The 57,671-nt window shown below is 69.4% G+C and carries 42 protein-coding genes (1 of these 42 cut by a window edge); 33 read left to right on the forward strand and 9 right to left on the reverse strand.

Going from position 1 to position 57,671, the window contains the following annotated elements; all coding sequences use genetic code 11:
* The first annotated feature begins 124 nt into the window (after positions 1–124).
* The 10 genes from folC (at position 125) to IEY95_RS07515 (ending at position 14,102) form a co-directional block, all read left to right on the forward strand.
* Complete coding sequence (folC, locus tag IEY95_RS07470) at positions 125–1,663, forward strand: bifunctional tetrahydrofolate synthase/dihydrofolate synthase (protein WP_189185073.1); 1,539 nt, start codon at positions 125–127, stop codon at positions 1,661–1,663.
* 5 nt (positions 1,664–1,668) lie between these two features.
* Positions 1,669–2,052, forward strand: a complete 384-nt coding sequence (locus IEY95_RS07475) for a DUF4233 domain-containing protein (RefSeq protein WP_189185074.1) — start codon at positions 1,669–1,671, stop codon at positions 2,050–2,052.
* Between the two features lie 252 nt (positions 2,053–2,304).
* Positions 2,305–2,718, forward strand: a complete 414-nt coding sequence (ndk, locus tag IEY95_RS07480) for a nucleoside-diphosphate kinase (RefSeq protein ID WP_189185075.1) — start codon at positions 2,305–2,307, stop codon at positions 2,716–2,718.
* 375 nt (positions 2,719–3,093) lie between these two features.
* On the forward strand, positions 3,094–4,113 hold the full coding sequence (locus tag IEY95_RS07485) for a rod shape-determining protein (protein WP_037747701.1): 1,020 nt from the start codon (positions 3,094–3,096) through the stop codon (positions 4,111–4,113).
* Positions 4,114–4,367: 254 nt separating this feature from the next.
* Positions 4,368–5,306, forward strand: coding sequence for a rod shape-determining protein MreC (mreC, locus tag IEY95_RS07490; RefSeq protein ID WP_189185076.1), 939 nt, complete (start codon positions 4,368–4,370; stop codon positions 5,304–5,306).
* Positions 5,307–5,321: 15 nt separating this feature from the next.
* On the forward strand, positions 5,322–5,993 hold the full coding sequence (mreD, locus tag IEY95_RS07495) for a rod shape-determining protein MreD (protein WP_189185077.1): 672 nt from the start codon (positions 5,322–5,324) through the stop codon (positions 5,991–5,993).
* Positions 5,994–6,181: 188 nt separating this feature from the next.
* The gene (gene mrdA, locus IEY95_RS07500; RefSeq protein WP_189185078.1) at positions 6,182–8,443 is read left to right on the forward strand and encodes a penicillin-binding protein 2; all 2,262 of its coding nucleotides are present in this window, start codon (positions 6,182–6,184) and stop codon (positions 8,441–8,443) included.
* Positions 8,440–9,639, forward strand: coding sequence for a rod shape-determining protein RodA (rodA, locus tag IEY95_RS07505; protein WP_189185079.1), 1,200 nt, complete (start codon positions 8,440–8,442; stop codon positions 9,637–9,639). The genes mrdA and rodA overlap by 4 nt, the downstream gene beginning before the upstream one ends.
* A 904-nt stretch (positions 9,640–10,543) precedes the next feature.
* Positions 10,544–12,061 (forward strand): CYTH and CHAD domain-containing protein, encoded by a 1,518-nt coding sequence (locus IEY95_RS07510; RefSeq protein ID WP_189185080.1) that lies wholly within the window; start codon positions 10,544–10,546, stop codon positions 12,059–12,061.
* Positions 12,062–12,131: 70 nt separating this feature from the next.
* Positions 12,132–14,102, forward strand: coding sequence for a TIGR03960 family B12-binding radical SAM protein (locus IEY95_RS07515; RefSeq protein ID WP_189185081.1), 1,971 nt, complete (start codon positions 12,132–12,134; stop codon positions 14,100–14,102).
* Positions 14,103–14,320: 218 nt separating this feature from the next.
* Here the strand turns inward: IEY95_RS07515 and IEY95_RS07520 are convergent, their stop codons facing one another.
* The 3 genes from IEY95_RS07520 to IEY95_RS07530 form a co-directional block, all read right to left on the reverse strand.
* Positions 14,321–14,791, reverse strand: a complete 471-nt coding sequence (locus IEY95_RS07520; RefSeq protein WP_189185082.1) for a VOC family protein — start codon at positions 14,789–14,791, stop codon at positions 14,321–14,323.
* Positions 14,792–15,050: 259 nt separating this feature from the next.
* Positions 15,051–15,308, reverse strand: coding sequence for a hypothetical protein (locus IEY95_RS07525; protein WP_189185083.1), 258 nt, complete (start codon positions 15,306–15,308; stop codon positions 15,051–15,053).
* A 493-nt stretch (positions 15,309–15,801) separates the two neighbouring features.
* On the reverse strand, positions 15,802–16,980 hold the full coding sequence (locus IEY95_RS07530; RefSeq protein WP_189185084.1) for a CapA family protein: 1,179 nt from the start codon (positions 16,978–16,980) through the stop codon (positions 15,802–15,804).
* 356 nt (positions 16,981–17,336) lie between these two features.
* Here IEY95_RS07530 and IEY95_RS07535 point away from each other — a divergent pair, with 356 nt between their 5' ends.
* Positions 17,337–18,176, forward strand: coding sequence for a class I SAM-dependent methyltransferase (locus IEY95_RS07535; RefSeq protein WP_189185085.1), 840 nt, complete (start codon positions 17,337–17,339; stop codon positions 18,174–18,176).
* A gap of 423 nt (positions 18,177–18,599) precedes the next feature.
* Here IEY95_RS07535 and IEY95_RS07540 read toward each other — a convergent pair whose 3' ends face one another.
* On the reverse strand, positions 18,600–19,295 hold the full coding sequence (locus IEY95_RS07540) for a DUF899 domain-containing protein (protein ID WP_189185086.1): 696 nt from the start codon (positions 19,293–19,295) through the stop codon (positions 18,600–18,602).
* Positions 19,296–19,504: 209 nt separating this feature from the next.
* Positions 19,505–21,151 carry an adenosine deaminase family protein gene (locus IEY95_RS07545; RefSeq protein WP_189185087.1) on the reverse strand — a complete coding sequence of 549 codons (1,647 nt, stop codon included), beginning with the start codon at positions 21,149–21,151 and terminating at the stop codon, positions 19,505–19,507.
* A 648-nt stretch (positions 21,152–21,799) separates the two neighbouring features.
* Here IEY95_RS07545 and IEY95_RS48790 point away from each other — a divergent pair.
* On the forward strand, positions 21,800–24,346 hold the full coding sequence (locus IEY95_RS48790) for an amino acid permease (RefSeq protein ID WP_229702663.1): 2,547 nt from the start codon (positions 21,800–21,802) through the stop codon (positions 24,344–24,346).
* Between the two features lie 212 nt (positions 24,347–24,558).
* Positions 24,559–25,257, forward strand: coding sequence for an SDR family oxidoreductase (locus IEY95_RS07555; RefSeq protein ID WP_189185088.1), 699 nt, complete (start codon positions 24,559–24,561; stop codon positions 25,255–25,257).
* 597 nt (positions 25,258–25,854) lie between these two features.
* On the opposite strand, the gene IEY95_RS07560 is transcribed toward IEY95_RS07555, so the two are convergent.
* Positions 25,855–27,327, reverse strand: a complete 1,473-nt coding sequence (locus tag IEY95_RS07560) for a DUF1254 domain-containing protein (protein ID WP_229702665.1) — start codon at positions 27,325–27,327, stop codon at positions 25,855–25,857.
* Between the two features lie 417 nt (positions 27,328–27,744).
* Between IEY95_RS07560 and IEY95_RS07565 the strand changes: the two genes are divergently transcribed.
* Entirely contained in the window at positions 27,745–28,104 is a 360-nt protein-coding gene (locus IEY95_RS07565) for a carboxymuconolactone decarboxylase (RefSeq protein WP_189185090.1), read from the forward strand.
* A gap of 288 nt (positions 28,105–28,392) precedes the next feature.
* Here IEY95_RS07565 and IEY95_RS07570 read toward each other — a convergent pair whose 3' ends face one another.
* Complete coding sequence (locus tag IEY95_RS07570) at positions 28,393–29,499, reverse strand: tetratricopeptide repeat-containing glycosyltransferase (RefSeq protein WP_189185091.1); 1,107 nt, start codon at positions 29,497–29,499, stop codon at positions 28,393–28,395.
* Between the two features lie 205 nt (positions 29,500–29,704).
* Between IEY95_RS07570 and IEY95_RS07575 the strand changes: the two genes are divergently transcribed.
* A complete protein-coding gene (locus IEY95_RS07575; protein WP_189185092.1) occupies positions 29,705–31,204 on the forward strand; it encodes a glycosyltransferase family 39 protein in 1,500 nt (499 codons plus the stop codon).
* A 196-nt stretch (positions 31,205–31,400) separates the two neighbouring features.
* Here IEY95_RS07575 and IEY95_RS07580 read toward each other — a convergent pair whose 3' ends face one another.
* On the reverse strand, positions 31,401–32,249 hold the full coding sequence (locus tag IEY95_RS07580) for a hypothetical protein (protein ID WP_189185093.1): 849 nt from the start codon (positions 32,247–32,249) through the stop codon (positions 31,401–31,403).
* Positions 32,250–32,633: 384 nt separating this feature from the next.
* Between IEY95_RS07580 and IEY95_RS07585 the strand changes: the two genes are divergently transcribed.
* From IEY95_RS07585 to IEY95_RS07670, 18 genes are all read left to right on the forward strand, one after another.
* A complete protein-coding gene (locus tag IEY95_RS07585) occupies positions 32,634–33,182 on the forward strand; it encodes a GNAT family N-acetyltransferase (RefSeq protein WP_189185094.1) in 549 nt (182 codons plus the stop codon).
* Positions 33,183–33,197: 15 nt separating this feature from the next.
* Complete coding sequence (locus tag IEY95_RS07590) at positions 33,198–34,394, forward strand: hypothetical protein (RefSeq protein ID WP_189185095.1); 1,197 nt, start codon at positions 33,198–33,200, stop codon at positions 34,392–34,394.
* A gap of 48 nt (positions 34,395–34,442) precedes the next feature.
* Positions 34,443–35,234, forward strand: a complete 792-nt coding sequence (locus IEY95_RS07595; protein ID WP_189185096.1) for a TIGR03936 family radical SAM-associated protein — start codon at positions 34,443–34,445, stop codon at positions 35,232–35,234.
* Positions 35,235–35,495: 261 nt separating this feature from the next.
* A complete protein-coding gene (locus IEY95_RS07600) occupies positions 35,496–39,575 on the forward strand; it encodes an Rne/Rng family ribonuclease (RefSeq protein ID WP_189185097.1) in 4,080 nt (1,359 codons plus the stop codon).
* A gap of 310 nt (positions 39,576–39,885) precedes the next feature.
* A complete protein-coding gene (gene rplU / locus IEY95_RS07605; protein WP_028802589.1) occupies positions 39,886–40,206 on the forward strand; it encodes a 50S ribosomal protein L21 in 321 nt (106 codons plus the stop codon).
* A 14-nt stretch (positions 40,207–40,220) separates the two neighbouring features.
* The gene (gene rpmA / locus IEY95_RS07610) at positions 40,221–40,475 is read left to right on the forward strand and encodes a 50S ribosomal protein L27 (protein WP_028802588.1); all 255 of its coding nucleotides are present in this window, start codon (positions 40,221–40,223) and stop codon (positions 40,473–40,475) included.
* Between the two features lie 244 nt (positions 40,476–40,719).
* Positions 40,720–42,156, forward strand: coding sequence for a GTPase ObgE (gene obgE, locus IEY95_RS07615; protein WP_189185098.1), 1,437 nt, complete (start codon positions 40,720–40,722; stop codon positions 42,154–42,156).
* Positions 42,157–42,469: 313 nt separating this feature from the next.
* On the forward strand, positions 42,470–42,763 hold the full coding sequence (locus IEY95_RS07620) for a hypothetical protein (RefSeq protein ID WP_189185099.1): 294 nt from the start codon (positions 42,470–42,472) through the stop codon (positions 42,761–42,763).
* Positions 42,764–43,154: 391 nt separating this feature from the next.
* The gene (locus tag IEY95_RS07625; protein ID WP_189185100.1) at positions 43,155–44,705 is read left to right on the forward strand and encodes an alkaline phosphatase D family protein; all 1,551 of its coding nucleotides are present in this window, start codon (positions 43,155–43,157) and stop codon (positions 44,703–44,705) included.
* Between the two features lie 305 nt (positions 44,706–45,010).
* Entirely contained in the window at positions 45,011–46,162 is a 1,152-nt protein-coding gene (locus tag IEY95_RS07630; RefSeq protein ID WP_189185429.1) for a hypothetical protein, read from the forward strand.
* 214 nt (positions 46,163–46,376) lie between these two features.
* Positions 46,377–47,876, forward strand: a complete 1,500-nt coding sequence (locus IEY95_RS07635; RefSeq protein WP_189185101.1) for a bifunctional cytidylyltransferase/SDR family oxidoreductase — start codon at positions 46,377–46,379, stop codon at positions 47,874–47,876.
* 148 nt (positions 47,877–48,024) lie between these two features.
* Entirely contained in the window at positions 48,025–50,118 is a 2,094-nt protein-coding gene (locus IEY95_RS07640; RefSeq protein WP_229702667.1) for a CDP-glycerol glycerophosphotransferase family protein, read from the forward strand.
* A gap of 301 nt (positions 50,119–50,419) precedes the next feature.
* A complete protein-coding gene (locus IEY95_RS07645) occupies positions 50,420–51,562 on the forward strand; it encodes a glycosyltransferase family 2 protein (protein ID WP_189185431.1) in 1,143 nt (380 codons plus the stop codon).
* A gap of 295 nt (positions 51,563–51,857) precedes the next feature.
* On the forward strand, positions 51,858–52,964 hold the full coding sequence (proB, locus tag IEY95_RS07650) for a glutamate 5-kinase (RefSeq protein ID WP_189185102.1): 1,107 nt from the start codon (positions 51,858–51,860) through the stop codon (positions 52,962–52,964).
* Between the two features lie 209 nt (positions 52,965–53,173).
* Positions 53,174–53,725: a DUF8830 family protein gene (locus IEY95_RS07655; RefSeq protein ID WP_189185103.1), complete on the forward strand. Its 552-nt coding sequence runs from the start codon at positions 53,174–53,176 to the stop codon at positions 53,723–53,725.
* 223 nt (positions 53,726–53,948) lie between these two features.
* Positions 53,949–55,235, forward strand: a complete 1,287-nt coding sequence (locus IEY95_RS07660) for a glutamate-5-semialdehyde dehydrogenase (protein WP_189185104.1) — start codon at positions 53,949–53,951, stop codon at positions 55,233–55,235.
* Positions 55,236–55,400: 165 nt separating this feature from the next.
* The gene (locus tag IEY95_RS07665; protein ID WP_444544759.1) at positions 55,401–56,015 is read left to right on the forward strand and encodes an SCO2584 family spore wall biosynthesis protein; all 615 of its coding nucleotides are present in this window, start codon (positions 55,401–55,403) and stop codon (positions 56,013–56,015) included.
* 113 nt (positions 56,016–56,128) lie between these two features.
* Positions 56,129–57,196 (forward strand): SCO2583 family membrane protein, encoded by a 1,068-nt coding sequence (locus tag IEY95_RS07670; RefSeq protein WP_189185106.1) that lies wholly within the window; start codon positions 56,129–56,131, stop codon positions 57,194–57,196.
* Positions 57,197–57,277: 81 nt separating this feature from the next.
* On the opposite strand, the gene IEY95_RS07675 is transcribed toward IEY95_RS07670, so the two are convergent.
* Positions 57,278–57,671: the 3' portion of a M48 family metallopeptidase gene (locus IEY95_RS07675; RefSeq protein WP_189185107.1), read on the reverse strand. It continues 749 nt past the right edge of the window; the window shows 394 of its 1,143 coding nt (coding positions 750–1,143); its start codon lies off the right edge, out of view; the stop codon is at positions 57,278–57,280.

Here is a 57,671-nt window from a genome sequence, read left to right on the forward strand (position 1 = left end):
GGGGCGCGGGGAACTGCGCGGTCTCTCAGGGGGTCTGGGGGCGCAGCCCCCGGGGACGGGCAGGGGCGGAGGGGGTGAAAACCCCACACGCCCAGACACAGCGGCGGCTCCGTAGACTGGCCTCGTGAGTGACCTCCCCCCGCACGACAGCAGCGCGTCAGACGAGCCGGAGCCGCGCGATCCGCTCGGTCTCTTCGACGAGATCGTCGCGGCCGAGACCGACCGCGACCCCGACCTCGCGGTGATCGAGGCAGGCAGCCGCACCTTGCGCACGCAGGGCGCCGGCGGCCCGCAGGCCGACGTCCCCGCCCGCCCCGCCGACCCCGAGGTCGACAAGGCGCTGCGCGAGGTCGAGGCGGAGCTGGCGACCCGCTGGGGCGAGACCAAGCTGGAGCCGTCGGTCGGCCGTATCGCCGCGCTGGTGGACGTCCTCGGGGAGCCGCAGCGCGCGTACCCCTCGATCCACATCACGGGCACGAACGGCAAGACCTCCACCGCCCGCATGATCGAGGCCCTGCTCGGCGCCTTCGACCTGCGCACCGGCCGCTACACCAGCCCCCACGTGCAGTCGATCACCGAGCGGATCAGCCTCGACGGCGCACCGATCTCCGCCGAGCGGTTCATCGAGACGTACAACGACATCAAGCCGTACGTGGAGATGGTCGACGGGCAGCAGGAGTACCGGCTGTCCTTCTTCGAGGTGCTGACCGGCATGGCCTACGCGGCCTTCGCGGACGCCCCCGTCGACGTCGCCGTCGTCGAGGTCGGCATGGGCGGCAGCTGGGACGCCACCAACGTCATCGACGGGGACGTCGCCGTCGTCACGCCCATCGATCTGGACCACACCGACCGGCTCGGCGAGACGCTCGGCGAGATCGCCACGGAGAAGGCCGGCATCGTCAAGCAGGACGCCACCGTCATCCTGGCGCAGCAGCCGGTGGACGCGGCCCAGGTGCTGCTCAAGAAGGCCGTCGAGGTCGACGCGACGGTGGCCCGGGAGGGCCTGGAGTTCGGGGTGGTCGCGCGGCAGGTCGCCGTGGGCGGGCAGCTGGTGACGCTGCGCGGACTCGGCGGCGAGTACGAAGAGATCTTCCTGCCGCTGCACGGCGCCTACCAGGCGCACAACGCCGCCGTGGCGCTCGCCGCCGTCGAGGCGTTCTTCGGCATCGGTTCCGCGCACTCCCAGCGGCTCGACATCGACACCGTCCGCAAGGGCTTCGCCTCGGTGACCTCGCCGGGCCGCCTGGAGGTCGTACGCCGCTCGCCGACCGTCGTCGTGGACGCCGCGCACAATCCGGCGGGGGCCCGCGCCACCGCCGAGGCCGTCAGCGAGGTCTTCGACTTCAGCCGGTTGATCGGGGTCGTGGGCGCGAGCGGCGACAAGAACGTACGAGGGCTGCTCGAAGCCTTCGAGCCGATCTTCGCCGAGGTCGTCGTCACGCAGAACTCCAGCCATCGCGCGATGGACGCGGACGAGCTGGCCGGGATCGCCGTGGAGGTCTTCGGCGAGGACCGGGTGCAGGTCGAGCCGCGGCTCGACGACGCGCTGGAGGCCGCGATCACGCTCGCCGAGGAAGAGGGCGAGTACGCGGGCGGGGGCGTGCTGGTCACCGGTTCCGTCATCACCGTCGGCGAGGCTCGACTGCTTCTGAGGAGGGGCTGACCGCTGTGCGTACGCTCTGTGCTTCCACGCTGATCGGCGAGTTCTTCGTCATCGGCTTCGCCGGGCTCGTCGCCATGAAGGATCCCGACCTTTCGACCGCCACGGTGTGGACGGTCTGCGGGGTCGTCATGGCGCTGAGCGTGCTGCTGTGCGGCATGATCACGCGGCCTGGGGGTGTCCAGCTCGGCTGGGCGCTGCAGGTCGCGCTGATCGCGAGTGGGTTCGTGGTGCCGTCGATGTTCTTCCTGGGGGCGCTCTTCACCGCGCTGTGGTGGGCGTCGGTGCACTACGGGCGGAAGATCGACGAGGCGAAGGCGAGGTTTGCGGCGCAGGCCGAGACGCAGGCGTCGGCGGCCACACCGGCCGAGGCCGGGGGTAACCCGGCGTAGGGGTGGCCGTTGGGTGCCATCGCCCCCTCCGCCCCTACCCGTCCCGTACCTGTGGGGCTGCAGCCCCCCGGACCCCCCGGTCTGAACGGCCTCGTCCTCAAACGCCGGACGGGCTGAAAGCCAAACGCCGGACGGGCTGAAAGCCAAACGCCGGACGGGCTGAAAGCCAAACGCCGGACGGGCTGAAAGCGCACCCGGCTACGCCCTGTAGCCTCGGTGACCCGCACACTTGTGACCTGAAGGAGCCACCCCGTGAGCCAGCGCACCCTCGTCCTCCTCAAGCCCGACGCCGTTCGTCGCGGCCTGACCGGCGAGATCATCAGCCGTATCGAGCGCAAGGCCGGCTGGCAGATCACCGCGCTCGAGCTGCGGACCCTGGACCAGGACACGCTGGAGCAGCACTACGGCGAGCACAAGGGCAAGCCCTTCTACGAGCCGCTGGTGGAGTTCATGGCGTCCGGGCCCGTCGTGGCGCTGGTCGTCGAGGGCGAGCGCGTGATCGAGGGCCTCAGGGCGCTGGCGGGTCCGACCGACCCGATCGCGGCCGCCCCCGGCTCCATCCGCGGCGACTACGGTGTGATCGTCCGCGAGAACCTGATCCACGCCTCCGACTCCGAGGAGTCCGCCGAGCGCGAGCTGAAGATCTTCTTCCCCGGCTGCGTCTGAGCACCCTCCGGACATCGTCCGAAGTACCGCGCGAGGGCCGTCCGAAGCGTGCCGCGCGGACATCACGCGGAGATCAATTTTCCAAGATTTTTCTGAGGGACCGTCACGTCACTTCGATACCTGACCTGGGACGGCCGATTGTTTTCGGTCGTCCCATGGCATATGCGTGCCGATCGGGGGAACGCGTTCCCCCGATGGACCGTCTCCACAAGCGGGGCGGCCCGTCATCTGCTGACAATGGCGAAGACCCTCGCGCAGTGTTCGGGCAGGCGCGTCTACGATGGAAGCCTTCACGTCGCTGCACCCAACTCGCCGTCCTAAAAAGCCGTCAAAGCTCCACTTGGGAAGGCCAGACGAATCCTGATGGGGAACTCAATGTCGTTCATCGGCCGTGACATGGCTGTCGACCTCGGGACCGCCAACACGCTGGTGTACGTCAGGGGTCGCGGGATCGTACTCAACGAACCGTCCGTCGTCGCGATCAACACCAACACCGGTGGCATCCTCGCGGTCGGCGCGGAGGCGAAGAAGATGATCGGGCGGACGCCGGGCAACATCGTTGCCGTACGCCCGCTGAAGGACGGCGTCATCGCCGACTTCGAGATCACCGAGCGCATGCTCCGCTACTTCATCCTGAAGATCCACAAGCGGCGCTACCTTGCCCGTCCCCGTGTCGTCGTCTGTGTGCCCTCGGGCATCACGGGTGTCGAGCGTCGTGCCGTCATCGAGGCGTCGTCCCAGGCCGGCGCTCGTCAAGTGCACATCATCGAGGAGCCCATGGCCGCGGCCATCGGATCCGGCCTGCCGGTCCACGAGGCCACGGGCAACATGGTGGTGGACATCGGTGGTGGCACCACGGAGGTCGCGGTCATCTCGCTCGGGGGCATCGTCACCGCCCAGTCCATCCGCGTCGCGGGCGACGAGCTGGACAACGCGATCATCCAGCACATCAAGAAGGAGTACAGCCTTCTTCTCGGTGAGCGGACCGCCGAACAGATCAAGATCACGATCGGTTCCGCGTACGACCTCGACAATGACGAACACACCGAAATCCGCGGCCGGGATCTCGTCTCCGGGCTGCCCAAGACCGTCGTCATCTCGGCCGCCGAAGTGCGCAAGGCGATCGAGGAGCCCGTCAACGCCATCGTCGACGCCGTGAAGACGACCCTCGACAAGTGTCCGCCGGAGCTGTCCGGCGATGTGATGGACCGCGGAATCGTTCTGACCGGCGGCGGCGCCCTGCTGCGCGGCCTCGACGAGCGGCTGCGCCGCGAGACGGGTATGCCGATCCACATCGCCGAGGATCCGCTGGACAGCGTGGCGCTCGGATCCGGCAAGTGCGTCGAGGAGTTCGAGGCGCTCCAGCAGGTCCTGGACGCCCAGCCGCGCAGATGAAGTAACACTTCGATTCCGCCGTACGAGATGATCCCTCCTCGTACGGCGGATCGTTGGTATGGAGGCATAAGCTCCTCCGACATAGAGTCATAAGCTCTCCCATAACAGCCCCCACACCAGCCCCACAACGGCCCCCCACACCAGCCACGTACAACAGCCCCCCATAACAGCCTCATCGCACCCGTGGGCATTGTTTCTGCTCGGGGGTACGCCCCTGTTGACCCAATCCAATGAGGAAGGCACGGCCGCCGCACGTGAGGGACACACGAGAGAGCCGGCTGCTCCTGGTGCTGCTGATCGCCATCGCGTTCGCACTGATCACGGTGGACATCCGCGGTGGGCAGGACTCACCGGTCGACGGTGCCCGCCAGGCCGCCGCGACGGTCTTCGGTCCGATCGAGAACGGGGTGTCGTCCGCGGTCAATCCCGTCGGGAACGCGATCTCGGCGGTTCGCGACTCGGGTGACCGGCACGACCGCATCGCCCAACTCGAGCACGACAACACCGAGTTGAAGGCGAAGCTCGGCAGCGACGACCGCAATCGCAGCCGCCTCAAGCAGCTCAACAAGATGATCAATGTGGCGGCCGAGGGCCAGTACGGCATCAAGGGCGCCGAAGTCATCGCCATAGGGGCGGCCCAGGGCTTCTCCTGGACCGTGACCATCGACGTCGGCGCCAACGACGGCATCAAGCGCGACATGACCGTGCTGAACGGCGACGGTCTGGTCGGCCGGGTCACCACCGTCGGGCCGGACACGGCCACGGTGCTGCTCGCCAACGACCCCGATTTCACCGTCGGTACGCGGATGGAATCGAGCGACGAACTCGGCTTCGCCTCCGGGCAGGGCGACCGCCCGCTGCGGGTGGAACTGCTCAACGGCAAGGCGAAGATCAAGAAGGGCGACCGTCTGGTCACCTTCGGCTCGCAGGCCGACAGGCCGTTCGTGCCCGGCGTCCCGGTCGGCGTGGTGTCCCGCGTGGACCCCTCCGGCGGCGGCTTGACCCGCACGATCTACGTCAAGCCCTTCGCCTCGTTCACCAAGCTCGACATCGTCGGTGTCGTCGTCCAAGCCCCCGGCAAGGACCCACGCGACACCGTGCTGCCGCGTAAACCCAAGCCGACGCCCACCCCGACGGTGACGGTGACGGTCACCCCCTCGGAGTCCGCGCCCGTCTACGACGAGCAGCAGTAGGAGGAGCCGAATCCCATGCGTTTCAACCGGATGCTGCTCTCCGCCACCCTGGTGGTCGTCGCCCTGGTGATCCAGGTGAGCGTGCTCGCCCGACTCCACCTCCCGGGCGCCGTCCCGGATCTGGTGCTGCTGACCGTGCTGGCTCTCGCCATGGTCTACGGCCATGTCAGCGGCGCCCTCATCGGCTTCGGCGCGGGCCTGCTCGCCGACCTCGCCCCACCCGCCGACCACGCCGCCGGGCGCTACGCCCTCGTGCTGTGCGTCATCGGCTACCTCGCCGGACTGGCGAAGCCGGAGAACGGCCAGCTCAAGTCCGCGACCGGCCCGATGACCGTGGTCGTCGCCGCCGCGGTCGGCTCCACCCTGCTGTACGCCGGTGTCGGCGCCCTCGTCGGCGACACCGCCGCCCGCCATGTCGGCCTCGGCAGCCTGCTGTTCACGGCCGCCCTCTACGACCTGCTGCTCGCGCCGTTCGTCGTCCCGGTGTTGATGGCGCTGGCCCGGCGCGCCGAGAGCAATCCGCTCTCCGAGACCAGCACGACCGCCACGGCGGCCGACGTCTCCGCGGGCTGGCTGTCGTCCGGCACCGGGCTGCGGATCGGCAGACAGCGCGGCGGGCTGCGGGTGAAGGCCGCCAAGGCGCGCGTCGCCCGTGCGGGTCGCATCAAGGGGGTCAAGCGGCTGTGATGACAGGAGTGAGGACGGGGGTGCGGGCAGCTGCGAGGGCAGTCGCGCGCACAGGTGCGAGGACCGCCGCCGGGGGAGCTCAAGCGCCGCTCGTGTCACGGAAGTTGGCCGACCGCGGCGTCGCCGCGCACAGGTTCACCGTGTACTCGTATGTCTCGTACACACACTGAGAGGGGGAGGCAGCAGCAGTGACCAACATCCCCGAGACCGGTCGGACCCCACGGGTCCAGATCCGACTCGTCGTCATCCAGATTCTCGTACTCTCCCTTCTCGGCACCCTCGGCGGACGCCTCTGGTATCTCCAGATCCGCAATGGCGACGAGTACGCCAAGGAAGCCTCCGGCAACCACGTCCAGCAGGTCGTGCAGCCCGCCGTGCGCGGCTCGATCCTGGACGCGCGCGGTGTGCCGATCGCCGACAACGAGACCCGGCTCGTGGTCTCCGCCTCCCGTACCGACCTGCTGAAGATGAAGGACGACGGCAAGGCCGTCCTCACCAAGCTCGCCGGAGTTCTGGGCATGAAGCCCCAGGACGTCATGGAGAAGGTGCGCCTCTGCGACGCCAAGACTCCGCAGCCCTGCTGGAACGGCTCGCCGTACCAGCCGATCCCCATCACCGACGAGGCGACCACCCAGCAGGCCCTGCAGATCCGCGAGCGCTCCGAGGACTTCCCCGGCATCACCGCGGAGCCGGAGGCTGTGCGCCGCTACGCCGGCCCCGGCAAGTCCAACACCGCGCAGGTGCTCGGCTACCTCTCGCCCGTCACCGACGACGAGATCACCAAGGCCAAGGACAGCGAGTCGCCCTACCTCCGCTCCGACCAGGTCGGCCGCAACGGCCTGGAGCGCGAGTACGACAAGGAGCTGCGCGGCAAGGCCGGCGTCACCCGCTACGAGGTCGACAACCTCGGCCGGGTCATCGGCAAGGCGAAGGCGGACGCCGCCGAGCCCGGCTCGAACCTGGTCACCAGCCTCGACTCCCGGGTCCAGCGGGTCGCCGAGTACGAGCTGAACGAGGCGATGAAGAAGGCCCGCCAGCAGTACGACAAGATCACCAGTGAGTACTACAAGGCCGACTCCGGCGCTGTCGTGGTGATGGAGGCCAAGACAGGCCGGATCGTCGCCATGGCGTCCGCCCCGACCTACGACCCGAACGTCTGGGTCGGCGGCATCTCGGCCAAGGACTACAAGGCGCTCACCGGCAAGAACTCCGACTACCCGCTGCTCAACAGGGCCATACAGGGTCAGGCCGCGCCCGGTTCGACCTTCAAGGTGGTCTCCACGGCCGCCGCGGTCGAGGCCGGCTACGAGTGGGACGGCGGCTATCCGTGCACCAGCTCGTACTCGGTCGGCGGCCAGGTCTTCAAGAACTTCGAGGGCGAGAGCTTCGGCCCCATCTCGCTCGGCCGCGCCCTCGAGGTCTCCTGCGACACCGTTTTCTACGGCCTGGCCGACCGGGAGTGGAAGAAGGACGGCGGCATCAACCCGAAGAAGGGCGAGCCCAAGGACTACTTCTTCAAGGCCGCCCACCAGTTCGGCCTCGGCAAGGAGACCGGCGTCGACCTGCCCAACGAGGTCACCGGCCGCGTCCCCGACCGCCAGTGGAAGGAAAACTACTGGAAGGCCAACAAGGACGCCTGGTGCAAGACCGGCAAGAAGAACGGCTCCTACGTCGAGAAGATCGCGTACGAGAACTGCCTCGAAGGCAACAAGATGCGCGAGGGTGACGAGATCAACTACTCGATCGGCCAGGGCGACACACTCGTCACCCCGATCCAGGAGGCCGTGATCTACGGCGCCGTCGCCAACGGCGGCACCATGTACACCCCGACCATCGGCAAGGCGGTCGTCAGCCCCGACGGAAAGAGCGTCAAGGAGATCAAGCCGAAGGTGAAGGGCAAGCTGCCGGTCAGCAAGTCGACGATCAAGGGCATGGACGAGGCCTTCGCCGGCGTCGTCACCCGCGGTACCGCCGCCTGGAAGTTCGGCGGCTGGCCGCAGAACGAGATCCCCTTGCACGCCAAGACCGGTACGGCCGAGGTCTACGGCAAGCAGACCACGTCCTGGCTGGCCACCTACTCCAAGGACTACACGGTCATCATGACGATCGCCCAGGCCGGTACCGGTTCCGGTGCCTCGGGTGAAGCCGTCCGCAACATCTACAGCGCTCTGTACGGCGTCGCCGCCGACGGCTCCATCGACAAGTCGAAGGCCCTCCTCCCCACCCCGCAGAAGGGCCTGCCGAAGATCCAGAAGGACGGTTCGATCGACGCCCCGGCGATCTCCAAGGACCCGGTCAAGGACCTCCGGGCCGGCGAGACCGACGACTCCGGTAAAACCGACCAGCAGCTGCCCGCGGGCACCACGCCCTCGCCCAGCGGGACCAACCGCGACACCCGAAGGCGCACGGCCCGCCCGAAGAAGAGGCGGAGGATGAGGATCCTGACATGACCGGAGCGAACAACTTCTCCGTCTCCGGGTACGGACCCGAACGCGCGGGCTGGACCCGCCTGTTCGCCCGCGACTCGCTCGCCCGCCGCCTCGACTGGCCGATACTCCTCTCGGCCATCGCGCTCTCGATGATCGGCTCGGCGCTCGTCTACTCGGCGACCCGCAACCGCACCGAGATCAACCAGGGCGATCCGTACTACTTCCTCATCCGCCATCTCATGAACACCGGCATCGGCTTCGCCCTGATGATCGGCACGATCTGGCTCGGTCACCGCACCCTGCGTACGGCCGTGCCGATCCTGTACGGCATCTCGGTCTTCCTGATCCTGCTGGTGCTGACCCCGCTGGGCGCGACGGTCAACGGTGCGCACGCCTGGATCGTCCTGGGCGGCGGCTTTTCCTTGCAGCCCTCGGAGTTCGTGAAGATCACGATCATCCTGGGCATGGCGATGATGCTGGCGGCGCGGGTCGATGCCGGCGACAAGCAGTATCCGGATCACCGCACGGTGCTGCAGTCCCTCGGCCTGGCCGCCGTCCCGATCATGATCGTCCTGCTCATGCCCGACCTCGGCTCGGTCATGGTCATGGTGATCATCATCCTGGGTGTGCTGCTGGCGTCGGGGGCCTCCAACCGCTGGGTCTTCGGCCTGCTCGGTACGGGCGCTCTGGGCGCGATCGCGGTCTGGCAGCTCCACATCCTGGACGAGTACCAGATCAACCGCTTCGCCGCCTTCGCCAACCCCGACCTCGACCCGGCCGGCGTCGGCTACAACACCAACCAGGCCCGCATCGCCATCGGTTCGGGCGGTCTCTTCGGCACGGGCCTCGGCCACGGCTCGCAGACGACGGGCCAGTTCGTCCCCGAACAGCAGACGGACTTCGTCTTCACGGTCGCGGGCGAGGAGCTGGGCTTTGTGGGCGCGGGCCTGATCCTGCTCCTGCTGGGCGTGGTCCTGTGGCGCGCCTGCCGCATCGCCCGCGAGACCACCGAGCTCTACGGCACGATCGTCGCCGCCGGCATCATCGCCTGGTTCGCCTTCCAGTCCTTCGAGAACATCGGCATGACCCTCGGCATCATGCCGGTCGCGGGCCTCCCCCTGCCCTTCGTCTCCTACGGCGGCTCGTCGATGTTCGCGGTGTGGGTGGCGGTGGGGTTGCTGCAGTCGATCAGGGTGCAGCGGCCCATGTCGGCGTAGGACGGGTAGGGGGCGGGTTTCTTCGCCCCCTCCGCCCCTACCCGTCCCATCCACCTGGGGCTCCGCCCCAGACCCGGCGCGGGGGGCTCAGGCTCCGCCCCAGACCCTGCGCGGGGGGCTCAGGCTCCGCCCCAGACCCTGCGCGGGGGGCTCAGGCTCCGCCCCAGACCCGGCGCGGGGGGCTCAGGCTCCGCCCCAGACCCTGCGCGGGGGGCTCAGGCTCCGCCCCAGACCCGGCGCGGGGGGCTCAGGCTCCGCCCCAGACCCTGCGCGGGGGGCTCAGGCTCAGTCCTAGAACCCCGGCCGGGGGGCTGCCTCCTGCGCCCCAGTGCGGGGCTTCGCCCCCGTTCCCGCCCCCGTTCCCGCCCCCGTTCCCGCCCCCGTTCCCGCCCCCGTTCCCGCTCCTGTCCCCACTTCTGTCCCCGCCCCCTGTCCCCGCCCCCTGTCCCCACCCCTGTCCCCACCCCCGTCCCCACCCCCGTCCCCACCCCCGTCCCCACCCCCGGGGCTCCGCCCCAGAGCCCGCCAGACGCTCGGCCCTAGATTCCCGGGGCGGGGCTCGGCTCTGCGTCCCGCCCCGGGGTTTTGCGCGCCCGTCTCCGCCAGGGGGCTCGGCTCTGCGTCCCACCCGCGGCCGTCTCCGCCAGGGGCTCTGCCCTGCACCCCACCCCGGGGCAGCTTCGCCAGCGGGCTCGGCCCCCTGGACCCCCGCTCCTCACACTCCGTCGGGGGCTGTCGCCAGCCCGTCCGGCGTGTGAGGACGAGGCCGTCAAGGCCGATGGCGGGGGTCTGGGGGCGGCAACCCCCAGGTACGGGACGGGCAGGGGCGGAGGGGGCGAAAACCGTTCCTTCCCGGCAGGCTCCGGCACTGCCATCCTGGCCCCGCTGCCACTAGATTCATGTCATGGCGGACACCAAGCGCGAGATCGAGCGAAAGTACGAGGGTCCCCCGGCCGGCGAAGACGCGAGACTGCCAGACCTGACCGGAGTCTCCGGAGTCTCGGGTGTCGTCGACAAGGGCGTCGCCGAGCTCGACGCCACCTACTACGACACCCCCGACCAGCGGCTCGCCGCAGCCTCCCTCACCCTCCGCCGCCGCACCGGCGGCGACGACGCGGGCTGGCACCTCAAACTCCCCGTCTCCGAGGGCGTACGCGACGAGATCCACGCCCCGCTCTCCGACACCGTGCCCCGCTCCCTGACCAGCCTCGTCCGCTCCCGGATCCGCGACGCCGAACTCGTCCCCGTCGTACGCCTGCTGTCCGCCCGAGACATCCGCCACCTCGTGGACGCCTCCGGCGCCCTCCTCGCCGAGGTCAGCCTCGACCGCGTCCACGCCGAGCGGCTCAGCGGAGGCGAAGGCACCGCCGATTGGACCGAGATCGAGGTGGAGCTCGCGGACGACGGCGACCCCGCGTTCCTCGACAAGGTCGAGAAGAAGCTCCGCAAGGCGGGCCTCAGCCGCTCCTCCTCGCCCTCCAAGCTGGCGAGGGCGCTGGGGGAGACCGGCAAGCGCAAGAAGGTAGCCGCGGCCCCCGTCGAGAAGGATCCGGTCACGGCCGGCGACCACGTCCTCGCGTACGTCCGCACCCAGCGCGACGCGATCGTCGAACTGGACCCCGCCGTCCGCCGCGACGTCTACGACTCCGTGCACAGCATGCGCGTCGCCACCCGCAGGATGCGCAGCACGTTCCGCTCGTACGGCAAGGTCCTGGACCGCACCGTCACCGACCCCATCGGCGACGAGCTGAAGTGGCTGGCCGGCGAACTCGGCATCGACCGCGACCAGGAGGTGCTCACCGAGCGGCTCACGGAGGCGCTCGACAACCTGCCCCGCACCCTGCTCTCCGGCCCGGTCCGCGCCCGCCTGCACACCTGGTCCCACGCCCGCCACGGAGGCTCCCGGAGCCGCCTGATCGCCGTACTGGACGGAAAGCGGTACCTGAACCTGCTGACCGCGCTCGACGCGATCGTCTCCGACCCGCCGCTGCTCGAGGCGGCGTCCCAAGACCCCGCGAAGGTGATCGCGAAGGCTGTCCGCAAGGCCTACCAAAAGGTCTCCGACCTGGTCGGACAGGCCCTCGACCTACCGCCGGGCACCGACCGCGACCTGGCGATGCACGAGGCCCGCAAGAAGGCCAAGCGCACCCGGTACGCGGCCGAGACAGCCGCACCGGCCCTGGGCAAACCCTCGTCCGAGCTGGTCAAGTCGATGAAGTCGCTGCAGACCCTGCTCGGCGACCACCAGGACAGCGTGATGGCCCGCGAGGCACTGCTCGCACTGTCCGCCCAGGCGTACGCGGCGGGGGAGAGCTCCTTCACATACGGGGTGCTGTACGGGCGCGAGGAGCAGCGGGCGGCGGCGGTCGAGGCCGCGCTGCCGGAGGCGTGGGAGGCCATCGAGGGGCAGGGCGCGGTCTGACGGTGCGGTGGGTCCCTCCGGCCGCGTTAGGCTAGATGGTCACCCCTGCCAGCTCACGAAGGTTCGCGAGATGTCTGCCGAATCCGCTGTGTCGGTCTTCCCGCAGCTCGAAGCTCTGCTCCCGCATGTGCAGAAGCCGATCCAGTACGTCGGCGGAGAGCTCAACTCCACGGTCAAGCCCTGGGACGCCTGCGACGTCCGCTGGGCGCTGATGTACCCCGACGCGTACGAGGTGGGGCTGCCCAACCAGGGCGTCATGATCCTCTATGAGGTACTGAACGAGCGCGAGGGCGTCCTCGCCGAGCGCACCTACAGCGTCTGGCCGGACCTGGAGGAGCTGATGCGCGAGCACCAGGTTCCCCAGTTCACGGTGGACAGCCACCGCCCGGTGAAGGCCTTCGACGTCTTCGGCCTGTCCTTCTCCACGGAGCTGGGCTACACGAACATGCTGACGGCCCTGGACCTGGCCGGGATCCCCCTGGAGTCCAAGGACCGTACGCTCGACGACCCGATCGTCCTGGCCGGCGGCCACGCGGCCTTCAACCCCGAGCCGATCGCCGACTTCATCGACGCGGCGATCGTCGGCGACGGCGAACAGGCCGTGCTCGACATGACCGAGATCATCCGCGCCTGGAAGGCGGAGGGCCGGCCGGGAGGCCGCGAGGAGGTCCTCTTCCGTCTGGCGAAGACGGGCAACGTCTACATCCCGGCGTTCTACGACGTCGAGTACCTCCCCGACGGCCGCATCGCCCGCGTGGTTCCCAACAAGTCGGGCGTCCCGTGGCGCGTGTCCAAGCACACGGTCATGGACCTCGACGAGTGGCCGTACCCCAAGCAGCCGCTGGTCCCGCTGGCCGAGACCGTCCACGAGCGCATGTCGGTCGAGATCTTCCGCGGCTGCACGCGCGGCTGCCGCTTCTGCCAGGCGGGCATGATCACGCGCCCCGTGCGCGAGCGCTCGATCACCGGCATCGGCGACATGGTGGAGAAGGGCCTGAAGGCAACGGGCTTCGAGGAAGTGGGCCTCCTTTCGTTGTCGTCGGCCGACCACTCGGAGATCGGCGACATCGCCAAGGGCCTGGCGGACAGGTACGAGGAAGACAAGATCGGCCTCTCCCTCCCCTCCACCCGCGTGGACGCCTTCAACGTGGACCTGGCGAACGAGCTGACCCGCAACGGCCGCCGCTCGGGCCTGACGTTCGCGCCGGAGGGCGGCAGCGAGCGCATGCGCAAGGTCATCAACAAGATGGTCTCGGAGGAGGACCTGATCCGCACGGTCTCCACCGCCTACGGCAACGGCTGGCGCCAGGTGAAGCTGTACTTCATGTGCGGCCTGCCGACGGAGACCGACGAGGACGTCCTCCAGATCGCCGACATGGCGATGAACGTGATCGCCGAGGGCCGCAAGGTCTCCGGCCAGAACGACATCCGCTGCACGGTGTCGATCGGCGGCTTCGTCCCGAAGCCCCACACCCCCTTCCAGTGGGCCCCGCAGCTTTCGGCGGAGGAAACGGACGCCCGCCTGGAGAAGCTGAGGGACAAGATCCGCGGCGACAAGAAGTACGGCCGCTCCATCGGCTTCCGCTACCACGACGGCAAGCCCGGCATCGTCGAGGGCCTGCTCTCCCGCGGCGACCGCCGCATCGGCTCCGTCATCCGCGCGGTCTACGAGGACGGCGGCCGCTTCGACGGCTGGCGCGAGCACTTCTCGTACGACCGCTGGATGGCCTGCGCCGAGAAGACCCTCCCCGCCTTCGGCGTGGACGTCGACTGGTACACGACCCGCGAGCGCACGTACGAGGAAGTCCTCCCCTGGGACCACCTCGACTCCGGCCTCGACAAGGACTGGCTCTGGGAGGACTGGCAGGACGCCCTCGACGAGACCGAGGTCGAGGACTGCCGCTGGACTCCTTGCTTCGACTGCGGCGTCTGTCCTCAGATGGACACGCACATCCAGATCGGCCCGACCGGGAAGAAGCTGCTGCCTCTGACGGTCAAGAACGCTGGTCCGACGCCCGCTGCGAGCGGTCACACCCACTGAGGCTTATGCGAGGCTGTGTGGCTTTTGAGCCCCTTCCCGTCTGGGAGGGGGCTCTCGGCGTGGTGGCGTTCGAGCCCGTTGATCTGGCGCTGTGAGGCCCTCGACGGAGCCGAACCTCAACTTTCTGTAAGAGGCAGGCACACAGTGCATGGGGTCAGAACCCTCGTGGCTGGGGCGGTCGGCCGCACGACGACGGCGCACGAGCGGAACGCGGTAGGTCAGGCCGGGGCGTCGGCGTCCTGAACGGAGGCTGTGAACGCCTCGGGGCCCTGCTCCGCCGCCGCCGGGTCCATCCACATGACCTGCCAGCCGTGGCCGTCGAGGTCGAAGAAGCTGCGTGAGTACATGAAGCCGTAGTCCTCGGCGCCATCCGCCTCGGAGCCGCCCGCCGCGAGCGCAGCGGCGCTGACCGTATCGACTTCATCGCGGGATGACACGCTGAAGCAGTACAGCGCCAGCGTGTGCGTGGTGGGATCGGCCATCGGCAGTTTCGCGAACTCCGCGAACTTCTCGCGGCTGAGCAGCATGACGAAGGCGTGCTCGCCGACCAGCATGCAGGCGGCGGTCTCGTCGGTGAACATCGGGTTGAAGCTGAACCCGAGCTTGGCGAAGAACGCCTTGCTGAGCTCGAGGTCCGCTACGGGGATGTTCACGAACAGCATGCGGCCGGGGTGTGCGGGATTGGTCATGGTGGGTCTCCAGTCGGTGGCTCGATGGCGTACGTCCTGGTAGACCGGCCCAGCCGGCGGAACTCATCGGTGGATCTCGGCCAGGTCGCCGTCGCAGCGTTGATCAAGTCCACAGCCGCAGCTCAGAGACCCGGCCCTTCACTTCTTCGGCTCCTGGTGGAGGTGGCCCGCCCGTCGACACACGTGCCGTGCCTATGCGTGCTCTTGCCCGGCCGGGACCCTTGCACCCTCTGTGGCTGAGGCCGGTTGGCTGGCTTGGTCAAGTGTCTTCGGGATCCAGCTCGAACGTGAAGTAGATGCTCAGACAGTAGGGCTCGTCCTCGTCGTGGAAGAAATCCCACGACACGTCAGACAGGCGTATCTTCTGATCTCGCACCCACTCATGGGCTTTCTTGAAGGCTTCCGCGGCAGTTGTGGCGACGAATAGCTTCCTGGCCATGGGATGCACGCCAGTCTCAGCGTCCGAATCGTCGAAACCCTCCGGAACGTCCAGGCAGAAGTTGGGATCCAGCACCATGGAGTGCCCCCTTTCCCGTCGGTTTACCAGTACGAGTCGAAAGAGGCTGGGCCTCTGAGCGCGACGCTTGGTAAGACCGCCGCACACCTTGGGAGGGTTGCTTCCGCCGACCATACGGCGGAGGTGACGCAGTCGGTGTCCTGGGCCGCCCCGATCGCAGCGGTCGCATCCGGCGCGTTTTGACACTTTCGCGGCGGTGAGCGGCCGTGCCGCGGGTACGCACACCGGGCGGTGGCGCACGACCTCGCGAGTCTTCCCGTCGTCGGTGACGCCCCCCATGCACCTGCTCCTGCGAGCAGGTCGACGACACATCGACAAGCTCTTCCGGGAGGGAATGCAGCGACTGGAAGGTCTGTGCCGCGGCAGCTGACGCCCGCGCGTCGCCCTACCGGGTTCCGGACAGCCACTTGTCCTCAGCTGGACACGCACATCCAAATCGGCCCGACGGGCAAGAAGTTGCTGAGTCCATGGGCTCGGTGGCGCCGACGCCCGGCTACGGGCGCTGGATCGTCCCGTCCGCCGAGATGTGGGCGGCGTGCGAGCCGAAGTCCTCCTCCGACACGCTGGAGACGAGGTCGATCGCCTCGCCGCCCGGCTCCGGCGTGCCGGGCTCCACGATCTGGGTCGGGCGCAGGCGCCCGGACACGTAGGTGCCGTCGGCGCGGAGGGTCAGTTGCAGCACGCCGCTGGTGGAGAGTGTGCCGCCGAGGCCGAGCACCTTGTAGCCGGAGAAGTTGCCCATGCTGTAGGCGATCAGTCGGCCTTTGTAGAACTCCATTCCTCGCATCACGTGCGGGCCGCTGCCCACGACGAGGTCGGCGCCGGCGTCGATCACCGCACGGCTGAAGCGGTAGCAGTCGCCGCGGTTCTCGCCGAGGAAGTACTCGGTGCCGGGCTCTACGTGGGTGCGGTCCGAACCCTCCGCACCGGCGTGCATCGTGACGATCACGATGTCCGCCATCTTTGCGGCGCGGGCGGTGAGTCGTTTTGCGGCGGGGATGTCCGTGAGGTCGCTCGCCCCTCGGTCGGGAGCGAACCCGACCAGCGCGACCCGGATGCCGTGTACCCGCTGGACGGTGATCTGGCCCAGGCGGCCGGTGAACGGCAGGTTCACGGAGCGTAGGGCGGCGAACGTCTCGAGCCGCCCCTCCGCCCCGAAGTCGTCGATGTGATTGTTCGCCGTGTTCATGACCGTGAACCCGGCCTTCTTGAACCAACGGGCGTAGGACGGCGGGGCGTGGAACGCGAAGCAGTTCGGGCCGCCGATGTCGTCGCACTTGCTGGTGCCGCCGGTGGCGAGTGTGCCCTCCAGGTTCCCGAGCACCACATCGCCGGTGAGCAGGTCGTCGACAGGGTCGAAGAACGAGGCGCCGCCATCCGGCGGCAGGTCGTCCGGCAGCGAGCCCATCACGACGTCTCCCACCGCGGCGATCCGCACATTGCCGGTAGGGTGCGGCGGCGCCGGCGCGCCGGACTTCGTAGTCCCGGTCGTCCGCAGGGGGGTCTGGGCAGAGCCGATGGAGGCTGCGTCCTCGGAGCCGACGCGGAACGCGAACGCCGCAACGACCACCACGCCGATCCCGACCAGGCCGAGGGCGAACGGGCGGTGACGGCGTACCGCCTTCTGCCGCTCGCTCCGCTGCTGAGGGCGCTGTTCGTCGGACCTGGTCACCGGCTCATGCTACGAAGCGGGCACCCTTCCTTCACGGAGGGTCATCCGCTGGCGTGTTCCCGACGGCGTTCCCGTTCGCGCTCGACGCCGCCCGCGCCGCCTCGCGGCACCGGCCACCAAAGTCGCTCGCCCCCGGTGGCTCCGGTGGAGTGGCCTCCTTGCTCGTCGGGACGCCCGGGCCGCTGATGGAGATGGGCCAATCGGCCGCTGTTTACGGAGCTGACGGCGGGGTGTCCTCGGACCAACGCACGCTGTCCGAACCCCGAGGAAACCGCCACATGACCACACAGACGCCCCGCTCATGGGTCGGTATCGACGACTCCGCCGACCTTCGTGTCATGGCTAACCTGCTCCGCATGCCTGACAACACCACGCACACGAAGCGCGACGACAGGCCCGAGGAGTCCCGGCGGGCGCTGCTGAGCCGGACGTTCGACGAAGATGCGGAGCTGTACGACCGGGCCAGGCCCGGATATCCGCCGGAGCTGTACGACGACCTCGCGCAACTCGCGGGTGCCGGCCCAGGCGGCCGCGTACTGGAGGTGGGCTGCGGGACCGGCCAGGCGACGGTGCCTCTGGCCGGGCGGGGCTGCCGGATTACGGCCGTCGAAGCGGGACCGAACATGGCCAAGGTCGCCCGCCGCAACCTGGCCGGGGTCACGGCGGTGGAGGTAGTGACGGCGGAGTTCGAGGCCTGGCCGCTGCCGGAGGAACCGTTCGACGCGGTCGTCTCGGCCACGGCGTTCCACTGGATCGACCCGATGGTGCGGATGGCCAAGGCCGCCGATGCGCTACGTCCGGGTGGGGCGCTCGCCGTGGTGCGCAGTCAGCATGTGATGGGCGGCACCGAGGAGTTCTTCGTCGAGGTCCAGCGCTGCTACGAGCGCTTCGACCCGGAGACGCGGCCCGGACTACGGCCTCCTGCGGCCGCCGACATTGACGGCTCGGACCATGCAAAAGAGGTGGAACGAAGCGGCCGGTTCGGCCCCACGGTCTTCCGCCGCTACGAGCAGGATCTCACCTACACCACGTCGGAGTATCTGGAGGTGTTGGGGACCTACTCCGGCCACCGAGCTCTTCCGGATGCCGCCAGGAGCGGACTGCTGGGGTCCATCGCGGGCCTGATCGATGGGCGATACGGCGGCCGGGTGACCAAGCGTTATCTCATCGAGTTGGGGGTGTCACACAGGTGGTGACGCCGCCCGGCGCCATCGATGGCGCCGGGGCGCGCCGTCCCCCGGCGGCTGCTGCACCGGGCAGGCCGGCGACACCGTCCCCGGCCGCAGCGGGTTGCAGCTGCGGCCGACCACGCTTCGCCGGCCTGTGGCGGGAGGTGCCGTGCGGCAGCGGAGTACGGCAACCACCACAACCGAAGGTGGCCATCCACGGCCGCCGGTGACCGCACGACCGGCGTCCTTGACCGCACGGCCGCCGGTGGCCGCACGGCCGGCGTCCTGGACCCCAACGACCTTGTGGCTCGAAGTCGGGGACGACGAGTCTGTGCCAGGCCCGCACAAGCGCGGCACCCACGTGCCGGGCGTCAGCGACGCCGGGCGATGGTCACCCCGGCGCGCACCGGTGGCATCACCGAGTCCACCTGCTCATGGGCCGTGATCAGTTCAGCCGTCGCCGGTGCCCGAGCCGTAGAGCGCGGCGATGTCCTCGGACGTCGCCCACCGGCTGTAGGTGGGCGACTGAGGCCAGCCCTCGGGCGAGTCCTGCCATTGCTCCTGCCGTCCGTACGGCAGGACATCGATCAGCGCGAAGGTGTGACTGAGCTGCTCGGTACCCCGACCGTTGGTGTGCCAGGTGCGATAGACGGTGTCGCCGTCGCGCAGGAACACGTTGACCGCGAATCCTCCGTCGGGCGGTGCGCCGACGTCGGCCCCGAAGGAGCTGTTGGCGGTCGAGTACCACGTCATCCGGTTGCCGACCCGCTGCTTATAGGCGAGTGCCTCTTTGATCGGGCCCTGGGTGACGATGACGAATCGCGCATCGTAGTTGTCCAGGAACCCCAGGCGGGTGTACTGCGAAGTGAACCCCGTGCAGCCCGGGCACTGCCATTCCTTGCCGGCGAACCACATGTGGTTGTAGACGATCAGTTGCCTCTTGTCTTCGAAGATGTCCGCCAGCCGAACGGGGCCGTCCTCGCCCTCGAGGGTGTAGTCGGGCATCTCTACCATCGGCAGGCGACGGCGCTCGGCGGCAATGGCGTCGAGCTCCCGCGTCGCGGCCTTCTCCCGGGCACGCAGTGCCTCGAGCCGGCGCTCCCAGGTTGCGGCGTCGACGACGGGTGGTAGTGCGTGGGTGGTCATGGTCCCCTCACAGAGCTCGTGCGCAGCTTTCGCTTGTGCAGAGGTAGACCCCACCGGGCCCCGGAACTCATCGGTCGCCGGCCGACGAGGCAGCGGGACGACGACCGTCGCAACACGGTCCTGCTCAAGACTCTGATCCACACTCACTGCTCGTCCTCGCTCGACGATGCGTCAGAGGAGACCTGGTCGTCCGTCGTGTCGGTGCCGGATCATCGTGCGGATCCGACGAGCGCGCCGGCGGTGCGGGACCCTGTCCTTGGCGCCCCGGCGCCGAATGTCCGTTCAAAGGCGCGGAAAGCGTCCTCCTGCTTCCACTCCACCGTGCCCTTGGCACTGGACGCGAGGAGCAGGGCGCAGCGCCGGCTGGGGGTGGGGTCGCCGAGGCGGTCTCCGGCGCACTCCGGGACGACCTGGAAGCCGTCGCGGTCGCGCCACAGGCTGCGGCCCTTCAGGAAGCCGTACTCCAGGGAGGTGCGGGCCAAGTCCTTCAGCACCCGGTAGTCCAGCTGGTAGGTGAGCGCGGCCCGCTCGTACTCGCGGCTGATGTCGGTCCGCTCGACGCCTTGGTCGTCGGTGGCCAGGGCGACCGGAACGCCGTATCTCCGGAACAGCGGGAAGGGGTGAGCCGGGCCCGTGACGCCGAGGACCTGCGCGTTGCTGGTGAGCGGGACTTCCACCAGCACATGCTGCCGGGCCATCAGGCGCAGCAGTTCCGGGTAGTCGTCCTCATGGCGGATGTCGACCCCGTGGCCGACGCGGTCGGTGCGGGCGGTGAGCACCGCGTCGCGGACGTGGAAGCGCAAATCCTCGGGCTTGACCAGGCCGGGGACAAGCTCTCCCGCGTGCAGGGTGAGGGGAACGGCGGGATACACACCGCGCAGGTAGTTCAGCATGCGCATGTGCAGGCGGTAGTCGGCGACCGCCACCGGATCCTCCTCGGGCCCCACGAGGTTCAGCGAGACGAAACGGGGGTCGCGCCGGGCCAGTTCCACGCCGAGCAGCATCTGGGCGAAAACCAGTTCGGGCGGTCCGCCCCGGTCCACCTGGGCGATGAACCGCACCGGCAGCGCGCACCCGGCGTCGGGGTGGTCGGTGTCGCAGTGCGCGGCGGCACGGAACTCCTCGATCAGCGAGTCCGTCTCGCTCATCGCCTGCTGGACGACGGCGTCCATGCCGCCGTCGGCCAGCATCTTCTCGCGCAGCCGGGCCAGGTCACTGTCGTACCCGACTTTGGCGGCAAGGGCGGCAGCGGCCGACCAGGCGGGGGTCCACATGGTCTCGAGGTAGAACTGGTGCTGCTGCGCGGCCGAGGTGGCGACCTGGGCCAGCAGCCGTCCGGGGTGGAGTCCGGTGACCGCGCCGAATTTTCCGAAGGTGGCGAAGAAGTGGTCGTGGCTGCTCTCGCCCTGACCGGGCGTGAAGTCCTGCATGGACCAGGCACGGATGACCTGGCGCCGGAAGGCGGGGTCGGTGACGGTGTCGGCCGCCGGGCGGGTGTTGCCCGTGCAGGGCGGCGCGCCAGCGGTGAGGGTGGTCGTGTCGATGCAGTAGCCGGCCTCGACAGCGATTCTCAGCAGCAGCTCGGTGGTCGCCGCGCCCGAAAGATGGTTGTGGAGGTCTGCGCCCTTGGGCAGGGCCCTGAAGAAAGCGGCCAGCGCCTCGGGGCGGTCGCGTACGTCTCGCAGGTACGCCGAGACGCGGGCCTCGGCGTGCGTGGGCCCGTTCGGTTCCTTCCCCGCGGCCTGGGACAGCTGAGTGGGTGTCAGGGCCAGCGCCAGTGCGGCGCTCAGGACCGGTGCGAGCCGGGCGGTGCGGCGCCGCGCGGGAGACAGGGCTGAGGGAGGCATGCCGGTCATCCTCCGGCAGTCGGACCGCGACCCGAATATCCGACATGCCGCTTGTCACCCGGGCGACGCATCCGACTGAATCGGGCCGGGTTCGGTGGAGACTCCCTTACGAGGGAAGGTCGTTTTATGCCGGAGGAAAGGCAGGGTGAAGACAACCGGCCGCGATTCCTCAGAAGCAGTCAGAGGGCCTCGGTTTCACCGTGAAGAGTGGGCGGAGCCGGCGGCGCTTCGACGGCGGAGATCCCGCCTTCGCGAGGCGAGGCACGGAGCACTGCGCCACGGCGATCAAGGGCGGCCGGTGGAGGCTTCAGGAAGGGCGGCCGGTGGAGGCTTCAGGAATGGCTGTACCAGCTCGACGCCGGCTCCGAGTTCCGCGGCTGGGCCTGGTGGGACCTTGTGTGGTCTGCCAGTGACAGGGCGCTTACCTGCGTGGACACCTGGGCGAATCCCTCGATGAGCCTGTGCCCGCGGTGAGCTGGGGTCCGCCCCCGGATGGACACGGGACGGCAGCTTTTCTGCTGCCCCTGCGCTGTTGCGGAGAGGAGTGGCTCGGCGTTGGAATCAAGTGTGAGGCTCTTTGGCGGCGTCGTGTCCGCCGGCCGCCCCGCTCCCGGGACGGGGGCCGGCCGGAAGGGGCTCAAGAACGACGCTCTGGGCATGTTCTCCTCGGTGGTCATGGGCCTGGCCTCCACCGGTCCGGCGTACAGCCTCGCCGCCGCGCTGGGCATCATCGTGGCGGGGGTCGGACTGCAGGCCCCGATCGTCACCATGCTGGCGTTCATCCCGATGGTGCTGGTCGCGTACGCCTTCCGGGAGCTCAACGCGAGCAACGCCGACTGCGGGACCACCTTCACCTGGGCCACCCGCGCCTTCGGCCCGCGCACCGGCTGGATGGGCGGATGGGGCCTCATCGTCGCCAACATCATCGTCATGGTGAACCTCGCCGAGATCGCCGGTGCCTACAGCTTCTGGTTGGTGGGCCTGAACGAACTGGGGGAGAACCGGCTGTGGACCACCGTGGCGGGCATCGTCTGGATCGCCTTGATGACCGCGATCTGCTACGTCGGCATCGAGTTCTCGGCGGCTGTCCAGCGCTGGCTGCTGTGCCTGGAAGTGGTGATGCTGATCGTGTTCGCCGTCGCCGCGCTGGTCAGGGTCTACACCGACCCGCCCTCGACGGCGATCCACGTTTCCGCCTCCTGGTTCAACCCCTTCGAAGTGCCCTCGGCCAAGGCCCTGACCTCGGGCATTCTCGCGGGGGTCTTCATCTACTGGGGCTGGGACACCGCATTCTCGGTCAACGAGGAAACCATCGAGAGCACGCGCATCCCAGGGCGCGCAGCGATCACGTCCACCGTGCTGCTCCTGATCATGTACGCGCTGGTGGCCACTTCGACGCAGGCGTTCGCGGGAGTCGGCACCTCGGGCATCGGGCTGGGCAACGCGCAGAACTCGGACGATGTGTTCTCCGGACTGGGCGAGGCCGTGTTCGGGAGCCACGACACGGGACTGGTCCTGTCGAGACTGCTGATCCTGATGGTGCTGACCTCCGCGTTGGCCTCCGCCCAGACCACCATCCTGCCCCTGGCGAGGACCGTCTTCTCCATGGCGGTCCACAAGGCCGTCCCCTCCCGGTTCGCCCTGATCCACCGCAGGTTCCTCACCCCGACCTGGGGGACCCTCGGCATGGGAGCGGCCTCGATCGCCTTGCTGGTCCTGATGACGTCGTTCAGCCAGAACGTCCTGGCCGACTCGATCGACTCGGTCGGTCTCGCGATCGCGTTCCAGTACGGACTGACCGGCTTCGCCTGCGTCTGGTACCACCGCAAGGTCCTCACCCGTAGCGGCAAAGACCTGGTCGTCAAGGGCGTGCTGCCGGGGCTCGGCGCGCTGATCATGCTCATGCTGTTCCTCTACGCCGCTTTCGTCGTCTACGCGAACCCCGGGTACGGCTCGACCACGGTCGACCTGCCGCTGATCGGAAGGACGGGAGGGGTCACCGTCCTGGGCCTGGGCGCCCTGCTGATCGGTCTCCTGCTGATGCCGGTGGTCACCCGTGGCCACGCCGTGGCCCTCAAACTCCAGCGGAGCCTGCTTCCGCGCCACCTGCCCCGCCACGCCGCCGTTGACTCAGCGAGTCGCTACCTGCCCGCCGACAGCGGGTCCGGGGTGGGCGGCGACTGGTACGACGTCATCCCCCTGTCGGGCACCCGGGTCGGCCTGGTCGTCGGGGACGTGCGCGGTCACGGCCTGCGCGCCGCGGCCACCATGGGACGCCTGAGCACGGGTGTGCGCGTCCTGGCCCGGCTGGACCTGAGCCCGGACGAGCTCCTGTCCCGCCTGGACGACCTGGTCGAGCAGACCGCGCACGAGGACAGAGTCGGCCACGGACTGGGCCGCCTGCGGCCGCACGCCGACCAGGCACTGGGCGTGACCTGCCTGTACGCGGTGTACAACCCCGTCTTCGGGAAGTGCAGCCTGGCGCGGGCCGGGGACTCGGTGCTGGCGGTCGTCGAACCGCACACGGGCGTCGTCGACTATCCGGAGCTGCCGCCAGGACCGCCGCTGGGAATCGGTGGCCCGCCCTACCAGAGCACGGAACTGGAGCTTCCGCCGGGCAGTCTCGTCGCCCTCTTCACGGACGGCCTCCTGCAGGCGACCGACGGTCGTGGCGCCGGGCTCGCGCAGCTGTCCCACGTACTCGCGGGCGACCGAAAGTCCCTGGAAGAACTGTGCGACCGGGCGGTGGCCACCCTGCTGCCCGGGCCGGTGGACGTGGACGCGACGCTGCTCATGGTCCGCACGCGCCTGTTGGACCGGAACCAGTTCGCCCAGTGGGAAGTGCCCCCGGACCCGGCAGCGGTGGCCACCATCCGCACCGCCGTCAGCAAGCAGCTCCGCGACTGGGAGCTGGACGACCTGACGTTCACCAGCGAACTCATCGTCAGCGAACTGGTCACCAACGCCATCCGCTACGTCGGCGGCCCGATCCAGGTCCGCGTGATCCGCGACCGGACCCTGATCTGCGAGGTCTCCGACACCGGCCACACCTCGCCCAATCTGCGGCACGCCGCGAGCGACGACGAGGGAGGCCGGGGCCTGTTCATCATCGCCCAGATGACCCACCACTGGGGCACGCGCTACACACCCACCGGCAAGACCATCTGGACCGACCAGGACCTGCCCCCGGCGGACGGCCAGTAGCCGCCCCCGCTTCAACCCGGACGGCGCCTCCTGCCGCGCGCTCGGCAATCGGCCGCCTGGGCTCGGAGAAGGGGTACCTCGCGGGTGGGACGGTCGGCAGGAGGGGAGCGTCTGTTGTCCCTCGCGGTCGGGTGGCAGGTGGATCAGCCGCTGTCCCGGGTCTAGCGTCGGAGGAAGGGAGTCCTCCACATCCGCTCGCAGGGAGGGTGATCATGGACATCCAGGGTTCGGCAGCACTGGTCACGGGAGCCAACCGCGGCATCGGGTTGGCCTTCGCCCAGGCACTGCTCGCTCACGGCGCCGCCAAGGTGTACGCAGGTGTCCGGGAGCCGGAGACCGTCCGAGATCCCGGACTCACCCCGCTGCGGCTGGACGTCACCGACGAGGAGCAGGTCGCCGCGGCTGCCCGTGCCGCCGACGATGTCAGCATCGTCATCAACAACGCCGGGGTCTCCGGTGGCCCGTCCCTCTTCGAGGGGTCGTTCGACGGTGCCAGGCGCGAGATGGAGGTCAACTACTTCGGCACCTGGGCCGTCTCGCGTGCGTTCGCGCCCGTGCTGGCCGCCCATGGCGGGGGAGCGCTGGTCAACATGCTGTCCGTGGCGTCGTGGGTGGCCAACAGGCGGCTTCCGAGCTACGCGGCCTCCAAGTCCGCCCAGTGGTCGCTGACGAACGCCTTCCGACTGGCGCTGCGGGAGCAGGGCACGCTGGTGGTCGGCGTGCATGCCGGCTACGTGGACACCGACTTGGCGGCGGACATCGACGCCCCGAAGATCCTTGCGGCCGACGTGGCCGAGAAGACGATGGCCGCGCTGCTCGCCGACGAACCCGAAGTGCTGGTCGACGAGGCCACCCGTCACGTACGCGCCGCGCTCTCGGGGGAACTGGAGGCGCTGTACGCCGATCGGTGACCGCCCCGGCGTCGGCTTGCGGTGGGTGACTTCGAGACTCGGGCACCGCCTCACCGCGGTGCTCTGGTGGCCAGGGCGGCTGTGCATGGCTGTCTGCCCTGGTTGAGGCCAGGCAGGGTGAGCGAGAAGGAGGTGGCCGCTGCGTCGGCCGCTGTCGGTGATTCTGGTCGTGGGCTGTCGACGCAGCAGTGCGGGCGTCGTACGCCTCTGCCGGGCCCCGCAGGCGCCACAGAAATCCACTCGTCGTGGAGTGGGTCCGAGGCGCCTGCCGGGCTCACTGCTCCCCTCACCGTGTGAGGAGCTCCATGTTCCCTGCCCCGTAGCGGTCGCCGGCTGGGAGGGGTTCACTCCCTTGTCCGCCGCGATCCGCTGTCCGCCGCGATCCGCCCGATCGCGTCGGCGATCCGCAGGTTCGTGGCGAGGTTCTCGCCCTGGAAGCGCGGCTCTTGCTCGGTGATGCCTGGCCAGTCGGCCGCTGAGGAGTTCCACGACCGCGTGAACGGGCATCCGGCCCTCGGCCGGATGCCTCGATCAGTCCGTCGGTGCAGGTCAGAGCTGGGGGGGGGCTGAACCTCACCGATAAACCCACACTGGTCGTCAGCCGACGCGGTTGAGCGGAGGGCACTCCCAGGCGGCGTCGACCACCTCGCGGCGGGGCCGGTACATGCGCAGGACCACGAACCAGGTGCCCTCCTGGGCCGTGGGCAGCCAGTTGGATTCCTGATCCTCACCCGGCGACTTGCTCTGGAGAGAGATGGTCAGCGCCCCATCGGGGTCCTGCTTCAGGCCTGGGGTGCGATCGCCGATGGAGTAGCGGTCGGCGGGGTTGGGGATCAGGTTCATGTCTTCCCCATAGACCGTGAGCGACCAGAAGGCGTCGACCGGTGGCAGTTCGTCCCTGCCGAAGTGCAGTTCGTAGCGACCGCCGGCGGTCAGCTTGTTGCCGTCCGAGTCGTCGAAGTTGACGAGATACACCGCCTCGGCAGGGTCGTTGGCGCTGATTCCCACCAGCGACTGGTCGGCGGCGCGCTTGAGGAAGTCGTCGCCGAAGCGCCCCATCTGCGGGGGCGGGTAGCGCCAGCCGTGGACGACATGCGCCCAATCGCCGCTGAGAATCTGCTGTTTCAGCATGGGCACTCCGACAGCGGCTGCCCGGATCAGGCTCCTCTTGACCACGTCGGGCTGGTCCTCCACATCCAGACCGGGCCCCACGCCGATCTGCGCGAACTGCTTGAGCAGGATCTCGTGATGAGCGGGTGGAGGATTCTCGGCCAGCATGGCGTTCAGCGTCTTCCACGGCCCCAGCGGATCGTCCTCGGCCCTGATCGGCTCGGCCACTTCGCGGCTTTCCGGGACCTTCGCATCCGGCTTGCCGAACAGGCTCAGCGGGGTGAGCCGGTACTGCTCCTGCAGCGCCCGCACGTTCGCCACGTCGTTCGTGTCGCTCACCAAGGTGCGGCCCAGGATCATGATCCACGGGCTGGGCGCGCTCTTGAGAGGCTGCACATCGGGCGGAAGGTCTCCGCTCCACCCCGGACCGGTCAAGGCGAAGTGGCCGGCTGTGGAACCGGTCGTGCGCTGGCCGATGTAGTCGAAATTGTCCGAGGTGATCCCGATCAGCTCGAAGGTGAAGTAGCGATCGCCCATGTCCGGGTGGGACAGGATGACGGGTTCGTCGCTGAGGTTCACCCAGGCGACCGAGTACAAGGTGTCGTTGTTGGGGCACCCGCCGTCGCGGTAGGACGCGTCGAGAAGGCGCTCGGCGTGCCAGAAGTGGTTGACCGGGGCGTACGGCACTGTCGCCGGGTTGCGCGGCTGTGTCACCCAGTCGTACCGCAGCTGCGCGTTGTAGATGTAGGGGAATCCGTAGACGAACGCCTGCTCACCGAGGGTGTAGGCGTACTCTCCGCGCCAGTCGGCGACCCGTCCGGTGATGATCGGACCCACGGCCTGGCGCAGCGTGGGCAAGATCTGCGGCAGACGGCGAGCGCGCTCGATGGTGGGGCGAGCGCGCTCGATGGTGGCTTTGGGATGCCGAACCGCCTGCCCGGCTGCACGTGCCACGTTCACTGCGGTTTCCGCCACATCTCCTGGTATCCGGGAATGCGTGCGCGATGATTCGGACATCTCAGCCCCATTTCATCGGAACGGAAGGAGACAACTTCATCGGATCTGAATGAGACAACGCGGCAGCATGCGCATCCCCCTGTGCGATGGCTGAGAGCGCCTGCCGCACCTCCCCAAGACCATCCTCCTCCGTCCCCGGGAGAGGCGCAGCGCGAGTCGCGGGCGGACGAAGAGAACGCCGAGGTCCGTCGTAGCCGGGCGTCGACCCCCTCGAGTGCGCACACCTCGATCACCCGTACGGCCCGCCATGCTTGAGGCTCAAGGGGCCCCTATGGTGGAAGGGGAAGCAGTCGGCGCGTGGGTGCCCGTTCTGCGGGTGTCGCGTGCCGGTTCCGCACAGCACCAGAAGGCGGTCCGGAAATGGCTACAACGTCAGACGCGCCCGTTCTCGACACGCTCGCCGCCATGACCATCGACTCGATAGAGCGCTGTGGCATGGATGAAGGCACGCTCATCCTCACCCGCATCGCCGCGCTCGCGGCCATGGACGCACCGGCGATCTCCTACCTCGCCCATGTCGATCCTGCTATCAAGGCCAACCTGACGCTGGAGCAAGTGCAGGACGTCCTCGTGGCGATCGCTCCCGTTGTGGGCACAGCACGTGTCATGGCGGCAGCAGGTCACATCACCGAGGCGCTCGGCTTCGCCGTCGCGGTGGACGAGTCCGGCGCCGAGGCATTTGCCGAAGCCGAGGCCCGGACCCGGAGCAAGTCCTCCTGATCAGGACTGCGTAGCGCTGCCCCCTCTCCCGGGTTCGGCAGGGGCTGGGATCCGCTGCCGTGCAGAGCGGTGGGGAGCCGGGCACGGGGTTGCCGCGGTTCGTCCGATTCGCATGGAACGGACAGCGCATCCGTGGCTCGTCGGGTGAGCTGGACGCTTGATGGAGTCGGCACGGGCGGATCGCGGACTTCTGCCCCCTCCCTGACCATGAGGGGGCAGCCGTGTGGCTGCCGATTCCCCCACCGATGTTCGGCCTCCGCGGGGGACGAGGGCTGTCCTGCCGTCCGATCAGCTGCCGACGAGCGTCCGCGCGTCCGCTCCGGAGCCCAGGCGGAGCTTGGCGCGCGCGAAGTCCCTGTTCGCGTCGACCCGTTCACGATGGGCCTCGGGCAACTTTCCGCCGTCCAGGAGTTTCTCGCAGCACTCCAGGGATTCGCGATACTCGCCGACCCAGTACGACGCCACCGCCAGCTCGTCCAGTGCTCGCCAGTCGTACCAGCCATGCTCGACGAACAGGATGTCCTCCGGCTGCGGGATCTCCACCGCGCGCCGCGCGAACATGTACGCGAGCGGCCAGCGCTCCCCGTTCATACGGCACAGATGCGCGAGCTCGCCGAGCGGTTCGGCCCGCGTGGGCCGGTACTCGTGCGCCTCCAGGAAACGGGTCATGACCTCGGGCATACGGCGCTTGAGATGCAGCGCGAGCCGAGCCGCGTAGAGCCGGGCACAGAACGCTTCCTCGGCGAAGCCGCCCATGGCCGCGCGCCGGTCGTACGCGGCGAGCGCCTTCCCGAATTCACCGGCGTCGCGCCAACTCTGGGCGAGGTAGAAGTGGTAGCGGGTGTTGTCCGGCTCCTTGACGAGCCCGGACTTGAGGACCGCGGCGTCGCGGAGGTACTTCTCCCGTTGGGTGCCCGTGAGACGTCCGCCGCCGCCCACGATGACCATGCGCGCGCCATCGAAGGGCGCCCGGCTGAAGCGACTGTCGCACTCCAGGTACTCGTGCAGCACACCCTCGTACCGCCAGGCGAGGCGAGTCGACACCATCGTCGCGCGCCAGTGGACGACGGAACCGTGGCGTACCTCGAAGTCGTAGCAGTCGTGGGTCAGTTCCGGCATCTTGAAGCCGGGAACGGTCTCCATCCTGTCGTCGGCATCGATGAACAGGAGGTAGTCCGCACGGTCCCGTGCCAGATCGATCGCCTCGCTGCGGCTCAGGTCGAAGCCCTTCCAAGGGCTCTCGTGCAGCTCCCCGGGCAGGTCGGCGAGGGCTTCGCGGATGACGTCCTGGGTGCCGTCGGTCGAGCCCGTATCGAGGATCACCCAGGAGTCGACAAGGGGGCGCACTGATTCGAGGCAGCGTCGGATCACATGCGCCTCATTCTTGACGATCATATTGAGGCAGACCGTTTTCATGACTTTTTCTTTTCTGTGATGAAAAGGATCAGTCGGTGACTTTAGTGAATTATGAAACCCCATGCAAGGACCGCAACTGGAGGTTTGACGCCCATACAGGTGGTGCCTCGACCTGCCTGCAATCCCGGCCGCCCGTGCCTCTGTATAAGTGGGCAGTTCCTGCTGTCGGGCATGGGAGATTTTCATGGTAACCACCGCGCCGCTCCCCTTTCCGCGCGAAGAAAACCAGAGCGCCGAGGCCGCCGAGTCCAGAAGCCGCCGTACGGGGCTGTGGCTCTGGCCGTTCGCCCTCACTTTCGCCCTGGTCGGCTACGGCATGGCCGACTCTCTGCTGGGTCGTGACGAACTGGTCACCTGGGACATGGTGAACCGCAGTACCGGCCAGATCCTCGCCACTCTCCAAAATGTCGACGCCGTGCACGGCACGTATTATCTGTTGATGCACCTGTGGGTGGGGCTCTTCGGGGATTCCGTCATTTCCCTGCGGCTTCCCACTGTATTGGCCGTGGCCGGAGCCGCGTCCGTCGTGAGTCTCATCGGCGACCGGCTCTTCGGGTACCGTGCCGGAATTCTCGCCGGAATTCTCCTCGCGATCGTGCCGGCGGTGAGTCGCTATGGTCAGGAAGCCCGAAGCTACGCTCTGGTGATTTTCATGGTCGCCCTGGCGACGCTCCTGCTGCTCCGTGCGCTGGACAACCCTCGCAGCCCCTGGCGATGGGTTGCCTACTCACTCACGCTGGCCGTTGTCGGACTGCTCCATCTGATCGCACTGTCCGTCGTAGTCGCCCATGCCTGCGTGCTCGCGGCCCATGCGCGACAGACGCGCTCCCTGTGGTGGAAGTCCGCCCTCGCCCTCCTGGTCGCTGCAGGCTGCGTCACCCCGGTCGTCCTGCTGGGCCGTTCCCAGGCGCAACGCCAGTTGTACTGGGTCCCGGAGCCCGACGCGTGGGCACTGTTCTCCATGCTGCGTGACGTCTTCGCCTCGGCCCTGGGCGCCGGAGCGCTGATCGCCCTTGCCCTGATGGCCCGCTCGCCACGCAAGGCCCCCCTGTTTCTGTGCGGTATCTGGGCCCTGCTGCCCCCCGTCCTCGTCTGGCTCGCCTCCCACGGCGAGGTCTCCTACTTCCGCAACGTCTACGTCCTCTTCACCCTCCCGGCCTGGGCACTCCTCGCCGGCGCCGGCCTCGCCGCGGCGGCCTCCCGCTCCCCGAAAGCCACCGCGGCCCTCGTCGCGACGCTGGCCGTCCTCGCCCTGCCCGACCAGAAGCAAATGCGAGGGCCGTTCGAGCATGACGCTCCCGTGCCTCTCGACTACGCAGCGGCGGCCGACGTGATCAAGCAGCGCTACCAGCCTGGAGACGCCGTCGTCTACGACCGCGCGAACACCTGGAAGCTCGACGGCGGAGTCCAGTACTACCTGCCCCGCGACCTGAAGTTGCGTGACGTCTTCCTGGCCAAGACCCCCACCGAGATCAACGAGCTCTACGCGGTCGAGTGTTCCGCCCCGATGCGGTGTCTCAAGGGCGAGCAGCGCATCTGGCTGCTGACCCAGGGCGCCGACTTCCCCTTCATGGCCATCAACCCGGTGCAGGCGAGCGCTCTGCAGAGCCAGTACAAGGTGTCCACGAGTCAGTCGGTGACGGGCATGACCGTGAGCCTGCTCGTACGCAGGGACAAGCGCTAGGGGGCTTCTGATGGGCTGACGGCCCGCCCCGGGACTCGGTGTCTAGGGGCGGGCCTGTGGTGGATGGGTAGTCGCTCTGCCGGGTCCTCGGCGACGACCCCACCGCGTCTTCTTGTGGGGGGCAGAGGCTCCGAATGCCGCAAGGGGTGTCCGGCGGTCTGCCCGCCGGACACCCCGTTTGCGCCCTATTCGCAGATCACCCAGCCGGGGCCCCGCCGTTGTCGGCGCCGGCGACCGGCTGGAAGGTCACTTGGGCCCAGGGGTTGTCGTCGCACACCAGCGCCTGCGGGTTGCCACCGCTCTCGGCACACGTGATCTCGTAGACCCGTCCCGTGTCTGTGATGGTCTCGAACTTGACGCCCTCCGCCGTCTGATGCTCGGAGACCGCAGCCCCACAGGGGAAGCCGATGGGACGGCCCTCCTTGTCCGTACCACCCTGGGGGTACCCAGGGTTGTTGCTGAGGTCGGTCCAGCGGATCGACCCCGTCGATGCGGGGTCACGGATGCCCGCGTAGAAGATTCCGCCGGTCAGCGCGGCCCGGAGCTCGAAGTTGCCCTGGGGCTGGAAGGCGTCGATGTCGGAGCACGGCCCCGTCGCACCCGTGTTGCCCGTCGCGCCCGTGTTGCCCGTGTCGCCCTTCGGGCCCGGCGTGCCGGTGCCGGGGGGGCCGGTCGGGCCGGTGTTGCCCGTGTCGCCCTTAGGGCCGGTAGGGCCGGTGTTGCCCGTGTCGCCCTTGGGGCCGGTCGGGCCGGTCGCGCCCTTGCACTTGTCCTTGTCCTTGCCGTTGTCCTTGCCGTCGTCGCCGTAGGCGCCCACGGCGGACGTGAGGCGGCCGTGCTTGGTCGAGTGGTCGTCCTTGCATTGGTCGCCGCCGTAGCGGCTCGCCACGGACGTGTGGTGGGTCATGGCCCGCACCGCGCCGGTGGCAGGGCTGGCCACGCCGGCCACCAGGACCACTCCGAGCGAGGCCACCATTCCGGCCTTCTTGAACCTGTCTCGCGCCAGCGGCCCGAGCAACGAACGCGTCCTGTACTCAGGACTCATCTACGTACTCCTTGCATTCAGCCTGTCCCGGGGGATTCCCCGAAGCTGGGTGAGAGCTTGACGTGAGCGAGGGGATGAAATGGCATATTCGGTCGGAAATGCTCATGACTATCCACGTATCGGACTAACTGATACGTGCCGATGGGTCATTTTTTGCCCATCGGTGCCCCATTGGGTTCGCGTGAGGCCGATCGGGCACCGTTGAGGCTCACTCCCGCGTGGGCGAGTACCTGCGGTTCCGGCGCATACCACCATGACGGCCGCAGCAGGCCGAAGGCCTCCCGGGTCGGCAGGGCCGCCACGTTCTCCAACGTCGCGAAGGCGGCCAGGGCCACGAAGAAATAAGGCCTGCGCGCACAGCGGTCGCCCCGGCACACTGCCCCCATGCCACAGCTGACGACGCCTCATGTCCGTTATCGGGCCTCCTTTCTGGAGGCCGTGGAAGAGAACGTCGCCGAGGGGGAGTTCTTCGGCGACACCCTCAAGCGGGAGCTGGACGTGTACGGGGGCACCTGGCACGAGCCGGACGGCTTCGCGCGGTACGTCGCCGCGATCCGTGAGGAGGAGCTGGAGGAGGGGCGCCGCCCGGAGGGGTTCGTGCCCGCCGGCTGGTACTGGTACGTGGACGGGGACTCCTACCTCGGGCGCATTCAGATACGGCACCGGCTGACACCCTCGCTGCTCGAGGTCGGCGGGCACATCGGATACGGGGTACGGCCGAGCGCCCGCCGGAGGGGGCACGCCACGGCGATGCTCCGGGACGTGCTGCCGTACGCCCGTGCCCTTGGGCTCGACCGTGTGCTGGTCACCTGCGACACCACGAACGTCGGGTCCCGCAAGGTGATCGAGGCGGTCGGCGGGCAGTTCGAGGACGAGCGGGACGGGAAGCTCAGGTACTGGGTGTCCACGGATCGCATCCATCGCGGCTGCTGACGCGTCTACGCAGGTATGGATCTGGAAAAGGCGCCTGCTGAGAGGCCCGTGGCGCAGGCCGAGGGGTGCCTCGCCGTCGCGATCCGCATTCCCGTGCGGATCGTGGTGCTCGTCCTGGTCGTGCCGGTGCGGATGGTGTGGGACGCGCTGGTCGTGGGCGGACGGTTCCTGCGGGACACCGTGCTGCGGCCGGTGGGGCGGGCGCTGGCCCTGGCGGCGTGGGCGGTGTTCGTCTGGCCGTGGGTGGCCTTGTGGCGGTACGTCCTCGTGCCGCTCGGCAGGGTGCTGGCATGGCTCGGGCATGTGCTGCTCGTCGTACCCGCGCTGTGGCTGTACCGGACGGTGCTGACGCCCATCGGGCACGCGATCGCGTGGGTCGTGCGGGGGGTCTGGGCCGCTCTCGCCTGGGCGGCGCGGGTGATCGGTGCCGGCCTCGCCCTGGTGTTCGGCGGCATCGCGGTCGGGCTCGGCTGGGTGTACGCACGAGTGCTGACGCCCGTCGGGCACGCGATCGCCTGGCTGTTCAAGGGCATCGGGCTGGTGCTCGCGGCCGTCGGCATCGGGGTGTACACCGCTGTCGCCTGGCTGGCACGGTATCTGATCGTCATACCGGCTCAGTGGCTGTACGCGTGGGTCCTCGCGCCTGTCGGCAGGGGGATCGCCTGGCTGGCGCACGGTCTCGTGTGGCTCGTACGGATGATCTTCACCGGGATCGGTGCGGCGATCTACTGGACGCTGCGCATCCTGCTGGTGCTGCCCGCGCTCGCCGTATGGCGGTGGGTGCTCGTGCCGGTCGGACGCGTGCTCGCCGTCATCGGCAGGGAGATCGGCGAGGCTCTGGGGCACGCCTGGCGCGTCGCCGGGCACATCTCGCTCGCCGTCGGGCGGTTCCTCGGGCGACTCTTCCGGTGGATCTTCGTGGAGCCGGTGCGCTGGGTGTACCAGGCCGTGCTGACCCCCGTCGGGCACGTCATTCGCGACACGGTCCTGAAGCCCGCCGCCGAGGCCGCGCGCAGCGTGGGACGGGCGACACGGCAGGCCCTGGCCGCCGCCCGCGAGTCCGCCCGGCAGGCCCGCGCCGACTTCCGGCGGATGCTCTTCGGCGCCCCGCGCGAGCCGGAACGGGTGCTTTTGGCGAAGCCCCGCCGGGAACCGAAGCCCGGCGAGACACGTACTCTAGGTAGCAGTACGACGGCTCTCACGAAGGACTGAACGACACTGGGCAAGCGACAGCCCGAAGGCCCGCCGCCCGCACCCGCGGTGCAGCGCATCCGACTGCGCTACACCAAGCGCGGCCGCCTCCGGTTCACCAGCCACCGTGACTTCCAGCGCGCCTTCGAGCGTGCGCTGCGCCGTGCCGAGGTGCCCATGGCGTACTCGGCGGGGTTCACGCCGCATCCGAAGGTGTCGTACGCCAATGCCGCACCCACCGGCACGGGCAGTGAGGCGGAGTTTCTGGAGATCGCGCTCACCGAGACGCGTGACCCGGACAAGCTGCGCGAGCTCCTCGACGAGTCGCTGCCCCAAGGGCTCGACATCATCGACGCGGTCGAGGCCCGCACCTCGGGTCTCGCCGACCGGCTCACCGCTTCCGTGTGGGAGCTGCGCCTGGACGGCGTGGACCCGGCGGACGCGGAGCGCGCGATCGCGGCCTTCAAGGCGGCCGATGTCGTCGAGGTCCAGCGCAAGACGAAGAACGGCATGCGGACGTTCGACGCCCGCAGCGCCGTAGCAAGCCTTGAGACGCACAGCGAGACGCAGAGTCCACAGGCTGATAGGCCGACCGACCAGCCCTGTGCGATACTGCGGCTGGTTGTTCGGCACGTGACGCCTGCCGTACGACCCGACGACGTCCTGTCCGGTCTTCGCGCCGTGGCCGACCTGGCGCCGCCGGTCGCCGCAGCGGTGACCAGGCTGGCGCAGGGGCTGTTCGATGAAGAGACCGGCACGGTGACCGACCCGCTCGCGCCCGACCGCGAGGCAGTCACGGCCGTCCCGCCCTCTCACGAAGAGGCGGTCGCCGCATCTGCCGCCGCGAAGGCGCCGGCGTAAGGAAGGTCCCGCGTAAGGACAGATGTCGTAGCGCCGCCCTCGTATCCGGGAGCCACCTGGGTCGGGCAGCGCACCGACCACAAGACTTTCGCCAGGCCGTACGCACACATGGTGTACGGAACCGGTGAGACAGGACACAGAGAGCTCCCGTGCGGCGCCCGCGCCCCGGACGGCGGCACCGCGCATCGCGCGAGCCGCGGACGTCACCGGCACCGCCGGACCAGGCGCGGCGCCCGGGAGCCTGACGGGAGATCCACCCGCATGCTCGAGCCGACCGAACCCACTGAGGGTTCCGAGAACAACAACTCCCCGAGCGACACCCTGCCGCCGCGGCGCCGCCGCCGTGCAGCGTCGCGCCCCGCAGGTCCGCCGACCGCCGCCTCCGAGGCCGCGGCCGAGACCACCGCGCCGGCCATACCGGCCGTGGCGTCCGCCGACCTCGCGCAGGACGAGACCTCCGTGCACGCCGAGGTCGTCGAGACAGAAGAGGCCGGTGAGGCCATAGTGACGGCTGAGACCACCGCTGCCGGTGAGGCCGCAGTGACGGCTGAGGCCGAAGAGACCGCCGCTGTCGGTGAGGCCGAAGAGACCGCCGCGCTTGAGGAGACGCCGGAGCCGCCCGCGGCCGAGGCCGAGGAAGCCGCCCCGCGTCGTACCCGTCGTCGTGCCACCCGCCGGGCGTCCGCGCCCGCCGGTGCGCCGGTGACGGCCGAGGCCGCGGAGACCGTGGTGCCCGCGGTTCCGGCCGAGGCCGAGGTCGCGGCCGAGGTCGAAGAGACCCCCGCCGAGACCGCTGCCCCCGCCGTCGTGGAGGAGGCCGCGCCCGCCGGTCGTACGCGTCGTCGTGCGACGCGTCGCGCCTCCGCGCCGACCGGGGCGCCCAAGGCGGCCGAGATCGTCGAGGCCGCCGAGGCCCCTGAGGCCGCAGCGACGGCTGAGGCCGTCGAGGAGCCGACGGGCGCCGACGTGTCCGCCGAGTCCGAGGCCCCCGCCGCCGTCGAGGAAGCTGCACCCCGCCGCACCACCCGTCGTCGCGCCACCCGGCGCGTCTCCGCACCCGCCGGCGCGCCCGAGGGCGACGCCGCCGACGAGCGTGTGGAGGCGCCCGTGACCAGCGAGAACAAGCCTGTCGAGAGCACCGAGGACGCCGAGACCGAGGCCGCCGGGGACGGCGCACCGCGGCGTACCCGCCGCCGTGCCACCCGCAAGGCCGCCGTCGGTTTCTCCGCGCCTGCGCCGAAGGAGGCCGAGTCCGCGCAGCGGCCCAAGCGTCCGGCCGTCGCCATGTTCCAGGCGCCCGTGTTCACCGAGCCGATGTTTCAGACGCCCGAGCGTGCTGCCGCCGCGGCTGCCGCCGAGGCGGCGGAGGAGGCCGCGGAGGTCACCGAGCCCGTCGAGGCCCCCGAGGTCGTCCAGGAGGAGACCGGCCCGCGCCGGCGCCGTCGTCGCCGGGCCGTCGAGGAGGAGCCCGCGGCCGTGCCCGCGGAGGCCGCCGACGAGGTCGAGGAAGCCGCCGAGTCCACTGAATCCGCGGAGGACGTCGTCGAGGGTGACGAGGGCGAGGAGGAGTCCGCGGGCTCCCGTCGCCGTCGCCGTCGTGGCGGCCGTCGCCGTCGCCGTGGCGAGTCCGCCGAGTCGGACGCCGAGGCGGGCGAGGACGAGTACGCCGCCGAGCAGGCCGCGCAGGACGCAGAGGACACCGCCGAGCAGGCCGAGGAAGACGCCGAGGAGGCGGAGGAGCACGAGGAGTCGGGCGGTTCCGGCTCCAGCAGCAGCCGTCGCCGTCGTCGTCGCCGTCGTCGCGCCGGTGACTCCGGCACCGATGTCGAGCCCGGCGAGAACGACCCCGAGCGCACCGTCGTGAAGGTTCGCGAGCCCCGCAGCAAGAAGGACGAACACCCGTCCGACGAGGTGCAGTCCATCAAGGGCTCGACCCGCCTCGAAGCCAAGAAGCAGCGTCGTCGTGAAGGGCGCGAGCAGGGCCGTCGCCGCGTCCCGATCATCACCGAGGCCGAGTTCCTGGCCCGCCGCGAGGCCGTCGAGCGCGTGATGGTCGTCCGCCAGAGCGGCGAGCGCACGCAGATCGGCGTCCTGGAAGACAACGTGCTCGTCGAGCACTACGTCAACAAGGAGCAGTCGACCTCGTACGTCGGCAACGTCTACCTGGGCAAGGTCCAGAACGTGCTGCCGTCGATGGAGGCCGCCTTCATCGACATCGGCAAGGGCCGCAACGCCGTGCTCTACGCCGGTGAGGTCAATTTCGAGGCGCTGGGCATGGCCAACGGGCCGCGCCGCATCGAGTCCGCGCTGAAGTCCGGCCAGTCGGTCCTCGTGCAGGTCACCAAGGACCCGATCGGCCACAAGGGCGCCCGCCTCACCAGCCAGGTCTCCCTCCCCGGCCGCTACCTGGTCTACGTGCCCGAGGGCTCGATGACCGGCATCAGCCGCAAGCTGCCCGACACCGAGCGCGCGCGCCTGAAGACCATCCTCAAGAAGATCGTCCCCGAGGACGCGGGCGTCATCGTGCGCACCGCCGCCGAGGGCGCGAGTGAGGACGAGCTGCGCCGCGACGTCGAGCGACTGCAGGCGCAGTGGGAGGACATCCAGAAGAAGGCGAAGAACGGCAACGCTCCCACGCTGCTCTACGGCGAGCCGGACATGACCGTCCGCGTCGTCCGCGACATCTTCAACGAGGACTTCTCCAAGGTCATCGTCAGCGGCGACGAGGCGTGGGAGACCATCCACGGGTACGTCTCCCATGTCGCGCCCGACCTGGCCGACCGGCTGTCGAAGTGGACCTCCGAGGTCGACGTCTTCGCGACGTACCGGATCGACGAGCAGCTGATGAAGGCGCTGGACCGCAAGGTCTGGCTGCCCAGCGGCGGTTCGCTGGTGATCGACAAGACCGAGGCCATGATCGTGGTCGACGTCAACACCGGCAAGTTCACCGGTCAGGGCGGCAATCTCGAAGAGACCGTGACCAGGAACAACCTGGAGGCGGCCGAGGAGATCGTGCGCCAGCTGCGGCTGCGCGACCTGGGCGGCATCGTCGTCATCGACTTCATCGACATGGTCCTGGAGTCCAACCGGGACCTGGTGCTGCGGCGCCTGCTGGAGTGCCTGGGCCGGGACCGTACGAAGCACCAGGTAGCCGAGGTCACCTCGCTGGGCCTGGTGCAGATGACGCGCAAGCGCGTCGGCCAGGGCCTGCTGGAGTCCTTCTCCGAGACCTGCGTCCACTGCAACGGCCGCGGTGTCATCGTGCACATGGAGCAGCCGACCTCCGTCGGAGGCGGCGGCAAGCGCAAGAAGCGCGGCCGTGGCGGTGCCGAGCAGCCGCTCGAGCACGAGCACGAGGCCGTGGCCACGGAGACGACCGAGGCCGCCGAGGCAGCCGAGGCCGCCGAGGTCATCGAGGTGGAGACGGAGGCCGAGGTGGCCGCCGAGGCTGCCGAGCCCACCGCGCTGCCCGCGCCCGAGTTCGCGCCGGACGAGGAGCTGTACGGCAGCGCCGCCGAGGCGGAGGCCGCGGCCACCCGTGGCCGTTCGCGGCGCCGGGCGACCCGGCGTGCGTCGGCCCCGGCCGGTGCGCCGAAGGCCGAGGGGCGTCCCCCGACGAAGCGCGAGGAGCGCGCCGAGCGGGCCCTCAGGTCGCGGGAGGCCGCCGAGTCCGAGCCCGTCGCGGTCGAGGACCCGGTCGTCGAGGCGCCCGTGGAGGCCCCGGTCGAGGCCCCCGTACAGGAGGAGGCCGCTCCCAAGGGCCGTACGCGCCGTCGGGCGACCCGCAAGGTGTCGGCCCCGGCCGGTTCGCCGAAGGCTGTGGATGAGGCCGTGGTGACGGTGACCGAGCCGGTTTCCGTGCCGGAGGCCGTCTCGGAGGTCGTCGAGCCGAAGCCCGAGCCCGTGGTCGAGCCTGTCGCCGAGCAGGTCGTCGAGGCGCCCGCAGAGAGCGCCGCCCCGGCCCGTCCACGCCGCCGCGCCGTCCGCAAGGCCACCGCGCCCACCGCGTCCGAGGAGGCCGCCGTCGTGGTCGTCCCGTCGGCGGCGGCGTCCGTGGAGAGCGTCGAGGTCGTCGAGCCTGCCGCCGAGCAGGTCGCCGAGGCGCCCGAGTCCGAGGCTCCGGCCGCCGCCAAGAAGGCGGCCGCCCGCAAGACGGCGAAGAAGGCGACGGCGAAGAAGGCCGCCACCAAGAAGACCGCGGTCAAGAAGACGGCCGCCAAGAAGACGGCCGCGAAGAAGGCGACCGCGAAGAAGGCCGCGGCCACCAAGGCGACGGCGAAGAAGACCGCGGCGGCGGAGCAGGCCCTGTCCTCCGTCTCGGCTTCGACCGACGAGGGCTGAGTCACCGACGAGGGCTGAGTCACTGTCTCCGGAGCGCGCGAGCGCTCCGGAGACCGGCTCGATCGACGCCCCCTGTTCCGCGCATCCGCGGGACAGGGGGCGTCGGCGTGACCGGTGGCACACCGGCGGGGCCCGACCTGGTTTGACCCTTTCGGTCGTGGCCCCGTAACCTTGACCGTCGGCGTGTCCATAGACGCGCCGCATTCCCGTAAACCTCTTCCTCCCGGCGCTCGGCGCTTCGGGAGAGGCCGTTCGCGCAAGCGCGCGGCTGGACTGCGGGGATTCCGTTCCGAGCGAGAGAGAGATCCGCGTGTACGCCATCGTGCGCAGCGGTGGTCGCCAGCACAAGGTTGCTGTCGGCGACATCGTTGAGGTTGACAAGATTTCCACTGCCAAGGTTGGCGACACGGTCGAGCTCTCGACCCTGCTCGTTGTCGACGGCGATGCTGTGACGAGCGACCCGTGGGTCCTTGCCGGCATCAAGGTCCAGGCCGAGGTCGTGGACCACCACAAGGGCGCGAAGATCGACATCCTTCGCTACAAGAACAAGACCGGCTACCGCCGTCGTCAGGGCCACCGCCAGCAGTACACGGCGATCAAGGTCACTGAGATCCCCGCGGCTGCGAAGTAAGGGACTGAGGAGAGATGGCACACAAGAAGGGCGCATCGTCCACTCGGAACGGTCGCGACTCCAATGCTCAGCGGCTCGGCGTGAAGCGCTTCGGCGGTCAGGTCGTCAACGCCGGTGAGATCCTGGTCCGCCAGCGCGGTACCCACTTCCACCCGGGCAACGGCGTCGGCCGTGGCAAGGACGACACGCTGTTCGCCCTTGACGCCGGTGCGGTGGAGTTCGGTACTCACCGTGGCCGCAAGGTCGTGAACATCGTTCCGGTCGCCTGATTCAGTCCCCCTTAGGACACAGGCTCCGTAGAACAGAGTTCTTCGCGAGGCGGACCTCACTTCCCGATCGGGAAGGCGGGTCCGCCTTTCGCGTGTTACGCAAGAGACATTCCGTACGGAAGACCATTTCGTACGCGTCCGTACGCGTCCGTACGCGTGCGTACGTGTGCGTGCGCGTCCGTGCGCAGGACATTCCGTACGCAACCGAAGTATCCGATGTAACCGAAGTGCTGGAGGCACCCCCATGACCACCTTCGTGGACCGCGTCGAGCTGCATGTCGCCGCGGGTAACGGAGGCCACGGCTGTGCCTCCGTTCACCGGGAGAAGTTCAAGCCGCTCGGCGGCCCCGACGGCGGCAACGGCGGCCGTGGCGGTGACGTGATGCTGGTCGTCGACCAGTCCGTCACCACGCTGCTCGACTACCACCACAAGCCGCACCGCAGCGCCACCAACGGCAAGCCCGGCGAGGGCGGCAACCGTTCCGGCAAGGACGGCCAGGACCTGATCCTGCCGGTGCCGGACGGAACGGTCGTGCTCGACGGGGCGGGCAACGTGCTCGCGGACCTCGTCGGCCACGGCACGTCGTACGTCGCCGCGCAGGGCGGCCGTGGCGGCCTCGGCAACGCGGCGCTGGCCTCGGCCCGTCGCAAGGCACCCGGTTTCGCGCTGCTCGGCGTGCCCGGGGACCTGCAGGAGATCGTCCTGGAGCTGAAGACGGTCGCGGACGTGGCCCTCGTGGGCTACCCGAGCGCCGGTAAGTCGTCGCTGATCTCGGTCCTGTCGGCCGCCAAGCCGAAGATCGCGGACTACCCGTTCACGACGCTCGTCCCCAACCTGGGCGTCGTGACCGCGGGCGAGACCGTCTACACGATCGCCGACGTGCCCGGACTCATTCCCGGCGCGAGCCAGGGCAAGGGCCTCGGCCTGGAATTCCTCCGACACGTCGAGCGCTGCAGCGTCCTGGTCCACGTCCTCGACACCGCGACGCTGGAGTCCGACCGCGACCCCGTCTCCGACCTCGACATCATCGAGGAGGAGCTGAAGCAGTACGGCGGCCTCGGCAACCGGCCGCGCATCGTCGTCCTCAACAAGATCGACGTTCCGGACGGCAAGGACCTGGCCGAGATGGTCCGCCCGGAGCTGGAGGCGCGTGGCTACGGCGTCTTCGAGGTGTCCGCGGTCGCGCACACGGGCCTCAGGGAGCTGTCCTTCGCGCTCGCCGACCTCGTCGGGCGGGCGCGGGCCGCCAAGCCCAAGGAGGAGGCGACCCGGATCGTCATCCGCCCGAAGGCGGTCGACGACGCCGGCTTCACCGTGGTCCAGGAGGAGGACGGCCTCTTCCGCGTGCGCGGCGAGAAGCCCGAGCGCTGGGTCCGCCAGACCGACTTCAACAACGACGAGGCCGTCGGCTACCTCGCCGACCGCCTCAACCGCCTCGGTGTCGAGGAAGAGCTGATGAAGGCGGGTGCCCGCACGGGTGACGGCGTCGCCATCGGCCCCGAGGAGAACGCGGTCGTCTTCGACTGGGAGCCGACGGTCATGGCCGGTGCGGAGATGCTCGGTCGACGTGGTGAGGACCACCGGTTCGACGCGCCGCGGCCTGCGGCCCAGCGTCGCCGGGACAAGCAGGCGGAGCGGGACGAGGCGGAGCAGGAGTACGACGACTTCGAGCCGTTCTAAACGACTTCGAGCCGTCTCCAGGGGGCCGGGTCGGTGGGCGCTCGGGGTGAGTTCGTTCGCCCCCTCCGCCCCTGCCCATTCCCCTCACTTGGGGGCTCCGCCCCCAAACCCCCGCTCCTCGAACGCCGGAGGGGCTGAACCCTGCCGGGCCTGAAGTGAACGCCAGGGAAAATTCACGGCATGGACAGGGCAACCAAGCGAGCGGGCCGGAAGGCGTAGTGGGCGCGGATGAGGATCTTCCTCTTCGCGCCCAACTGCCTTCCAGACGCCCGGAGTCGAGGTGTCCGAGCCCGCTCCGTCGAGACCTCGCCGCGTGGCCGTCGTAGCGAGAGTCCTGCTCGCCGCGACCGCGACCGCCGTCCCGATCGCCCATGCCCGCCCCGTCGCGACGCGTGTGCGGGGCGACTTCGACGGTGACGGGTTCACCGACCTCGACAACGGCGACGGCGGGGCGCAGCCGGACCTCGCCGCGGCGCGCGATGTCTCCGGAGCCGACGCCGCCGTCCCGGTGTTCCGCGCCACCTCTGCCGGGGCCACGGCCAAGAGCTCCTTCGCCTTCGGTGCCCGCGTCCTCGGCGCGCCGCGAGCGGTGCCGAACTCGGTGTGACGCTCCCGAACCGACTCCTCGCCGGCGCGGACGGCGTGCTGGGTCGCGCCCCCGCACCCGTACACCCCCTGAACTTCAGGAGGCGCCCGACATGAGCACCCGCAGAAGCGCCTGGGGCTCGTACACCTTCGGCGCGGGCGCGCTGAACACCGTTGCGACGGGCGCCCGGATGGGCCAGGGCTTCGCCCGCTGACGCACCTTCAAGCCCGTCGCGACGTGGGGGAGTTTCGCCAGAACTCACTCGGTTTCAGTCAAAATCTCCGTGTCGCGGCGGGTCGTTGGTTGCTCGTGCATTTGTCATGCCTAGGATGCGTTCTGTTCAACGAGCGGGCTGCTGCGCCGTGTGAGCTTCCCGGTGTTCAAGGGGCCACCGACGCAAGGGAGTTCGCCGATGACCGGAGCAATCTCAAGCGATCGACGCCGCTTTCTCACCGCAGGGGCCGCCGTGCTCGGCGCCGCCGCCTCCGCCCAGCTGTGGCTGCCCAGCGTCGCGCGCGCGGCCGAAACACCGCTGCCCGACGGCGTGTTCACGCTCGGTGTCGCCTCCGGTGACCCGTTGCCCGACGGCATCGTGCTGTGGACCCGCCTCGCTCCCGACCCGCTGAACGGCGGCGGCATGCCCGACCGCACGGTTTCGGTGGACTGGGAGATCGCCGAGGACAGCCGCTTCCGGAAGCCGGTGCGCCGCGGCACCGCCCAGGCGCGGTCCGAGTACGGACACAGCGTGCACGTCGACGTCCGCGGGCTGCGCCCCGACCGCGCGTACTGGTACCGCTTCCGTGCCGAAGGACAGCTCTCGCCGACCGGCCGCACCCGCACCGCCCCGTACCCGCACAGCTCGGGCGGCTCCCTGCGGTTCGCGCTCGCCTCCTGCCAGAACTGGCAGAACGGCTACTTCACGCCGTACGCCGACATGCTCGACCAGGACCCCGACTTCGTCCTCTTCGTCGGCGACTACATCTACGAGTCCAAGCCGGCAGCCACCGCCGTACGCAAGCACGAGGGCAGCGACGAGCCGTACACCCTCGTCCAGTACCGCAACCGCTATGCGCAGTACCGCACCGATCCGCACCTCGCGGCGATGCACGCCCATGCCCCCTGGGTGGTCACCTTCGACGACCACGAGGTCGACAACGACTTCGCCGGCGAGATCCCGCAGGACCCCGACAAGCAGTCGCACGACGCCTTCGTGGCCCGGCTGACCGCCGCCTACCAGGCGTATTACGAGCACATGCCGGTCCGGGCCACCGCGATCCCGAACGGGCCGCACATCCAGATGTACCGTCGGCTCGACTTCGGGCGCCTCGCCCGTCTGAACGTGCTGGACACTCGGCAGTTCCGCAGCAACCAGGCGACCAGCCAGGACGGCGCCGAGGACCCCTCGCTCACCATGCTCGGCGCCGAGCAGAAGGACTGGCTGCTGGATGGCCTGTACAAGTCGCCGACCCGCTGGAACCTGATCGCCTCGCAGATCATGATGGCCGAGACCGACCTCCAGGTCGGCGAGGGCAAGCTCTGGTACTACGACGCCTGGGACGGCTACCAGGTCGAACGCAACGCCCTGATGGAGGAGTTCGCGAGCATCCGCAATCCGGTCGTCCTGACCGGCGACCGGCACCTCACGATGATCAGTGACCTCAAGGAGGACTTCGCGGACCCGGACTCCGACGTCGTCGGCGCCGAGTTCGTCGGCACCTCCATCTCCAGCGGCGGCGACCAGGACCAAGCAGCCTTCCACAAGGAGTGGGACCCGCGGATGGCGGACAACCCGCACTGGAAGTTCATCGACGCCCACCGCGGCTACCACCTCTTCGACATCCGCCGTGACGGCATCGACGCCCAGGTGCGCGTCCCGGAGACGGTGCTGCAGCCGGACGCCGCCTCCAGCACGCTGGCCCGGCTGCGGGTCGAGGCGGGGAAGCCGGGCGTACGGCTCGTATGACGGTGGGGCGCGTACGTGAGCCGGGCGTACGGCTCGTATGACGGTGGGGCGCGTACGTGAGCCGGACGTACGGCTCGTATGACGGTGGGGCGCGTACCTGAGCCGGGCTTACGGCTCGAGTGAACCGACGCTCAACCCCGAGTGACGCCCTGGGACTCACAGGAGTCCCAGGGCTTTCTCAGTCTGCGCTCAGGAATGCTCCTTAACGTCCTCTTACCATGGAGACCGACTGTTCGACCCGCCAGACGACAGCCGCTGAGACGGCTGCACCCGCGCCCCCGCCCGCCGACCCCTGGGTGCAGCCGATGCCCGCCGGCCCCGGGTTGCAGCCCCTGCCCGCCGGCACCCGGCTGCTGCACATAGGCCCGCACAAGACCGGGACCACGTCGATCCAGGGCGCGCTGTTCGCCGCGAAGGACGCGATGGCCGAGCACGACGTCGTCTTCCCCGCGCACAGCAGGCACCCCATGGAAGCCGCCCTCGCGGTCTGCGCCCGGCCCGGCATGATGGGTGACGCCCGGCCCACCGAGGGGCACTGGGGGCGGCTCCTGGACGCGTTGCGCGCCACCGGGAGGCGCACCTCGGTGATCAGCAGCGAGTTCTTCGCGGACGCGCCCGACGACGAGACCATCGCCCGGATCGTCGACGACCTGGGCCGGGACCGGGTGCACGTCCTGATCACGTTGCGCCCGCTGGCGAAGATCATGCCCTCGCAGTGGCAGCAGTACGTGCAGAACGGTCTCCGCATGGGGTACGAGGACTGGCTCGACCACATGCTGCGCAAGGCCCCGTACGAGAAGCCCAACCCGAGCTTCTGGCGCCGGCACCGCCACGACCGGCTCGTGGAGCGCTGGACGCGGGTCGTCGGTGCGGAGAACATCACTGTCGTCGTGGTCGACGACGGGGACCGCGGCGGTCTGATGCGCACCTTCGAATTCCTCCTCGGGCTGCCCGACGGTCTTCTGGTGGAGGTGCCGGACACGGCGAACCGTTCCCTCACGCTCGCCGAGGCCGAAATGCTCCGGAAACTCAACATGGAATTCCGCGGCAATGGCCTGCCCGACGAGCTGTATTCCAAGCTGGTGCGCAACGGCGCGGTCATGCATATGAAGAACACCTGCCGCCCCGCGCCGGACGACGCACGGATCACCACCCCGACCTGGGCCCTGGAGGCGGCGGCCGGCATCGGCGCGGAGATGGCCGAGCGGATCGGCACCATGGGCGTACGGGTCCTCGGCGATCCGGCGCTGCTCTCCGTCGTACCCGCGTCGGCGAGCACGGAGCCGGAGCCTGCGCGCATCGATCCGGAGGTGGCGGCCCACGCGCTGTACGGGGCGCTCGTTGTGGCGGCCGAGGCCCCCGCGCGCCCTGCCGCTCGCACGGTTCACCAGACGGCGTCCAGGGAACTCGTCAGGGTCCTCGGCCACCGTGTGCTCAAGCGCCTCAAGCGGAGCTGAGGAGAACACGTGCAAGAGGAGAACACGTACAAGAAACGTGTGCAGTTACTCACAGCAAATCCGGACAATCCGGTCCGGTTTCCCGAAAGTCGCCTGCATGCAAGGTGAATAACCGGTTGCGCGCACATATGCAGCAGACAGCGCTCACCTTGCATGGCAGTAACCGTAAGTGGGACCATTCCCAGGTTCCCTGTCGCCCCAAGGTAGGTCACCTGTGTCTGAGCACTTTGCCAAGCCCCGTACCACCGCAGTGATCCTGGCCGGCGGGACCGGTCAGCGCGTGGGTCTGTCGATTCCGAAGCAGCTGCTGAAGATCGCCGGCAAGGCGGTCATCGAGCACACGCTGACCACCTTCGAGCGCGCCGACTCCATCGACGACATCATCGTGCTGATGGCCCCCGGCTATGTGCCGGACGTCGAGAAGATCGTCGCGAAGGCGGGGCTGAAGAAGGTCACCAAGGTGATCGAGGGCGGCTCGACGCGAAACGAGACCACCGAGCGCGCCATCAGCGCCCTGGGGGAGGGGCTGGCCGAGGGTGAGGACCGCAACGTCCTGTTCCACGACGCCGTGCGCCCGCTGCTGTCCGAGCGCGTCATAGACGACTGCGTCACGGCCCTTGAGCGCTACCAGGCCGTTGACGTCGCCATCCCGTCCGCGGACACGATCATCGTGACCCGCACGCACGGCGAGGACGGCGAGTTCATCACCGAGATCCCGGACCGCTCCCGGCTGCGCCGCGGCCAGACGCCTCAGGCGTTCAAGCTGTCCACCATCCGCCGTGCCTACGAGGTCGCCGCCGGCGACCCCAACTTCCAGGCCACGGACGACTGTTCCGTCGTACTCAAGTACCTGCCGGACGTGCCGATCCACGTCGTCGCGGGTGACGAGTACAACATGAAGGTCACTCAGCCCGTCGATGTCTTCATCGCCGACAAGCTCTTCCAACTCGCCTCCACCGCCGCGCCCGAGCAGGCCGACGAGGAGGCCTACCGCGAGCTGCTCACCGGCAAGACCGTGGTGGTCTTCGGCGGTTCGTACGGCATCGGCAAGGACATCGCCGAACTCGCCGAGGGCTACGGCGCGAAGACGTACGCGCTGGGCCGCTCGACCACCGGCACGCACGTCGAGAACCCGGAGGAGGTCGACGACGCGCTGTCCGCGGCGTACGCCGAGACCGGGCGCATCGACTACGTCATCAACACCGCGGGCGTGCTGCGCATCGGCAAGCTCGCCGAGACGGACAACGCGACCATCGAGGAAGCGCTGAAGGTCAACTACCTGGCCCCGGTGCAGATCGCCCGCTCCTCGTACAAGTACCTGGCCGAGTCCAAGGGGCAGCTGCTGCTCTACACCTCCAGCAGCTACACCCGCGGCCGCGCCGAGTACAGCCTCTACTCCTCCACCAAGGCCGCCATGGTGAACCTCACTCAGGCGCTGTCCGACGAGTGGGCCGGCGACGGCATCCGCGTCAACTGCATCAACCCCGAGCGCACCGCGACGCCGATGCGCACCAAGGCGTTCGGCCAGGAGCCCGCGGGTTCGCTGTTGTCCTCCGAGGCCGTGGCGCGCACCTCGCTCGACGTCCTCCTCTCCGAGCTCACCGGCCATGTCATCGACGTCCGCCAGCAGGACCCGACGGCGGGCGCGGGCAAGGCCTCCGGATTCGAGGCGGCCCTGGCCAGCGTCCTGGATCGCCAGGACGGCGTGGCATAATCAGCTAATAGCTTTCTGGAATTCAGGCCTCTGTGTCTGCGCATTTGCCGCGCATTCACAGAGGCCTGAATCCGTAAAGTTCTCTTTTTTGCCTTTCATTCACATTTACTACCAAACCGGCACTCACCCCTCAGGAGCAGGTTTCTCCGTGATTTCCACCGCTATTCGCGTTGCACGGGTGGGCAGTGCGGCCGAGCTGGCTGCGGCGGCCCTCATGATGCTGGGATTCCCCTGCCTGATGCTGGCCGCGCTCCTGCCGAGCGTCGCTGCCTTCGCGGCCGCGGCCGCCGTGACGTACCTGGCGGACCACTATCTGCACCGGCGCGGCAGCTATCTGATCAACCGTCTCAGCAAGGTGCGGGCCGGTCTGTCCATCAGGTTCCTCATCCGGCAGCTGCTCCTCGTGCTGCTGCTGGCGCGGCTGGACATGTCCGACCGCATGGTCTTCTACGCGGCCATCGCGTGCTTCCTGGCCTTCTACGGCTTCCAGGCCCCGCACGGCGCGCTGATCACGCTGATCCGGCTGCGCCGCAAGATGCCCGTCGCCACCCGCAACGTCGACCTGGGGTCGCGCATCCGCATTCCGGACGCGCCCCCGCGCCGTCTGCTGCACCGGTCCGCCGAGAAGATGCTCCACCTCGACCTCGTCGCGGTCGCCGGTGTGCTCCTCACCGCCGCGACCGACGACGCCGTCTACGGGTTCGCGGGCGTCGCGGTCACGCTGGTGCTGGCCTTCGGCTACGTCGCCGTGCTGGTCCCGTTCGTGCGCGGAAGGAAGACCCCGCCGAACGCGGAGAAGGTCCTGGCGGCGGTCGACGACTGGCTGCGTGAGTACCGCCCGGAGACGGTGCTCTACTTCTCGGGCTCCAAGGACTCGGCGTACCAGGTCAACATGTGGCTGGAGACGATGGAGCAGCTGGACACCAAGCCGCTGATCATCCTCCGTGAGCGCGCCATCCTGGAGCGCATGGCGCCCACCACCGTGCCGGTCATCTGCGTGCCCGGAGGGGTGCACCTGATGAACATGGACCTGTCCACGGTGCGGGTCGCGCTGTACGCGGCGAACGTCGGCAAGAACATCCACATGCTGCGCGTGCCGACCATCAAGCACGTCTTCATCGGCCACGGCGACAGCGACAAGCTCGCCAGCGTCAACCCGTTCAGCAAGGTGTACGACGAGGTGTGGACCGCGGGCCGCGCGGGCCGCGACCGCTACTCCATCGCCGATGTCGGCGTCCGCGACGACGACATCGTGGAGGTCGGCCGCCCGCAGCTCGCCCCGATCCAGTCCTGGCAGGGCGTGCCCGAGGGCCGTATCCCCACCATCCTGTACGCCCCCACGTGGGAGGGCTGGGACGACAACCCCGGCAACACCTCGATCCTGCTCGCGGGCGAGAACATCGTGAAGCGGCTGCTCGCCGCCGACCAGCCGGTGCGCGTCCTCTACAAGCCGCACCCCTTCACCGGCACCCGCAGTGCGCAGGCCAAGGCCGCGCACGAGCGGATCACCGCGCTGGTGGAGAAGGCGGCCGCCGAGCGCGTCGCCGACCAGCGCTTCGCCGCCGACGCCGCTGCGCAGAGCGCGGCCAAGGCCGAGCTGGCCCGCATCGAGGGCCGCATCGCCGAGCTGTCCGGCTCCGCGGAGGCGGGCGACGAGGCCGAGGCCACCCGCGACGGCATGGTCGACGCGGCGCGGCACGCCGAGGTTGCCCGGCTGCGCGCCGAGTGGAACGACGCGTACTGGCGCTCCTTCGGCACCGCGGAGCACCGCGTCATCACGGGCGCCGAGCCGCGCCTGTACGACTGCTTCAACGTCTCCGACGCGATGGTCTCGGACATCTCCAGCGTGGTCTCCGACTTCATCGCGAGCGGCAAGCCGTACGCGGTCACGGACTCCGCGGAGCTCGGCGTCGAGGAGTTCAAACGGCAGAACACCGCGGTGCGCGCCGCCGTGATCCTGTCCAACTCGGCCGGCGAGCTGGGCGAGTTGCTCGCCGCGGTGACCGACCCGGCCTCCGACGCGCAGGACGCCGACCGCCAGGAGCTGAAGCGGTATCTGCTCGGCCCCGACGAGCCGGCGTCGATCGACCAGTTCAACTCCGCGGTGCGGGAGCTGGCGCGGAAGGCCGAGCGGCGCAACCTCGGCCAGGAGAGCGGTACTTCGGCCGCCGTGGACCTGGCGACCGCGTTGCCCGGCCAGCGGGTGACCGGCGACACGGACGGTGCGTCGGTCACGGGCTGACCGAGTCCGGATGCGTGCATGGGCATGACCCCGAGGAGCACTCCTCGGGGTCATGCCCATTTCTTACGCTTCTCACGTTTTCTCTTACGTGCTTCTGCCAGCCTTCACTGTGAGACCACCCGCCATTTCCTGTGAGCTGGGTCACTAAGTGAGCGGCTGCGGGCAACCCGTACGTACTTTCAGTCGTCTTCTAGGTAGCGATTGAGGTGATAAGGGGGAAATGTTCCAGTGACACTTCCCGTTACGAGGGGGAAATGTGACGCAACCTGATGTGACCGTCATCATCGGGGCGTACGAAGCGATGCCGTACCTGGTCAAGTGCCTGGAATCCGTGGAGAACCAGACGCTCGACGCGGCACGGATCGAGGTGATCGCGGTCGACGACGGGTCGACGGACGGCACGGGGGAGTATCTGGAGAAGTTCGCCGAGCGGGCGGCGATGGCCGTCACCGTGATCAGACAGCCGAACTCGGGCGGCCCCAGCGGCCCGCGCAACGTCGGGCTGGGCAAGGCACGCGGACGCTATGTCTTCTTCCTCGACGCCGACGACTACTTCGGCCCCGAGGCGCTGGAGCGCATGGTCGCGATGGCCGACGAGCAGGCTACGGACGTGGTGCTCGGCAAGGTCGTCGGGGTCAACAGGACGGCCCCGAAGTCGATGTGGGGCAAGACCCGGCCCCGTACCGACGTCTTCTCCTCGAACATCAAGTTCACGCTCAGCGCGCAGAAGCTCTTCCGCCGCGAGCTGCTCACGCGGCACGGCATGCAGTTCGACGAGTCACTGCAGACCGGCGAGGACGCCCTGTTCACGATGGAGGCCTACCTCCGCGCCGACGGCGTCTCCGTGATCGCCGACTACGAGTGCTACTACCTGGTCGGGCGCGACGACGGCAAGCACGTGACCAAGAGCGGGGGTTACACCCTGCGCTTCGACTCCGCCCGCGCCCTGATGGGCCTGATCGCCGAGCACGTGCCTGCCGGTCCGCGCCGCGACGCGCTGATGATCCGCCCGTTACTCATCACCCTGCTCCCGCAGTTCGGCCCCGGATTCCTCAAGCAGAGCGAGAAGGTCCGGCGCCACAGACTGGAGCTGGCCAAGCCCATGTTGGACGCCTATTGGCACGAGGGTGTCGCCTCGCGCCTCAAGGTCCACGAGCGGCTGCGCCTGCACCTCGTGGCGCAGGGCCGGGGCGATCTCCTTGTCGACGTACTGGAGTTCATCAAGGCGAAGAAGGCTCCCGAGGTCCTGCTGGAGTCCCGCGGCCGCAAGGCCTTCCTCGCCTACCCGCACTTCCGTGACCCGAGCGCCGGCATCCCGGACAGCTGGTACGTACCGACGACTCGCGAGACGGTCACCATCGAGGGCTTCAAGCCGCGCACCACGCGTTTTTCACGGCTGCGGCGGGTGGCCCGGCGGGTGTTGGGGGCGCGGCGCGCGGCGTGAGCCGTACGTCCGCTGCGGTCGGCTGACGGCCGATGCCGACCGCCCGTCGGCTGACGGCTGATGGCCGACCGCCCCTCGGCGGCCGCGTCCGGGGACTGGACCGGCGGGCGTCGGCCCGCCCTCTTCGCGTAGATTGCCAGGCGGGGCACCCGGATCGACGCGAGGGGACACACAGCAGGTGGCAGGGGCAAGGCAGACCGTGACGCAGGCCGATGCGAATGCCGTGACGCAGGCCCATGAGAGTGCCGTGGCGAGGGCCGATGCGAGTGCCCTCGCGCAAGCCCACAGAAATGCCGTGGCGCGGGCCCACCGGATCGTCGTCAAGGTCGGCTCCTCCTCGCTGACCACCGCGTCCGGCGGCCTCGACGCGGACCGGGTCGACGCCCTGGTCGACGTCCTAGCCAAGGCCCGCAGCGGCGGCGAGAAGGAGATCGTCCTCGTCTCGTCCGGCGCCATCGCCGCGGGGCTCGCGCCGCTGGGGCTGCGCCGCCGCCCCAAGGACCTCGCCCGGCAGCAGGCCGCCGCCAGCGTCGGCCAGGGCCTCCTGGTCGCCCGCTACACCGCCTCCTGCGCCCGGTACGGCGTCCGCGTCGGACAGGTGCTCCTCACCTCCGACGACACCAGCCGCCGAGCCCACCACCGCAACGCCTCCCGCACCCTCGACAAGCTCCTCGCCATGGGCGCACTGCCGGTCGTCAACGAGAACGACACCGTCGCCACGGACGAGATCCGCTTCGGCGACAACGACCGGCTCGCCGCGCTCGTCGCCCATCTCGTACGGGCCGATCTGCTCGTCCTGCTCTCCGACGTGGACGGCGTGTACGACGGCGACCCCAGCAAGCCAGGTACCTCGCGGATAGCGGAAGTACGTGCGCCTTCCGACCTCGACGGCATCGACGTCGGCAGCGCGGGCAAGGCGGGTGTCGGCACCGGCGGCATGGTCACCAAGGTCGAGGCGGCCCGGATCGCCGCGGCGGCGGGCATCCCGGTGGTGCTGACCAGCGCCATCCATGCCGCCGACGCCCTCGCGGGCCGGGACACCGGCACCTACTTCCACCCCACCGGCAAGCGGTCCGCCGACCGGCTGCTGTGGCTTCAGCACGCCTCCACCCCGCAGGGCGCACTCATGCTGGACGACGGGGCCGTGCGCGCGGTCGTCGAACGGCGCAAGTCGTTGCTGCCTGCGGGCATCGCGGCTGTCGAGGGCGAGTTCACCGCGGGCGACCCGGTCGAGCTGCGCGACAGCACGGGCCGGGCGGTCGCACGCGGGCTGGTGAACTTCGACGCCAAGGAGATTCCGCAGCTCATCGGCCGTTCGACCAGGGAACTGGCGCGCGAGCTGGGCCCCGCGTACGAGCGTGAGGTCGTACACAGGGACGATCTCGTACTGCTGCATCCGTAAGACGGCCGTTCCGCCGCGCCCGCGAGTCCGTACGACGGGTGTTGTGCGCACCCGCACACCAGCTGTCCACTACATCCGTAAACGGCTGATTCCCCCGCCCCCAGTGGGGGACGTTCCGTAAAAGCGCCACGCGACGGCTCCCCACCTGCTCAACTTTGTGGCAGGGAGACCCCGGAATTCGGTACGACCATTGCGTGAAGGAGGCCGTCGTGAGACGAGTGCGCCCGGAGGCGGCGGCGTCCCGCGGTGGTGCCGCCTCCCGTGCGGGTGGCACCGCGTCCCGTGCGGGTGGCGCCGCGTCCCGTGCGGGTGGCGCCGCTTCTCGTGCGAGTGGTGCCGCATCCCGTGCGACGGGTGAGGAACGGGCCCTGACGAGTGTCGCGGCCGGTGACACGTACGAGGGCGAAAAACCGGCGGACCAGCCCCGGCTGTGGCACGTCACGCTCAGCGTCTCGGGCGATGAGGCTCCGCTGAAGGAGGTCAGGCGCGGTCTCGAACAGCTCGCCCACGACCACCCGTTTCTGCTGACCAGCCGGTACGCCAACGACCACGCGGAGATCCGCTACTGGGAAGAGGCCCGCGACCTGCATGACGCGGCGGCGGTCGCACTGCGCCTGTGGGGCGAGCACCGCCAGACCGCCAAGCTTCCGCCCTGGGAGATCGTCGGCCTGGAGGTCATCGACCGCGAGACGTACCACCAGCGGATCGCGGAGGGCTACGGACGGCTGCCGGCGACGCCCGTCGGAGTGCACCCCTTTTGAGCCGACGTCGGAGTCGGCATCCGACTCCGACGCCGGGCGCACGTCGGGGTTCGCTCCTCTTGAGTCCACGTCCGAGCGCATTGAGTCCGCGTCCGGGCGCACGTCGGGGTTCGCTCCTCTTGAGTCCGCGTCCGGTCCCTGGTCGGAGTTCGCCCCTTTTGAGCCCGTCTCGCGGTGTGGGATAGCCGGTGGACCGGCTCGCCCGGCGCACTACCCTTCCCTCATGACCACGCTCTCGCCGTACGACTCGATGTCCCCGGTCACCCAGGCCGCCTACCGCGCGAAGGCCGCTGCCGCCGACCTGGCGCCCCTGCCGCGGGCCGAGAAGGACGACGCGCTGCTCGCGATCGCGGACGCGCTGGAGGTCCGTACCAGCGAGATCGTCGCCGCCAACGCCAAGGACATCGCGCGCGCCCGCGAGGCCGGGACCAGCGAGACCGTCATCGACCGGCTCACGCTCACGCCCGAACGCGTCCGCGCGATCGCCTCCGACGTCCGTGACGTGGTGGCGCTGCCCGACCCGGTCGGCGAGATCGTCCGTGGCTCCACCCTCCCGAACGGCATCGACCTGCGCCAGGTCCGCGTGCCGCTCGGCGTCGTCGGCATCATCTACGAGGCCCGCCCGAACGTGACGGTCGACGCCGCCGCCCTCTGCCTGAAGTCCGGAAACGCGGTCCTGCTGCGCGGCTCGTCGTCCGCGTACGAGTCGAACACGGCGCTCGTACGGGTCCTGCGCGACGCCGTGGGCGGTGCCGGGCTGCCCGCCGACGCCGTGCAGCTCGTGCCCGGCGAGGGCCGCGAGTCCGTACGCGAGCTGATGCGCGCCCGCGGCCTCGTCGACGTCCTCATCCCGCGCGGCGGCGCCTCGCTGATCCGCACGGTCGTCCAGGAGTCCATCGTTCCGGTCATCGAAACCGGAACCGGCAACTGCCACGTGTACGTCGACGCGAACGCCGACCTCGACATGGCGATCGACATCCTGATCAACTCCAAGGCTCAGCGGCCCAGTGTCTGCAACGCCGCCGAGACGCTCCTGGTCCACCAGGACATCGCCCCCGAGTTCCTGCCGCGCGCCCTGGACGCCCTCGCGGACGCCGGGGTCACCGTGCACGCCGACGAGCGTGTCCTCGCCTACGCCAAGGGCTCCAAGGCCACCGTCGTCGAGGCCACCCCCGAGGACTGGGAGGCGGAGTACCTCTCGTACGACATCGCCGCCGCCGTCGTGGACTCGCTGGGCAAGGCCGTGGAGCACATCCGGCTGTGGACCTCGGGTCACACCGAGGCCATCGTCACCACATCGCAGCAGGCTGCCCGCCGCTTCACCCAGTTGGTCGATTCCACGACGGTCGCCGTGAACGCGTCGACCCGCTTCACCGACGGCGGTCAGTTCGGCTTCGGCGCCGAGATCGGTATCTCCACGCAGAAGCTGCACGCGCGGGGGCCGATGGGGCTGCCGGAGCTCACGAGCACGAAGTACATCGTCACGGGGGACGGGCACATCCGGCGCTGAGCCGCCGGTGCGGGAGCGGCCTGTGCGGGTCTGCGCGGGCCCCGGAGCGCCGGGGGCGCACGGCGTGCGGCGCACGGCCCGCGGTCCGCGCGAGGCGCGTCTCGTCAGGCGGATGAATTTCCATACCGTCTGCCCAAAATGACCCCCCAGGTCTACTCTGGATCCGTGCCGGAGGACGTGGGGGGCACGCCGTTCCCTGACGGCTGGGAGCCCGACGACGACCGCGACCGCGGGGGTGCGGACGAAGAGTTCGCCTCCGTGGTCTTCGACGAGGACTTCGTACGGGCGGCGGTGATCCACGAGCCGACCGCCGTGGAGAGACTCCTGGCGGCCGCCCAGGCCCGCGCGGAGGCCTCCGAGGCCGAGGCGCGCAGGACGCGCGCCCGGGGCGCACGGGGCGACGACGAGCGCTACGAGGACGGTTTCGGGCCCGACGACCGTGGCGATTTCGGCCACGATCCCGACTTGGACGATCTGGACGACACCGAAGTCCTGGAAGGCCGCTACGGCGCGCCGGGGACGTACGGCAGGCCCTATGGGAAACACACCCGCTGGCACCGGCCCGTCGCCTGGATCCTCGCCCTCGTGATGGGCATCGGTATGGTCGCCCTGGCCTTCACGGCGGTCTACCGGGGGGCGTCCTCGGGCCGCCAGGAACAGGTCCCGCCGCCCGCCTCGACCGGCCTGGAACAGGGCCAGGAAAAGGTGACCGGCACCGGCCCCTCCGCTTCGGCCGACTACTCCCAGCCAGCGGTGTCGGCCGTCCCCCGGACACCCTGACACCAGCGCCGCCGACGACCCTTCGAACACCGTGACGATCCTGGTGAGAACCTGTCAGAACTTGTCGTGTACCAGGGCGTTTACCTGAGCTCCGGGAGACCTACTCTGAATGTATGGGCGGGCCTGGAGACCCACCTGAGGGGACACCCGAGGGCGCTCCCGCTGGTGGAGAGGACGAGTACCGATCCGTCGTGTTCGACGAGTCGTTCGTCCGTGCTGCCCGCCTTCAGGAATTCTCCGCGCAGGAGCGCATGGCCGACCACGCCCCGGCCGTACGCCGCCGCCCGGCCCTCCAGCGCGGGTTCTCGCGGCAGGCCCTGATCCTCGTCCTGCTGATCGCCATAGCCTTCGGCACCGCGATCTACATGGGCGTACGCCACCCATACCAGGCCCCCACCGCCCAGCCCCCCGAGCCACTGCGGATGACGGTCATACCCCTGGCACCGCAGACCGCCGTGCCCGGCTCCAAGAGCGCCGAAGATCTGTACGCGCGCAGCCCGGCCGCCCAGTTCCGCATCGGCGCCGAGGGCATCACTCTGCCCGCCTCCCGGCGCACCGCGCACTTCTCCGACAGCCAGGTCGTCACCGCCCTGACCACCGCCAAGGACTATCTCGTCGAGTCGTCCCTCGACCCCGACGTGCTCACCGGCGGTGCCACGCGGCCGGTACGGATACTGCTCGACCCGCAGCAGCTCGACCAGTTCGACCAGAGCCTCGACCGGCCGACCGCGGACGGCCGGCACGCGCCGACCGGCTGGCTGGTCCGCTTCGACGCGGCCCAGGTCCAGCTCGCCGACAACAAGATCCGTGTGCAGGGCGCCCTCCAGGCCGCCGAGTTCGACTCGAACACCCTTGAGGTCATCGCCGACCACACCTTCGTGTACGCGCTGAAGCCGACGGGCTCGGACGCGAGCGCGAAGGCCTCGTTGTTCACCGTCCGGCGCGAGCTGCACTTCCGCTTCGACCGCGACGACCTGCGCATGCACCAGGCCGAGCTGGTCGTCTCCTACGTCCAGGCCGGGCCGCTCGCCTGCTCCGAGGACTCCGTCGACCAACTGCGTCCACTGCTCGCGGGACAGACGGCGAAGGCGGGCGGCCCGGCCGGCACCGACCCGTACGCCACCGGCAGCGCGACGGCGCTGTGCGGGTCGCTGGCGACGAGCGCGCAGCCGAAGCTGTAGTCGTTGCCGGTGGCGTCTCTGGCGGCGTCTCCGATGGCTCGGCCGGTTTCGGTCGGCCGTCGGCCGTCGGCCGTTTCCGGATCAGCCGTTACCGTCGGGATTCTCGTCGTCCGGGTGGGTGTCGGTGTCCCGCGGCGGCGCGTCCTTCGGCGAGCCGGACGTGTCCTTGCCGGAGCCGCCGCCGCTCGCGAAGCCGCCGAAGCCGCGCCGTACCCGGCCCCCGAGATCTCCCGCACCGCCCGCGATGTCGCTGACCAGCTTCATCAGCGGATCCTTGGAGTTCTTCACGTCGCTGGCGTAGCTGGACGCCGACTGCCGGAAGGAGTCCGAGACCGAGGTGTCCTTGTCCTCGCTGCGCCGGGAGTAGTGACCGTCCATGATCCGCTGGTAGTCGCGGGACTCGGCCCACTTCTTCAGCTCGCCCGCGCGGACGGTGGTGAAGGGGTGGGTGCGGGGGAGGGTATTGAGGATCTTG

The organism is Streptomyces albiflavescens (genome assembly GCF_014645835.1).
In the GTDB taxonomy this organism is placed as follows: Bacteria; Actinomycetota; Actinomycetes; order Streptomycetales; family Streptomycetaceae; genus Streptomyces; species Streptomyces albiflavescens.

Bases quoted from the DNA above. Each gene is read 5' to 3' on its own strand.
- IEY95_RS07485 (WP_037747701.1), top strand. From the start codon at position 3,094: ATGTCGTTCATCGGCCGTGACATGGCTGTCGACCTCGGGACCGCCAAC.
- mreD (WP_189185077.1), top strand. From the start codon at position 5,322: ATGCGTTTCAACCGGATGCTGCTCTCCGCCACCCTGGTGGTCGTCGCC.
- rodA (WP_189185079.1), top strand. From the start codon at position 8,440: ATGACCGGAGCGAACAACTTCTCCGTCTCCGGGTACGGACCCGAACGC.
- IEY95_RS07510 (WP_189185080.1), top strand. From the start codon at position 10,544: ATGGCGGACACCAAGCGCGAGATCGAGCGAAAGTACGAGGGTCCCCCG.
- IEY95_RS07515 (WP_189185081.1), top strand. From the start codon at position 12,132: ATGTCTGCCGAATCCGCTGTGTCGGTCTTCCCGCAGCTCGAAGCTCTG.
- IEY95_RS07520 (WP_189185082.1), bottom strand. From the start codon at position 14,791: ATGACCAATCCCGCACACCCCGGCCGCATGCTGTTCGTGAACATCCCC.
- IEY95_RS07525 (WP_189185083.1), bottom strand. From the start codon at position 15,308: ATGGTGCTGGATCCCAACTTCTGCCTGGACGTTCCGGAGGGTTTCGAC.
- IEY95_RS07535 (WP_189185085.1), top strand. From the start codon at position 17,337: ATGCCTGACAACACCACGCACACGAAGCGCGACGACAGGCCCGAGGAG.
- IEY95_RS07540 (WP_189185086.1), bottom strand. From the start codon at position 19,295: ATGACCACCCACGCACTACCACCCGTCGTCGACGCCGCAACCTGGGAG.
- IEY95_RS07545 (WP_189185087.1), bottom strand. From the start codon at position 21,151: ATGACCGGCATGCCTCCCTCAGCCCTGTCTCCCGCGCGGCGCCGCACC.
- IEY95_RS48790 (WP_229702663.1), top strand. From the start codon at position 21,800: ATGTTCTCCTCGGTGGTCATGGGCCTGGCCTCCACCGGTCCGGCGTAC.
- IEY95_RS07555 (WP_189185088.1), top strand. From the start codon at position 24,559: ATGGACATCCAGGGTTCGGCAGCACTGGTCACGGGAGCCAACCGCGGC.
- IEY95_RS07565 (WP_189185090.1), top strand. From the start codon at position 27,745: ATGGCTACAACGTCAGACGCGCCCGTTCTCGACACGCTCGCCGCCATG.
- IEY95_RS07570 (WP_189185091.1), bottom strand. From the start codon at position 29,499: ATGATCGTCAAGAATGAGGCGCATGTGATCCGACGCTGCCTCGAATCA.
- IEY95_RS07575 (WP_189185092.1), top strand. From the start codon at position 29,705: ATGGTAACCACCGCGCCGCTCCCCTTTCCGCGCGAAGAAAACCAGAGC.
- IEY95_RS07580 (WP_189185093.1), bottom strand. From the start codon at position 32,249: ATGAGTCCTGAGTACAGGACGCGTTCGTTGCTCGGGCCGCTGGCGCGA.
- IEY95_RS07585 (WP_189185094.1), top strand. From the start codon at position 32,634: ATGCCACAGCTGACGACGCCTCATGTCCGTTATCGGGCCTCCTTTCTG.
- IEY95_RS07590 (WP_189185095.1), top strand. From the start codon at position 33,198: ATGGATCTGGAAAAGGCGCCTGCTGAGAGGCCCGTGGCGCAGGCCGAG.
- IEY95_RS07600 (WP_189185097.1), top strand. From the start codon at position 35,496: ATGCTCGAGCCGACCGAACCCACTGAGGGTTCCGAGAACAACAACTCC.
- rpmA (WP_028802588.1), top strand. From the start codon at position 40,221: ATGGCACACAAGAAGGGCGCATCGTCCACTCGGAACGGTCGCGACTCC.
- obgE (WP_189185098.1), top strand. From the start codon at position 40,720: ATGACCACCTTCGTGGACCGCGTCGAGCTGCATGTCGCCGCGGGTAAC.
- IEY95_RS07625 (WP_189185100.1), top strand. From the start codon at position 43,155: ATGACCGGAGCAATCTCAAGCGATCGACGCCGCTTTCTCACCGCAGGG.
- IEY95_RS07630 (WP_189185429.1), top strand. From the start codon at position 45,011: ATGCCCGCCGGCCCCGGGTTGCAGCCCCTGCCCGCCGGCACCCGGCTG.
- IEY95_RS07645 (WP_189185431.1), top strand. From the start codon at position 50,420: ATGCCGTACCTGGTCAAGTGCCTGGAATCCGTGGAGAACCAGACGCTC.
- IEY95_RS07660 (WP_189185104.1), top strand. From the start codon at position 53,949: ATGACCACGCTCTCGCCGTACGACTCGATGTCCCCGGTCACCCAGGCC.
- IEY95_RS07670 (WP_189185106.1), top strand. From the start codon at position 56,129: ATGGGCGGGCCTGGAGACCCACCTGAGGGGACACCCGAGGGCGCTCCC.